General features: G+C 47.7%; 50 protein-coding genes, 2 tRNA genes, 3 rRNA genes and 1 pseudogene (2 of these 56 only partly in view). 30 read left to right on the forward strand and 26 right to left on the reverse strand.

What is annotated here, in order from left to right:
- The 8 genes from FQV43_RS02560 to FQV43_RS02595 form a co-directional block, all read left to right on the forward strand.
- Window positions 1-781 (forward strand): 16S ribosomal RNA (locus tag FQV43_RS02560) (it extends 730 nt beyond the left edge of the window).
- Between the two features lie 328 nt (window positions 782-1,109).
- A 23S ribosomal RNA gene (locus FQV43_RS02565) occupies window positions 1,110-4,186 on the forward strand.
- Window positions 4,187-4,344: 158 nt separating this feature from the next.
- A 5S ribosomal RNA gene (rrf, locus tag FQV43_RS02570) occupies window positions 4,345-4,461 on the forward strand.
- Together the 16S, 23S and 5S rRNA genes form the textbook arrangement of a ribosomal RNA operon.
- A gap of 255 nt (window positions 4,462-4,716) precedes the next feature.
- Window positions 4,717-4,980, forward strand: coding sequence for a hypothetical protein (locus FQV43_RS02575; protein WP_146338658.1), 264 nt, complete (start codon window positions 4,717-4,719; stop codon window positions 4,978-4,980).
- 727 nt (window positions 4,981-5,707) lie between these two features.
- Window positions 5,708-6,883, forward strand: coding sequence for an MFS transporter (locus tag FQV43_RS02580; protein WP_146338661.1), 1,176 nt, complete (start codon window positions 5,708-5,710; stop codon window positions 6,881-6,883).
- Between the two features lie 314 nt (window positions 6,884-7,197).
- Complete coding sequence (locus tag FQV43_RS02585; RefSeq protein ID WP_146338664.1) at window positions 7,198-9,084, forward strand: beta-glucoside-specific PTS transporter subunit IIABC; 1,887 nt, start codon at window positions 7,198-7,200, stop codon at window positions 9,082-9,084.
- A 2-nt stretch (window positions 9,085-9,086) separates the two neighbouring features.
- The gene (locus tag FQV43_RS02590) at window positions 9,087-10,517 is read left to right on the forward strand and encodes a 6-phospho-beta-glucosidase (protein ID WP_144274190.1); all 1,431 of its coding nucleotides are present in this window, start codon (window positions 9,087-9,089) and stop codon (window positions 10,515-10,517) included.
- 16 nt (window positions 10,518-10,533) lie between these two features.
- A complete protein-coding gene (locus FQV43_RS02595) occupies window positions 10,534-11,382 on the forward strand; it encodes a PRD domain-containing protein (protein WP_146338667.1) in 849 nt (282 codons plus the stop codon).
- On the opposite strand, the gene FQV43_RS02600 is transcribed toward FQV43_RS02595, so the two are convergent.
- The 3 genes from FQV43_RS02600 to FQV43_RS02610 all read right to left on the reverse strand — a co-directional run bounded on the left by FQV43_RS02600 (window position 11,379) and on the right by FQV43_RS02610 (window position 16,205).
- On the reverse strand, window positions 11,379-12,023 hold the full coding sequence (locus FQV43_RS02600; RefSeq protein WP_144274194.1) for a DUF3239 domain-containing protein: 645 nt from the start codon (window positions 12,021-12,023) through the stop codon (window positions 11,379-11,381). The genes FQV43_RS02595 and FQV43_RS02600 overlap by 4 nt on opposite strands.
- Window positions 12,024-12,030: 7 nt before the next feature.
- Entirely contained in the window at window positions 12,031-13,710 is a 1,680-nt protein-coding gene (locus FQV43_RS02605; RefSeq protein ID WP_146338670.1) for a DNA repair helicase XPB, read from the reverse strand.
- Between the two features lie 62 nt (window positions 13,711-13,772).
- Entirely contained in the window at window positions 13,773-16,205 is a 2,433-nt protein-coding gene (locus FQV43_RS02610; protein WP_146338673.1) for a helicase-associated domain-containing protein, read from the reverse strand.
- Between the two features lie 63 nt (window positions 16,206-16,268).
- Here FQV43_RS02610 and FQV43_RS02615 point away from each other — a divergent pair, with 63 nt between their 5' ends.
- Window positions 16,269-16,457 carry a hypothetical protein gene (locus FQV43_RS02615; protein WP_146340357.1) on the forward strand — a complete coding sequence of 63 codons (189 nt, stop codon included), beginning with the start codon at window positions 16,269-16,271 and terminating at the stop codon, window positions 16,455-16,457.
- 107 nt (window positions 16,458-16,564) lie between these two features.
- Here FQV43_RS02615 and FQV43_RS02620 read toward each other — a convergent pair whose 3' ends face one another.
- The gene (locus tag FQV43_RS02620; protein WP_144274200.1) at window positions 16,565-17,116 is read right to left on the reverse strand and encodes a transglycosylase family protein; all 552 of its coding nucleotides are present in this window, start codon (window positions 17,114-17,116) and stop codon (window positions 16,565-16,567) included.
- A gap of 624 nt (window positions 17,117-17,740) precedes the next feature.
- Between FQV43_RS02620 and FQV43_RS02625 the strand changes: the two genes are divergently transcribed.
- Complete coding sequence (locus FQV43_RS02625) at window positions 17,741-18,127, forward strand: cold-shock protein (protein ID WP_144274202.1); 387 nt, start codon at window positions 17,741-17,743, stop codon at window positions 18,125-18,127.
- Between the two features lie 72 nt (window positions 18,128-18,199).
- Here FQV43_RS02625 and FQV43_RS02630 read toward each other — a convergent pair whose 3' ends face one another.
- Complete coding sequence (locus FQV43_RS02630; RefSeq protein ID WP_146338676.1) at window positions 18,200-18,793, reverse strand: DUF2771 domain-containing protein; 594 nt, start codon at window positions 18,791-18,793, stop codon at window positions 18,200-18,202.
- Between the two features lie 16 nt (window positions 18,794-18,809).
- On the reverse strand, window positions 18,810-19,616 hold the full coding sequence (locus FQV43_RS02635; protein ID WP_246846941.1) for a glutaminyl-peptide cyclotransferase: 807 nt from the start codon (window positions 19,614-19,616) through the stop codon (window positions 18,810-18,812).
- A 52-nt stretch (window positions 19,617-19,668) separates the two neighbouring features.
- Between FQV43_RS02635 and FQV43_RS02640 the strand changes: the two genes are divergently transcribed.
- From FQV43_RS02640 to FQV43_RS02650, 3 genes are all read left to right on the forward strand, one after another.
- Window positions 19,669-20,430, forward strand: coding sequence for a DUF3027 domain-containing protein (locus tag FQV43_RS02640; protein WP_168195024.1), 762 nt, complete (start codon window positions 19,669-19,671; stop codon window positions 20,428-20,430).
- Window positions 20,431-20,562: 132 nt separating this feature from the next.
- Complete coding sequence (locus FQV43_RS02645; RefSeq protein ID WP_144274208.1) at window positions 20,563-22,038, forward strand: NCS2 family permease; 1,476 nt, start codon at window positions 20,563-20,565, stop codon at window positions 22,036-22,038.
- Window positions 22,039-22,071: 33 nt separating this feature from the next.
- Window positions 22,072-22,920 (forward strand): RNA methyltransferase, encoded by an 849-nt coding sequence (locus FQV43_RS02650; protein WP_146340359.1) that lies wholly within the window; start codon window positions 22,072-22,074, stop codon window positions 22,918-22,920.
- Here the strand turns inward: FQV43_RS02650 and FQV43_RS02655 are convergent.
- From FQV43_RS02655 to serC, 3 genes are all read right to left on the reverse strand, one after another.
- A complete protein-coding gene (locus FQV43_RS02655; protein WP_210415253.1) occupies window positions 22,917-23,873 on the reverse strand; it encodes a hypothetical protein in 957 nt (318 codons plus the stop codon). The genes FQV43_RS02650 and FQV43_RS02655 overlap by 4 nt on opposite strands.
- 18 nt (window positions 23,874-23,891) lie before the next feature.
- The gene (gene sepH, locus FQV43_RS02660) at window positions 23,892-25,043 is read right to left on the reverse strand and encodes a septation protein SepH (RefSeq protein WP_146338682.1); all 1,152 of its coding nucleotides are present in this window, start codon (window positions 25,041-25,043) and stop codon (window positions 23,892-23,894) included.
- A 100-nt stretch (window positions 25,044-25,143) separates the two neighbouring features.
- Window positions 25,144-26,274: a phosphoserine transaminase gene (serC, locus tag FQV43_RS02665; RefSeq protein ID WP_146338685.1), complete on the reverse strand. Its 1,131-nt coding sequence runs from the start codon at window positions 26,272-26,274 to the stop codon at window positions 25,144-25,146.
- A 564-nt stretch (window positions 26,275-26,838) separates the two neighbouring features.
- Here serC and FQV43_RS02670 point away from each other — a divergent pair.
- Together FQV43_RS02670 and FQV43_RS02675 are read left to right on the forward strand one after the other, a co-directional pair.
- Window positions 26,839-28,131, forward strand: a complete 1,293-nt coding sequence (locus FQV43_RS02670) for a citrate synthase (protein WP_144274214.1) — start codon at window positions 26,839-26,841, stop codon at window positions 28,129-28,131.
- A 189-nt stretch (window positions 28,132-28,320) separates the two neighbouring features.
- On the forward strand, window positions 28,321-28,683 hold the full coding sequence (locus FQV43_RS02675) for an FKBP-type peptidyl-prolyl cis-trans isomerase (protein ID WP_144274216.1): 363 nt from the start codon (window positions 28,321-28,323) through the stop codon (window positions 28,681-28,683).
- Window positions 28,684-28,748: 65 nt separating this feature from the next.
- Here the strand turns inward: FQV43_RS02675 and FQV43_RS02680 are convergent, their stop codons facing one another.
- Window positions 28,749-30,287 carry a carboxyl transferase domain-containing protein gene (locus FQV43_RS02680; RefSeq protein ID WP_146338688.1) on the reverse strand — a complete coding sequence of 513 codons (1,539 nt, stop codon included), beginning with the start codon at window positions 30,285-30,287 and terminating at the stop codon, window positions 28,749-28,751.
- Window positions 30,288-30,367: 80 nt separating this feature from the next.
- Between FQV43_RS02680 and FQV43_RS02685 the strand changes: the two genes are divergently transcribed.
- The 3 genes from FQV43_RS02685 (at window position 30,368) to FQV43_RS02695 (ending at window position 33,442) form a co-directional block, all read left to right on the forward strand.
- A complete protein-coding gene (locus FQV43_RS02685) occupies window positions 30,368-31,195 on the forward strand; it encodes an enoyl-CoA hydratase (protein ID WP_146338691.1) in 828 nt (275 codons plus the stop codon).
- Between the two features lie 318 nt (window positions 31,196-31,513).
- Window positions 31,514-31,795, forward strand: coding sequence for a DUF485 domain-containing protein (locus tag FQV43_RS02690; RefSeq protein ID WP_144274932.1), 282 nt, complete (start codon window positions 31,514-31,516; stop codon window positions 31,793-31,795).
- Window positions 31,796-31,798: 3 nt separating this feature from the next.
- Window positions 31,799-33,442 carry a cation acetate symporter gene (locus FQV43_RS02695; protein ID WP_144274222.1) on the forward strand — a complete coding sequence of 548 codons (1,644 nt, stop codon included), beginning with the start codon at window positions 31,799-31,801 and terminating at the stop codon, window positions 33,440-33,442.
- Window positions 33,443-33,520: 78 nt separating this feature from the next.
- Here FQV43_RS02695 and FQV43_RS02700 read toward each other — a convergent pair.
- Window positions 33,521-34,261, reverse strand: a pseudogene (locus tag FQV43_RS02700) (glycoside hydrolase domain-containing protein); the annotation flags it as partial.
- A gap of 252 nt (window positions 34,262-34,513) precedes the next feature.
- Here FQV43_RS02700 and FQV43_RS02705 point away from each other — a divergent pair.
- The 3 genes from FQV43_RS02705 (at window position 34,514) to FQV43_RS02715 (ending at window position 38,031) form a co-directional block, all read left to right on the forward strand.
- Window positions 34,514-36,097, forward strand: a complete 1,584-nt coding sequence (locus FQV43_RS02705) for a hypothetical protein (RefSeq protein ID WP_146338696.1) — start codon at window positions 34,514-34,516, stop codon at window positions 36,095-36,097.
- Window positions 36,098-36,462: 365 nt separating this feature from the next.
- A complete protein-coding gene (locus tag FQV43_RS02710; RefSeq protein ID WP_146338700.1) occupies window positions 36,463-37,830 on the forward strand; it encodes a hypothetical protein in 1,368 nt (455 codons plus the stop codon).
- Window positions 37,831-37,845: 15 nt separating this feature from the next.
- Window positions 37,846-38,031 (forward strand): hypothetical protein, encoded by a 186-nt coding sequence (locus FQV43_RS02715; protein ID WP_146338703.1) that lies wholly within the window; start codon window positions 37,846-37,848, stop codon window positions 38,029-38,031.
- 205 nt (window positions 38,032-38,236) lie between these two features.
- On the opposite strand, the gene FQV43_RS02720 is transcribed toward FQV43_RS02715, so the two are convergent.
- Window positions 38,237-38,806: an NADPH-dependent FMN reductase gene (locus FQV43_RS02720; protein WP_146338706.1), complete on the reverse strand. Its 570-nt coding sequence runs from the start codon at window positions 38,804-38,806 to the stop codon at window positions 38,237-38,239.
- A gap of 180 nt (window positions 38,807-38,986) precedes the next feature.
- Here FQV43_RS02720 and FQV43_RS02725 point away from each other — a divergent pair, with 180 nt between their 5' ends.
- Window positions 38,987-39,982: an ABC transporter substrate-binding protein gene (locus tag FQV43_RS02725; protein ID WP_144274234.1), complete on the forward strand. Its 996-nt coding sequence runs from the start codon at window positions 38,987-38,989 to the stop codon at window positions 39,980-39,982.
- A gap of 50 nt (window positions 39,983-40,032) precedes the next feature.
- On the opposite strand, the gene FQV43_RS02730 is transcribed toward FQV43_RS02725, so the two are convergent.
- The 8 genes from FQV43_RS02730 to FQV43_RS02765 form a co-directional block, all read right to left on the reverse strand.
- The gene (locus tag FQV43_RS02730) at window positions 40,033-40,890 is read right to left on the reverse strand and encodes an ABC transporter ATP-binding protein (RefSeq protein ID WP_144274235.1); all 858 of its coding nucleotides are present in this window, start codon (window positions 40,888-40,890) and stop codon (window positions 40,033-40,035) included.
- Window positions 40,887-41,975, reverse strand: coding sequence for an iron chelate uptake ABC transporter family permease subunit (locus tag FQV43_RS02735; RefSeq protein ID WP_146338709.1), 1,089 nt, complete (start codon window positions 41,973-41,975; stop codon window positions 40,887-40,889). The genes FQV43_RS02730 and FQV43_RS02735 overlap by 4 nt, the downstream gene beginning before the upstream one ends.
- On the reverse strand, window positions 41,975-43,033 hold the full coding sequence (locus FQV43_RS02740) for an iron ABC transporter permease (protein WP_144274239.1): 1,059 nt from the start codon (window positions 43,031-43,033) through the stop codon (window positions 41,975-41,977). Before FQV43_RS02740 ends, FQV43_RS02735 begins: the two co-directional genes overlap by 1 nt.
- A 98-nt stretch (window positions 43,034-43,131) precedes the next feature.
- On the reverse strand, window positions 43,132-43,866 hold the full coding sequence (locus tag FQV43_RS02745; protein WP_144274241.1) for an SDR family NAD(P)-dependent oxidoreductase: 735 nt from the start codon (window positions 43,864-43,866) through the stop codon (window positions 43,132-43,134).
- A gap of 23 nt (window positions 43,867-43,889) precedes the next feature.
- Window positions 43,890-45,059, reverse strand: a complete 1,170-nt coding sequence (locus FQV43_RS02750; RefSeq protein ID WP_144274242.1) for an acyl-CoA dehydrogenase family protein — start codon at window positions 45,057-45,059, stop codon at window positions 43,890-43,892.
- 116 nt (window positions 45,060-45,175) lie between these two features.
- Window positions 45,176-46,348, reverse strand: coding sequence for an acetyl-CoA C-acyltransferase (locus FQV43_RS02755; RefSeq protein ID WP_144274244.1), 1,173 nt, complete (start codon window positions 46,346-46,348; stop codon window positions 45,176-45,178).
- Between the two features lie 33 nt (window positions 46,349-46,381).
- Window positions 46,382-47,875, reverse strand: a complete 1,494-nt coding sequence (locus tag FQV43_RS02760) for a glycosyltransferase family 87 protein (RefSeq protein ID WP_146338714.1) — start codon at window positions 47,873-47,875, stop codon at window positions 46,382-46,384.
- 17 nt (window positions 47,876-47,892) lie between these two features.
- Window positions 47,893-47,965, reverse strand: a tRNA-Arg gene (locus FQV43_RS02765).
- Window positions 47,966-48,060: 95 nt separating this feature from the next.
- On the opposite strand from FQV43_RS02765, the gene cobF reads away from it, so the two are divergent.
- Window positions 48,061-48,816, forward strand: a complete 756-nt coding sequence (gene cobF / locus FQV43_RS02770; protein ID WP_146338717.1) for a precorrin-6A synthase (deacetylating) — start codon at window positions 48,061-48,063, stop codon at window positions 48,814-48,816.
- Between the two features lie 42 nt (window positions 48,817-48,858).
- Here the strand turns inward: cobF and FQV43_RS02775 are convergent, their stop codons facing one another.
- From FQV43_RS02775 to FQV43_RS02800, 6 genes are all read right to left on the reverse strand, one after another.
- Window positions 48,859-49,113, reverse strand: coding sequence for a mycoredoxin (locus FQV43_RS02775; RefSeq protein WP_144274252.1), 255 nt, complete (start codon window positions 49,111-49,113; stop codon window positions 48,859-48,861).
- A gap of 4 nt (window positions 49,114-49,117) precedes the next feature.
- A complete protein-coding gene (locus FQV43_RS02780; RefSeq protein ID WP_146338720.1) occupies window positions 49,118-49,657 on the reverse strand; it encodes a dihydrofolate reductase in 540 nt (179 codons plus the stop codon).
- Window positions 49,657-50,475: a thymidylate synthase gene (locus tag FQV43_RS02785; protein WP_146338724.1), complete on the reverse strand. Its 819-nt coding sequence runs from the start codon at window positions 50,473-50,475 to the stop codon at window positions 49,657-49,659. The genes FQV43_RS02780 and FQV43_RS02785 overlap by 1 nt, the downstream gene beginning before the upstream one ends.
- A gap of 40 nt (window positions 50,476-50,515) precedes the next feature.
- Entirely contained in the window at window positions 50,516-51,277 is a 762-nt protein-coding gene (locus tag FQV43_RS02790; RefSeq protein WP_144274257.1) for a 3'(2'),5'-bisphosphate nucleotidase CysQ, read from the reverse strand.
- Window positions 51,278-51,340: 63 nt separating this feature from the next.
- Complete coding sequence (locus FQV43_RS02795) at window positions 51,341-52,573, reverse strand: MFS transporter (protein WP_146338727.1); 1,233 nt, start codon at window positions 52,571-52,573, stop codon at window positions 51,341-51,343.
- Window positions 52,574-52,750: 177 nt separating this feature from the next.
- Window positions 52,751-53,137 carry a TM2 domain-containing protein gene (locus FQV43_RS02800; RefSeq protein WP_246846942.1) on the reverse strand — a complete coding sequence of 129 codons (387 nt, stop codon included), beginning with the start codon at window positions 53,135-53,137 and terminating at the stop codon, window positions 52,751-52,753.
- Between the two features lie 243 nt (window positions 53,138-53,380).
- On the opposite strand from FQV43_RS02800, the gene FQV43_RS02805 reads away from it, so the two are divergent.
- The 7 genes from FQV43_RS02805 to FQV43_RS02835 all read left to right on the forward strand — a co-directional run.
- Window positions 53,381-53,464 (forward strand) — tRNA-Leu (locus tag FQV43_RS02805).
- A 100-nt stretch (window positions 53,465-53,564) separates the two neighbouring features.
- Window positions 53,565-53,789 (forward strand): hypothetical protein, encoded by a 225-nt coding sequence (locus FQV43_RS02810; protein WP_168195026.1) that lies wholly within the window; start codon window positions 53,565-53,567, stop codon window positions 53,787-53,789.
- Window positions 53,758-54,711 (forward strand): hypothetical protein, encoded by a 954-nt coding sequence (locus FQV43_RS02815; protein WP_146338733.1) that lies wholly within the window; start codon window positions 53,758-53,760, stop codon window positions 54,709-54,711. Before FQV43_RS02810 ends, FQV43_RS02815 begins: the two co-directional genes overlap by 32 nt.
- 54 nt (window positions 54,712-54,765) lie before the next feature.
- Window positions 54,766-55,026 carry a hypothetical protein gene (locus FQV43_RS02820; RefSeq protein WP_146338735.1) on the forward strand — a complete coding sequence of 87 codons (261 nt, stop codon included), beginning with the start codon at window positions 54,766-54,768 and terminating at the stop codon, window positions 55,024-55,026.
- A gap of 149 nt (window positions 55,027-55,175) precedes the next feature.
- The gene (locus FQV43_RS02825) at window positions 55,176-56,423 is read left to right on the forward strand and encodes an endonuclease/exonuclease/phosphatase family protein (RefSeq protein ID WP_146338738.1); all 1,248 of its coding nucleotides are present in this window, start codon (window positions 55,176-55,178) and stop codon (window positions 56,421-56,423) included.
- A gap of 218 nt (window positions 56,424-56,641) precedes the next feature.
- On the forward strand, window positions 56,642-57,061 hold the full coding sequence (locus tag FQV43_RS02830) for a hypothetical protein (RefSeq protein ID WP_168195027.1): 420 nt from the start codon (window positions 56,642-56,644) through the stop codon (window positions 57,059-57,061).
- Between the two features lie 305 nt (window positions 57,062-57,366).
- Window positions 57,367-57,671, forward strand: partial view of a hypothetical protein gene (locus FQV43_RS02835; RefSeq protein ID WP_146338744.1) — the start only. It continues 766 nt past the right edge of the window; the window shows 305 of its 1,071 coding nt (coding positions 1-305); its start codon is at window positions 57,367-57,369; the stop codon falls past the right edge of the window.

A 57,671-nucleotide genomic window follows, 5' to 3' on the forward strand; every position in this document is an offset into this window, starting at 1 on the left:
CGAAAGCATGGGGAGCGAACAGGATTAGATACCCTGGTAGTCCATGCTGTAAACGGTGGGCGCTAGGTGTGGGGGTTGTTCACGATTCCTGTGCCGTAGCTAACGCATTAAGCGCCCCGCCTGGGGAGTACGGTCGCAAGGCTAAAACTCAAAGGAATTGACGGGGGCCCGCACAAGCGGCGGAGCATGTGGATTAATTCGATGCAACGCGAAGAACCTTACCTGGGCTTGACATATGCAGGATTGGCGCAGAGATGTGTTGTCCCTTGTGGTCTGTATACAGGTGGTGCATGGTTGTCGTCAGCTCGTGTCGTGAGATGTTGGGTTAAGTCCCGCAACGAGCGCAACCCTTGTCTTATGTTGCCAGCACGTGGTGGTGGGGACTCATGAGAGACTGCCGGGGTTAACTCGGAGGAAGGTGGGGATGACGTCAAATCATCATGCCCCTTATGTCCAGGGCTTCACACATGCTACAATGGTCGGTACAGTGGGTTGCGATACTGTGAGGTGGAGCTAATCCCTTAAAGCCGGTCTTAGTTCGGATTGGAGTCTGCAACTCGACTCCATGAAGTCGGAGTCGCTAGTAATCGCAGATCAGCAATGCTGCGGTGAATACGTTCCCGGGCCTTGTACACACCGCCCGTCACGTCATGAAAGTTGGTAACACCCGAAGCCCATGGCCTAACCTTTTGGGAGGGAGTGGTCGAAGGTGGGATTGGCGATTGGGACGAAGTCGTAACAAGGTAGCCGTACCGGAAGGTGCGGCTGGATCACCTCCTTTCTAGGGAGTTTTTTGTGCACCCCCTTTTTTTGTTTTGTTTTGTTGTTTGTGGGGTGTTGTTTTTTTGTGGACGATGCTGCGCGCATGGTTTTGTGTGTGTGGTTGGTTTGTGTTGGTTGATTGTTGGATTGTGGTTGTTGTTGGTGCATTGTTGGGTGTCTGGGATGGCACTGTGTGTTTTGTCCTTGGTGGGGATGCTGCTGTGCGCGCATGGTTTTGTGTGTGTGGGGTGTTTCTTGTGTTGTGTGAGAACTGTATAGTGGACGCGATGCAATTTTTTTTTGTGTCTATTCTTTTTTGTGTCTTAGTTGTTTTTTGTTTTTTGTTTGTTGTTTTTGTGTAAGGGCACACGGTGGATGCCTTGGTAGTGTGAGCCGATGAAGGACGTGGAAGGCCGCGATAGTCCTCGGGGAGTTGTCAATCGAGCGTTGATCCGAGGGTGTCCGAATGGGGAAACCTGGCCATAGTTATGTGTGGTTACCCGCCATTGAATGTATAGGTGGTGTGGGGGTTACGCGGGGAAGTGAAACATCTTAGTACCCGTAGGAAGAGAAAATAATAATGATTCTGCTAGTAGTGGCGAGCGAACGTGGATGAGGCTAAACCTGTTGTGTGTGATACCGGGCAGGGGTTGCATGATGGGGGTTGTGGGTGTGTGATGTGACTGGTCTGTCTGCTGGTTGCTTGTGGCATGTGTGTTAGCGGAAGTGGTTTGGAATGGCCTGCCGTAGTGGGTGAGAGTCCCGTACGTGAAAGTGTGTGTCATGGGTTGTTGCGTTACCCGAGTAGCAGCGGGCTCGTGGAATCTGCTGTGAATCTGCCAGGACCATCTGGTAAGCCTAAATACTTGCATTGACCGATAGCGGATGAGTACCGTGAGGGAATGGTGAAAAGTACCCCGGGAGGGGAGTGAAATAGTACCTGAAACCGTGTGTTTACAATCCGTCAGAGCCTTTTGGGGTGATGGCGTGCCTTTTGAAGAATGAGCCTGCGAGTCAGCGGCATGTCGCGAGGTTAACCCGTGTGGGGTAGTCGTAGCGAAAGCGAATCCTAATGGGGTGTGTGAGTGGCATGTTCTGGACCCGAAGCGGGGTGATCTACCCATGGCCAGTGTGAAGCAGCTGTAAGAGGTTGTGGAGGCGCGAACCCACTTAGGTTGAAAACTGAGGGGATGAGTTGTGGGTAGGGGTGAAAGGCCAATCAAACTCCGTGATAGCTGGTTCTCCCCGAAATGCATTTAGGTGCAGCGTTGTGTGTTTCTTGCCTGAGGTAGAGCTACTGGTTGGTTGAGCGGGACTATCATCTTAGCAATGTCAGCCAAACTCCGAATGCGGGTGAAGTGAGAGCATGGCAGTGAGACTGCGGGGGATAAGCTCCGTTGGTCGAGAGGGAAACAGCCCAGATCGCCGGTTAAGGCCCCTAAGGGTGTACTAAGTGGGAAAGGATGTGGGATCGCGAAGACAGCCAGGAGGTTGGCTTAGAAGCAGCCATCCTTGAAAGAGTGCGTAATAGCTCACTGGTCGAGTGGTTCTGCGCCGACAATGTAGTGGGGCTCAAGTACACCGCCGAAGCCGCGGCAAGCAATTTTTTTTGTTGTTTGGGTAGGGGAGCGTCGTGCATGGTGTGAAGCAGTCTGGTGATGGGTTGTGGATTGTGTGCGAGTGAGAATGCAGGCATGAGTAACGAATGAGAAGTGGAAAACTTTTCCGCCGGATGACTAAGGGTTCCTGGGTTAAGCTAATCTTCCCAGGGTGAGTCGGGACCTAAGGCGAGGCCGACAGGCGTAGTCGATGGATAACCAGTTGATATTCTGGTACCCGTATATGCGCGTCAAGTGGTGAATCGGTGATACTAACTGCCCTGAAGCATGTGATGGCTTTGTGTTGTTGTGTGTGGATGCGTGGGATCTGAGCTGGTAGTAGTCAAGTGATGGGGTGACGCAGGAAGGTAGCCGAGCCACTTATTGGATTGTGGTGTAAGCGTGTGGCCCGTATGCTTGGTAAATCCGGTGTACATGTGGGTGAGGCGTGATGCGTACCCGTTGTGGGGATGTTGGTGATCCTATGCTGTCGAGAAAAGCCTCTAGCGAGTGTGTGTATGGCCCGTACCCATAACCGACACAGGTGGTCAGGTAGAGTATACTAAGGCGTTCGGGTGAACTGTGGTTAAGGAACTCGGCAAAATGCCCCCGTAACTTCGGGAGAAGGGGGGCCACTGTTGGTGAACGACGTGTTGAGCTGGTGGTGGTCGCAGAGAATAGAGGGAAGCGACTGTTTATTAAAAACACAGGTCCGTGCGAAAACGTGGAAGTTGATGTATACGGACTGACGCCTGCCCGGTGCTGGAAGGTTAAGAGGACCTGTTAGATCCTTGTGGTCGAAGCGGAGAATTTAAGCCCCAGTAAACGGCGGTGGTAACTATAACCATCCTAAGGTAGCGAAATTCCTTGTCGGGTAAGTTCCGACCTGCACGAATGGCGTAACGACTTCCCTGCTGTCTCAACCACAGGCCCGGTGAAATTGCAGTACGAGTAAAGATGCTCGTTTCGCGCGGCAGGACGAAAAGACCCCGGGACCTTTACTATAGCTTGGTATTGGTGTTTGGTGCGGTTTGTGTAGGATAGGTGGGAGACTGTGAAGCTGTGACGCTAGTTGTGGTGGAGTTGTTGGTGAAATACCACTCTGATTGTATTGAGCATCTAACCTTGGCCCGTGATCCGGGTTGGGGACAGTGCCTGGTGGGTAGTTTAACTGGGGCGGTTGCCTCCTAAAGTGTAACGGAGGCGCCCAAAGGTTTCCTCAGCTTGGTTGGTAATCAGGTGGTGAGTGTAAGTGTATAAGGGAGCTTGACTGTGAGAGTGACGGCTCGAGCAGGGACGAAAGTCGGGACTAGTGATCCGGCATTAGAGGATCCGGCATCTACGTATGGAAGTGGTGTCGCTCAAACGGATAAAAGGTACCCCGGGGATAACAGGCTGATCTTCCCCAAGAGTCCATATCGACGGGATGGTTTGGCACCTCGATGTCGGCTCGTCGCATCCTGGGGCTGGAGTAGGTCCCAAGGGTTGGGCTGTTCGCCCATTAAAGCGGCACGCGAGCTGGGTTTAGAACGTCGTGAGACAGTTCGGTCTCTATCCGCCGCGCGCGTTGAAACTTGAAGAAGGCTGTCCCTAGTACGAGAGGACCGGGACGGACGTACCTCTAGTGTGCCAGTTGTTCCGCCAGGGGCATGGCTGGTTGGCTACGTACGGGAGGGATAACCGCTGAAAGCATCTAAGCGGGAAGCCTGTTTTGAGATGAGGTTTCGTTTGAGGTTCCCTGTAGATGATGGGGTTGATAGGCTGGGTCTGGAAGCCATGTGAGTGGTGGAGGTGACTGGTACTAATTGGCCGATAAAAAACAACAACAATAATGGGAAAATATATGGTTGTTGGGATGCATTTGGGGTAGATGTGTGCTGCTGTGCTGTGTTGTGTGGTGGTGAAGAAAGAGTTGTGTTGTGTTTGCTGTGCAGTGTCTGGCATGGCATGGGGGGCATCCTTTTGTGGTGTTTCTTGTGGTTGTGTTGGTGGTTGTTGTGTCAGGGGTACACCCGGTCCCATTTCGAACCCGGTCGTTAAGTCTGATTGCGCTGATGGTACTGCATCTGGGAGGGTGTGGGAGAGTAGGTCGCTGCCAACATTGGTTTTTTAATATTGTGTTGTGGGGTGTGTGCCGTTGGTGGTGCACACCCCCTTTTTTTTGTGTGCTTGCTTGTGTGTGCACAAGGGGGGCACAGGGGGTGTGTGCTACCTGTGGGGTGCGGGTGCGCATCGTGTGTCGGTAGGGGTGCATCGTGCACGCTGTCCGGGGTGTGTGTGTGTGGGGGTTTGTTGTGGGGTGGTGTTGGTGCGTATTGTGTGGGGTGGGTGCTACAACACAAAAAGGACAAAAAGCATGTCGTTAATTCTTGTTACTGGTTTCGAGCCTTTCGCTGGAAATCCTCGCAATACTTCTTGGGAAATGCTTGCGGAATTACCCGAGGAAATACTCGGGCATCGTATTCTTAGGGCACAATTGCCTGTGATGTATGATGGTGGTCTTGCAGAGCTTGAGCGTCTTATCGGGGAGCATAGTCCGATAGCGATTTGTTCTTTTGGTTTATCCGGTAAGACACCTGATATTCGAGATAGCAAGCCTCACGGAAAGCATAGGAAATAACCCCACAACTTCCTGGACGTGCTTTTATTCAGGAAGTTGTGGCTCCCCTATTACCTTACCAGCAAATACTCAATAAACACCAAGGAAAACCATGAAAATAATGCACTATGTTACATACTTAATTGCCGCGATAGCGCTAGTTCTCATTCTTCTAACGAACCACAACCCGTGGCTTATTATGCTTGTTCTAATCCCCACCGCTTTTAATGCTGGATACCAAACACACAAGGCAATCGCAAACCATGCTTCTCATCACTGACACTAATACAGGACAGCAATACTTCACTACCAAGCAATGCGCACAACATCTAGGAATATCCCGAACAGCCTGGACATCCTATGTTAGCCGTGGATACGCGCCAAAACCAGCAGAACACTTTGACGCGCGCACCCCACTATGGAAAGTTCAGGATATAGAGAAGATAAGGGACGTGAAAAAGAAGTATTAGTCTTTACTTTTTATTTAGAGTATTTGACCCAAAAACAAAACCAAGAACAGTAGTGCTAATCAACTTAAATGCGTCCAATGCCGCAGGAATCACCTGATTTTGATGCGCCCACGGAAAATGCTTAGCAAGGCAAGAAGAAAATTAACACCACACATAGAAGCGCTAATTCCACGGGTGTGTGCACGCTGTCCGGGTGTGTGTTGTGTGGGGGTTTGTTGTGGGGTGGTGTTGGTGCGTATTGTGTGGGGTGGGTGCTACAACACAAAAAGGACAAAAGCATGTGGACCAGTAAGAATTACCGATTGTTGATGGCTGGGCAGACTGTGAGTGTGATTGGTAATCAGGTTACTTCCTTTGCCTTGTTACTCGTGGTTTTTCATGTTACGGGTTCCTCTGCAGCAGCTGGTGTGATTTCTGGTCTTTGTGTTTTAAGCATGGTTGTGTTTGGCTTGCCGATCGGTCAAGTCGTTGATCGGTTTTCTCGGTTGTATATTTTGCGGTTATCTGCGGCTGTGGGGATTGTTGGGTCATTGTTATGTGTGTGGGCTACTGAAGTTGATTTTTCGGTAGTTCTTTTTTGTTTTGCTGCTGTTTTATTGGGGGTGGTGTCGTCGGCTTTTGGTACAGCAGAGCGTGCTTTTCTGAAAGAGATTGTGGAGCCTTCTTTGTTGGCAAAGGCTATGGCGGTTAATCAAGGGCGTTATAGTGTTGGGGTTCTTGTTGGGCCGCTACTTGCTGGTATGTTGCTTTCTGTTTCTGATCAGGCACCTTTTTGGGTTGATGCCGTGTCATTTGTGTGGGTTTTGTGTTGTGTGATGTTGATTCGTCCTATTGCAGTTCAACAAAAAACCGGTGTTGAAGGGGAAAGACCGCTGTTGAGAACTGCATGGGAGTGGTTAGTACGACAGCGGCAGCTGTGTGCTATTGGTTGGTACAGTCCGCTGATGAATTTTTCTTTTGCTGGGATCACGACAGTGTCATTGTTGAGTTTGCAATATGCTGCTTTTGATTCTTTACATCTTGGGCTATATCAGGCTGCGATAGGTTTGGCGGGGATTTGTGGTGCGTATGTTGCTGGCAAGCTGGTGAGTAAGGTTGCTGCTGGTGGCATGATCGTTGCTTCTGTGGTGTTTTTTGGTTTTTCCTTGGCGCTCACGCTTGGGGGAGTGTGGTGTGTTGTTGTGGGCATGGTGTTGTCTGGTTTTGTGCTGCCTATGTTTAATTCTCCGTGTAGTGGGTTTTTTATTAAGTCGGTGCCTCATGTTTTGCAGGGGAGGTGTACTGCTCTTTTTTCTACTTCGGCTATGGTGATGATGCCGATTGCTCATATGTTGGCGGGAGTGTTGTTTGAGTCTGTGGGACGGGTGCCTGCGGTGGGCTTTTTTGTTGTTATTTTTGTGCTCTCTAGTGTTTGCTTCGTAAAAATTGGGCAGATATCCACAATCCGCCTATAACAAAAACTTTTATGCGAGAAGGGGGAAAAGTACGTAAAAGTGCTTTTAGTATATCTGGTCATCTTGGTATAATGCCGATATCGACTTATCAGACCTGTTACTCGTTTCGGAGGCAAGAATCTGAGAGCGAAACACCTGTGTATGCAGGTTCTTTTTCCGTTCTTAGTTCATGCATCTGAAACGTTTTTTATTCTGATATCAGAAATAACGTGTTCAACTAGGCATATGGTTAAGAGGCTAAAGGGCTAGACAGCACAGGTGAATGGGGATATTCACCCCGTCGTATAGTTCACGTTATTTCTAAGGATAAAGTTATGGTCGAGAAGATACGCGACTATCAAAAAATCGCGGCTCAGATCGTCGAGTTGGTTGGTGGTGCAGAAAACATCACTAATCTTTCTCGCTGTGCAACTCGCTTGCGTTTAGTGCTGGCTCATACTCCTGCTGATGCCAAAGAGAAAGTCAGTGCGTTGCCTGGCGTGATTACAACAGTGGAAAACGCTGGGCAGTTTCAGGTTGTCATTGGTAATCGTGTGGGCGAAGTATTTGATGCACTCAGTACCTATGTCAATCTTGATACCACGAGTGTGACTGAAACACAGCAATCGTTTTTCAACCGTATTGTTTCAATGGTTTCTGCGGTTTTTGCTCCTTTTATCTATGTGCTTGCCGCGGCTGGGTTGCTTCAAGGAATTTTGATCATCATCAGTGCTTTCGCACCGTCGGTGAAGCAAACGGGTACCTTTGCGGTATTTGATTTCATTTCTTGGACGCCGTTTACCTTCCTCCCCATTTTTATTGCTATTACTGCAGCAAAATTCTTCAAGGTAGATCTTTTTGTCGCATTGTTGTGCGTCGCGGCTTTGGTTAGCCCGACTTGGGCAGAGCTTGCTGCTCGGGTGAGTGCAGGGGAAAAACTTACTTTCTTTGGTATGGCCCTTAACTCTACGACGTACACCTCAACGGTATTACCTGCTTTGATTTTGGTGTGGCTATTGTCATACGTAGAGCGGGCGTGCAAGAAGTTGCTTCCTGCTGTAGTGACTCAGCTTTTTACTCCGCTGATTTGTGTTGTCATCATGGTGCCGCTGACCATTATGGTCTTGGGGCCACTTTCTGCGGGAGGAGCTAATGCCATTGCTAATGGCTATAACTGGTTGGTAGAGATTGCGCCACCAGTTGCAGCTGCTATCGTTGGTGGCTTATGGCAAGTCATTGTGATTTTTGGTGTTCATTGGGGAATCACACCAGTGATTTTGTCTAATTTTGATCAATATGGTTCTGATTCTTTCCAAGTATTCCAAACTGCGGCCGTCGTCGGGCAAATTGGTGCTGTTTTTGGGGTGCTACTGAAATCCAAAAATAAAGAAAGGAAACGTGTTGCTGGTTCTGCGGTGTTGACGGGTATCTTTGGTATTACTGAGCCGGCGATTTATGGAGTTACCTTATCGCTAAAGAAACCTTTTATTTGTGGGTGTGTTTCTGGTTCATTGGGGGCAATGGTTATTGCGTTCTTCGGTTCGCGGCAATACGTTTATGCTGGTCTACCTGGTCCTTTGACCGCAATCAATGCTTATCATCCGGGGACTAATTCTCTCGTCGGAGCGCTTATTGGATATGCTGTGGCTTTTATCGGTGCAGTGATTTTAACCTACACCTTAGGTTTCCGGGAACACACGCCGGAGAAAACTACTGCAACGGCGCATAGTACGCCTGCCGGAGAAGAAGTTATGGCACCGGTGAGTGGAAAAATTATTGCGCTAGAACAGATCCCTGACCCGGTATTTTCTGGGGGCGCGATGGGTGCAGGGTGTGCCATTGCACCCAATGACACAAAGATATTAGCGCCTTTCGACGGAAAGGTTGTCACTGTGTTACCGTCCCAACACGCTATTGGCCTTATCAGTGATGAAGGGGTTGAACTGTTGATTCATGTTGGGCTTGATACGGTTACGCTCGAGGGTGTGCCTTTTAAGACGCATATTGCAAAAGGAGATCGTGTCCGTGTGGGGCAGCTCTTGCTTGAGTTTGACAAAGAATATATTGAGCAAGCTGGGCTATCGACGCTTACCCCAGTAATCCTGACAAACACAAAAGCGTTTGGTGAGGTAATCTGTGTGGCAGATCCAGAGTCGGAAATTCATGTTGGCCAGCCTTTATTGTTGCCAGTAAAAGAAAAAACAGTTCATCAGAAAGGATAATCATGTCTACTTTCCCACAAGGATTTTTATGGGGCGGAGCAGTCGCAGCTCACCAGTTAGAAGGTGGTTGGCAAGCCGGCGGAAAAGGACCAAGTATCGTCGATGTGCTTACTGCCGGTGCTCATGGAGTGCCGCGTCGGATAACTGAGCAGGTTGAGCCGGAGGAGTTTTATCCTAACCATGATGCGATTGATTTTTATCATCGTTTTCGCGAGGATGTGGCATTATTTGCTCAGTTGGGGCTCAAGTGTTTCCGCACGTCGATTGCTTGGAGTCGCATTTTTCCTCGAGGTGATGAAAGCGAACCCAATGAAGCAGGATTAGCTTTCTATGATGAGCTTTTCGACGAATTACTCGCTCATGGCATTGAACCAGTTATCACACTCAGCCACTTTGAGATGCCGCTGCATTTGGCACGCTCTTATGGCGGATTCCGGTCCCGTGAGGTCATAGGTTTTTTTGAGCGGTTTGCTCGCGTATGTTTTGAGCGCTACAAGGGAAAAGTGACTAAATGGATGACGTTCAACGAGATAAATAATCAGATGAATGTCGATAATCCACTTTTTCTGTGGGTAAACTCTGGTGTAGAGCTTACTGAGAATGAAAACCCATATCAGGTGCTCTATCAGGTTGCGCATCATGAATTATTAGCGAGTGCATTAGCTGTTAAGGCTGGTCACGAGATTGATCCTGATAATCAGATTGGATGCATGATTGCTTTTACTCCTGCACTGCCGTATAGCTGTAATCCTCATGATGTTATGGCTGCAGAGATCGCTAATCGTGATCGTTTCTTCTTTGCCGACGTTCATGTCCGCGGTCATTATCCAGGCTATGTAAAGAAGCTATGGGAGCGTGAAGGAATTACCCCTACAATGGCTCCTGGTGACGAGGAGATCCTTGCGCAGGGAACTGTGGATTATATTGGTTTGTCATACTATATGTCGTTTACTGTGCAAGATGGTGCCAGCCAAGATATTTCCGAGATTGTAGCAGGTACGCGCAATTCTGTTCCTAATCCTTATCTCTCCGCATCAGATTGGGGTTGGACTATTGACCCTGTGTCTTTACGCTATTCTCTCAATCAGCTCTATAACCGTTATGAGTTGCCGCTTTTTATTGTGGAAAATGGTTTTGGCATGGTTGATGAATTCGATGAGCAGGGCAATATCAAACTTGATCAACCTCGGATAGATTACCTATCAGCTCATATTGAGCAAATGGGCAAGGCTATTGCTGAGGACGGCGTCGAAGTGATGGGATATACCCCTTGGGGCATTATTGACCTGGTATCTTTTACCACCGGTGAGATGAAGAAGCGCTATGGCATGATCTATGTGGATAGAGATAATGAAGGACAAGGTACACTCGATCGCACCCCTAAGCCTTCTTTCGCGTGGTATCAGCAGCTTATTGCGACCAATGGTAATTAGGTGCTAGATAATACGTATGGATGTCATTCGAGTGCTGAATAATAATGCGGTGCTATGCCAAGGAAAAACAGGACAAGCCATTTTGCTTGGTCGTGGTTTAGGCTTTGGGAAGCGCTTGGGTGATGTCATTGATACAGACGACGCAGAACAAGTTTTTGTGCCCAATGCTCTGCAACCTATGCCTACGCTGGTGCAGATGGTTGCAGATATACCACTAGACATGATTGAGTTGGGGGCACGTGTTGCTCGACTTGCTGGTTCCCAACCAAGCCAATCTTTTATTCTTGGTCTTGGCGATCACATTAGCTTTGCCGTCGAACGCGTAAAACAATCAATGAGCATTGATTTTCCGCTGCGTTGGGAAGTCCAACAACTCTATCCGCATGAGGTGAGGCTTGGGCATAAAGCAATTGAGCTGATTCATGATGCCACCGGTGTGCGACTACCTGAGGAAGAAGCATTCATCATTGCGATGCGTTTTGTTGATGCCAGCATTGTTGGTGGTGATGTGCATATTACTGAGCGTATTACTGCAAAGTTGTCGATGATTTTGGGTATCGTTGCTAAGCACGTGGGTGAGTTGGATCCGCATTCTACTGCTGTCGCTCGATTCATCACCCATTTGCGTTATCTTTTTGCACGTCTTGCCCGTGGGGAACAAGCCAGCACACCTTTTCGTGGATTTGCGGAGTCCATCGCTCATGCGTTGCCACGTGCCTATGCTATTGCTGAGGAGATTGCTTGTGCAGTGGCAGAACAAGGCGATGATTTTGGTGCAGATGAAATTGCTTATGTTGCCATGCATATTGGTCGATTAGAACACAGCACTCGCCAGAATAGCGATACCTCAAGCTCACGCTTTTAGTCAATGCTAAGCAGATCAAACTTTGTTTCGCGTACTTGTGCTAGTTTCGGCAGATTTTTTTCTAATTTAGCCCACAGTTGTTGTGGTATCTCTTTTTTCGCACGCTGTATGACCTCTGCGTCTTTCGTTGCCCAGGCAATAGGCATGGGGGTGATGTGATCCCAGCTGTGTTCTGTTTTGAGAGAACGTCGTCCAGTTACTGCAACGGAGGGTACTTGTTCGCCAACTTTAAGGTTATGCCCTGGCAAAGCGGTGACAGTACGTGCAGCTAACGCCCAACGAGGAGAAATATCTGGGTCTACATTGGTATTTACCAAGGCCAAAAGCACCATGTCACGCGGATTTACTTGGGCAATGATTGCCGGAGCAAGCTCATACTTTTGGTAGAGCTGTTGTGGAGTACCTACTTTTCTAGGAATGATAAAGATAAAAGCAAGAGTAAACACTGCCATAGCACCAAAAGCGCCGAGCACAAATAGCCCCATTATGTCTTTATTCAGATAAAAATACAGAGCAATTCCAATTCCTAGCTGGATAAGCGCGAAGATAAAAGCAGATATTTGCAATCGACGAGTATCTTTGAGAATTTCATTGTTTTTCTTAGCGTGAGCTGTGTCAATATCAAAGTGAAAGGTAGACATGGGTTCCTCATTGAATAGGGGGCAAAATCGTAGTTAGGTCGGTAGCATCAACGATGCGGTACGCATAGCCTTGTTCAGCTAAAAAGCGTTGCCTGTGGATAGCGAAGTCTGCATCGACACTATCGCGACTGACAAGAGAATAAAAATATGCTTCCCGACGATCCGCCTTAGGCCGCAATAGTCTACCAAGGCGTTGTGCTTCTTCTTGGCGTGAACCAAAAGTACCAGAGACTTGAATAGCGACTGCGGCTTCAGGAAGATCGATAGAAAAGTTAGCAACTTTAGAAACAACCAATGTGGTAATTTCGCCTTTGCGAAAAGCGTCGAATAGCTGTTCTCGTTTTTTATTTGGTGTCCTGCCATCAAGCAAAGGTACGTCAAGAGCTGCCGCTATTTCTTCTAGCTGTTCCACAAAGCCACCAATGATGAGTGTTGGTTGCTCATGGTGATGAGCCACAATAGTGCGCAATGCAGCTAGTTTTGTATGCGCGCAGGCAGCAACCCGATACCGATCCTTAGCACTGGCAGTGGCATAGACCATGCGCTCGTCTTTATCCATAGTTGAGCGCACCTCAAAGCATTGCGCGGTGGCAATATAGCCTTGTTGCTCAAGATCTTTCCACGGCGCATCATAGCGTTTGGGGCCAATAAGTGAGAACACATCGCCTTCTCTGCCGTCTTCTCTGACTAAAGTAGCAGTAAGTCCGAGGCGGCGTCGGGATTGCAAATCTGAGGTGAGTCGAAAAATAGGGGCAGGGAGTAAATGAACCTCATCATAGATAATTAATCCCCAGTCTCTTGAATCAAATAACTCTAAATTACGGTATTCACCTTTGGTTTTTCGGGTAACTACTTGGTAGGTTGCAATGGTGATGGGACGAATTTCTTTTTTCTCACCAGAAAACTCACCAATTTCTTCTGGGGTGAGCGTGGTACGTTTGAGCAACTCATCACGCCATTGGCGCCCGGAAACGGTGTTCGTAACCAGAATTAACGTGGTAGCCTGAGCTTTTGCCATCACACTGGCCCCAACCAAAGTTTTACCAGCACCACATGGCAAGACCACGACTCCTGAGCCACCTTCCCAAAAGGAATCGGCAGCCATACGCTGATAATCGCGCAACTGCCACGGTTCAGCGTCAGTGCTCAAGGCAAGAGGGTGAGATTCGCCATCGATATATCCTGCTAAGTCTTCAGCAGGCAACCCAATTTTGAGTAACTCCTGTTTGAGCCGACCGCGTTCCGAAGGATGAACAACTAGGGTTAGCTCATCAATAGTGGCTCCTAACATGGGGGCGATATTTTTATCTCTTTGCAATTGCACCACAATGTCGGCAGTATCAGACTCTAAAATCAGCCCATGCGCAGGATGACGCAATAGTCGCACTTTGCCGTAGCGCGCCATGGTTTCAGCCACATCAATGAGTAAAGATTGTGGCACTGGGAAACGAGAATAGCGTTCCAACAGATCCACTACTTGTTCAGCATCATGACCGGCTGCACGGGCATTCCACAGTGCCAGGGGAGTAATACGGTAAGTATGGATATGTTCTGGTGCACGTTCGAGTTCCGCAAAAGGAGCTAACGCAAGACGTGCTTGCTCGGCTTGTGGGTGGTTGATTTCGAGCAGAACAGTTTTATCCGATTGGACAATTAAGGGTCCAGCATCAAATGCACCAGATGGCACGAAGAATCCTCTCAGCAGATATGAACGATATATAAAAACCTTGTTGCTAACATTTTCTTACACTACAGAATCTCGGCGACTTCAGTCACCGTCGGGAGCAAAAAATTCAGGGGCGCACCAGTATGCTTATCGACGGCTGATACCTGCTGGCCAGTAATAGCAATGGGGGTAATTTCCTTGTGCTGCGCTGTTCCTGTTCGATCTACAAAATGTACGAGGACACTGGTGCGTTGTTTGATAGCTGCTTTGATCATATCTGTGGCAGGCAATCCCACGGCGGTGTCCTTTCCTTGCTTTTGCGCACGACGCAATGTGTCTAATGCGCAATGGAGTAGCTCGTCAATCTCAGGTTCTGCTTTTTTCTTTTTCTCTTGATAACTTACTCGCGCAGCAGGTGGACGAATATCAATAGTTAGTCCTTGTTCATTTTCTACACTGGGGTGAAACCCCATTTCTTTGATCTGCTCCAATAATAATCGGAGTGGTTGTGTAGAGATAGCCACAGTGGGGGCAAGTTGTCTTAGTGTATTTCCTTGACCTTTGACACTATTACACACCTGTGCAAGTAGTGTGTCGTCGGAGCAACGGATATAGGATAGTGCCGTTCCCATACGTATGTTTCCGTATTTTCTTCCGACATCATGAATAAGGTATGCCACTGCATCGGGAATGGGCATGGGAGTATGGTTGTCCAAGAAGTGTAGGATGTCATCTGCGTTACGACCAGCGGAAAAAGCTCGGGAAAGCGAGGTTTCGCTTATACGAAACACACTCGCTAAACCGCTAGATTCCCGGTCAGCAAGTAAAGATATTTCTGAATAGAGCTTATGCGTGAGTGGTCCAGGTGCCAATATGGTCAAATCGGATTGAAAAATCACATAGTCGATCGGTTGAGGAGTAAGTGCTTTGGCTGTGGCGTAGAGTTGTGTTTCTTGTTCCTGACTAGCGTGGTAGGTGAGTGCGCCAAGCATAGAAGTTGTTGCGTAGAACTGCGGCAAAGGCGTATCAGCCGCACCAGACTCGTCCACTGATGCAGAAACAGGATTGAGGATGCCAAGAAAAGCTGCTTCAGCTAAGAGTTGCTGATACGTATGCTCAGCAAGTTGCGCTGCCTGAATAGGGGAGCAAAACCCGACATGAGCGCGTAAAGTTGTTGTACTCACAGCACTGCCAGTGGATTCTTGAGGTGAAGAAGTATCGGCAGAAGTATCGGTGGTGGAGAGCGCATGAAATTGCTTCAGTAAAAGGGTACGAATTTCTGGGAATTGCTCATGGAAAGTGTCTGGGTGCAATAACCGCATAGGTTTGTCTTTATGGTCTGTTTCACCCACTAACCAAGGCAACATGGTGGCATGGGTCCACCAATGCCATACGATCCACGCCCATTGCTGACCAAGCTCAAGGTCAAGCCATTCATCATAGAGCTCAGTAGGGGCGCAATAATTATCCATCGGGGCGCCTTCGGGTAGTGCTTTGAGCACACCAGTACTGATAAGCCCGCTGGCTATACCAAAAGAGATAAGTCTGGCAAGTACAAGTGGCTGACAATCCAATTGTTTGCACAAAACATGGACATGGCGCACTCCGATACAACCGTCTTTGAGTAAAGCTATGGGATCTTGCGCGAGAGTATCGAGCAGGTCACGCAAAAGACGGATCATCTCTAGACCAGTACCAGCATCATGATGAGACTGTTGCTCAAGGTTAATCGGTATGTGGGTATTGGCCGGTGGAAATAGTGGCAGTGGCGCGCTGCTATACCCGCGCAGTGTATCTCGAATGACACGAGGTAATCGCACTGTGGCTTCGTCGACAGCTATGAGAATACCTGCGCTAATCATTCGAGGAATGGGACGACTGGGATCTGCGTCTGCACGTGCGTCTTTAGTAATACCAACGCCGCCAGATTTATGGAGCGTTTCGACGATTTTCTTTTGCTCAGGTGTGAGTTGTGCGAGGAGCTGATGAGCCTGGGATTCAGTTAAGCCAGGGGAATCGGAGATGATTTTTGCCCACGTCGGCAGCGATTGTGCCACATGAGGAGCCAAAAATAAATGCTCATCGTGGCTAAAGACTAAGGCCAGATCGTATAGATGATCAAGCGCATCATGTATTGCTTTTGTCATATGCTCATGCTCTAGAGGCGGGTGCATATTCTGCGCTTCGGGCGTGGTTTCCACCAGATGAATGAGCTGGGGGCAATCTATTGAGGCGATTTTACCCCCTATGCCTGCAGTGTGTTCATAATCATTGAGAAGTTCGATAATCGCTAGTTCAACAGCGTTAAGCTGCCGCAGTGCTTTGGTGATGGATGTTTTTAGCTCTAATCGTACTGCCAGCGAACTTATACTTGGTGGCAGTGGATATAGCGTGTCTTTCCGATTAAAAAGTATCCTCGCTAAGTGGTCATCGCTTCGAGATTCTAGCCATCCTTGGAATAGTTTTCGGGTGTCTTCGACAGAAAAGGATGATGAATGTTGCAGGTTTTGAGGCATAATAAAGATAATTGTAGTTTTTCTATATGACTTTTGTGGTCAAGATTTGGGAGAATGAGAACTATGTCAGGTATTGAGAAAAAAGGTTATGTCGATCCAGGTTGGCCAAAGAACATTCCTGGTGACGGACATGTAGTAACAGAAATCATCGCTAAGTTGCCAGGTGCAGATAGTCCTTATGGTGATGTTGAATTGCCGCTTCCTGTGGAAGAACTTGGTTATGTTCATCCTTATACTCGCATTAACAAATAACCATAAATAAAAATAATGTGGCGCAAGAACGCTTGCGCCACATTATTTTTTATCAGCCTAAGTTAAGGTATTTGCGGACAGGCTATACCTTGGGCAACCTTGGGAGCTTAGAAACGAATCAGGTTGTTGAAACTATCCTGATAGTTCTGAACAAGTGAGTTAATCTCGTTAGGGATAAGGATGTTGTATTGCTCTAGCTGGGATTTTACTCCATTAACAACTGAGTTGAGGTCAACAGAGCCAACAGGAGCTGCTGGTGCAGGTGCTGCTGGTGCTACACCGCCCTCACGTGGGGTAGGAGCAGAGTTGAGGCCAAGTTGTGCAGAGCATGATGGCCATGCGCCCCAACCTTGGCTGGCGAGTACGCGTTCTGCGATAATGATTTGCTCAGCGCGCCCAGTTTGGTGTGCGAAGGCAGCGAATTGCTGACCACCGTGAGCATTCCATGTTGCAGAGCTGAACTGCAAACCACCGTAGTAGCCATTACCAGTGTTGCTTGCCCAGTTTCCACCGGATTCACATTGAGCTAGGCGATCCCAATCAGAGTCAGGAGCAGCAGAAGCGGTAGGTGCTAGTACAGCAGTAGCGCTTCCTAATGCAACGGTAGAAGCTGCCAACTTAGTAAAAGAAGAAGCAGTTTTACGTGCGTGACGTGCCATAATTATGAAAGTTTCCTCTCGGGTTGTGTCGCTAGTATTTTTGCACTGTTGATGCTGTGAGCATCATTCCCAAATGGGCAATGCAAAACCTCTGTTTGCTTAGTGAGTCAGTACACTGGCTCATGGTATTTGCAGCTAACTGGATGTCAGCGCGAAAGACGAGCCATCAACGGTTAAGTCCTTCAAGCGCACTCTTACATAACGAGAATTAGTGATACTCAAACAGAGGATATGCGAAAGCATCAGCAATACATTCTCGTGGTGCTTAGGTACCGACTTTATACTTTTGTAACGAATATGTCACGTCGCATAGCGGAATTTTCCTTCTTTTCTTAAAGGTTTATGCGGAAAAATGGCAGCTTAATGTGCATTTATTGGCAATAAAAACATTTTTGTAATTTGTGACTAAAGTGTCAATAGTTAATTCAACTAAAATTAACCTTGTCGTTTTTTAACCTAATGCGTGTCGACTTTTGGCAAGAATGACGGGGATAGGCGTAAACTGTACTGCCTTAGTAACTTCATGATGAAAATGCCAATCGCACGAAAGCATGGCTGCTCCGTGTGAGTGCACTGAAGATGATGAGAGTAAAAATATCAAAATAGATAGAGGTGAAATAAAAAATGCCTGTCGGTAAAGTGAAATGGTATGACGCAGAGCGCGGGTTTGGCTTTGTGAGCAATCCAGGCGAAGAAGACTGTTTCGTGAGCAAACAAGTTTTGCCACAGGGCGTAGAAGAATTACACGCTGGTCAGCGCATTGAATTTGATTTTGCTGCTGGCCGTAAAGGACCGCAAGCCTTGAGAGTGAAACTGCTTGATCCTATCAAACCGCCAAAAGCTCAGCATAGATATTCCACCGAAGAATTACATGGCATGATTGCAGACTTAGCGACGTTACTTGAAACACGTGTGCAGCCAGCTTTGTTGAATGGGCGTTATCCAGAACGCAAAGAAGCACGACAAATTGCTAGCATTTTACGTGCAGTTGCAAAGGAACTTGATGCTTAGCTGCAAAAATAATCAAACAAACTGCACCTAGAAGACGGCAGTGTGCATTCGCCATAACATGAATGCACACTGCTACTTGTTTGTTTGCGCCGGTGCTGGAGTGGTTTCAGCAGTAAGTTTCTGGGCATTTTCTGTATTGATGGACCACGTTACCGTATAAGCGGTTTCTTCGCCCTGAGCATTTTTTGCAACAAAAACCGAGGACACCTCCGCGACGAGTAAATGAGAGCTAGCAGAAGTGTTGCCTGCTTTGGTTTTTCCTTCTTGCGGTTTAACTGATCCAGCTATGTCCACGCTACTTTGTTCATTAGCGCCATAATAGAATTGGTCGTTGGCCGTAGGATCATCATAAATTGTTAGAAGTGACCAGTCATGATCAGAAATGCTTTCGGGTACTTCAATACTAAGCGTGTCATTTTCTTGAACGTCGAGTGTGGTCACTGTTTTTTCTTCGCACTCGGCATCTAATTCACAGATGGAGTAAGGCGTAACGTCGACAGTACGATTACCTACTTTTGCAGTAATCGTTATTTCTTTTGGATCTGGTCCAGGACGTGATTTCCACCAGTTTTGGAATACAATCGAGGCGCCCACGAGTACCACGACGGCGCAAATCAGGAGAGCGAATTGCTTGAAATTTTTGCGTTTTGTCTTACGACTGACCATATGTTCATCCTAGTTGCTAGTTGTCGTTGGCGGTAAAACGAACTTCATAGAGAGTTTTCCACCGCTTTCCTGTGATATAGAAGTGATCAGTTCCAGGAATATGCGCAATCCCATTGAGAACGTGATTAGGGTCTGGCTCAGCGGTATTAGGCACAGTAGAAGCGTCGATTACTGCTGTTACTGTCCCAGTACGAGCATCAATGCGCACAATGTCAGTGCTCGTGAAAATGTTTGCATAAATATCGCCTCCTTCTTTATCTCCTGTGGCGGTCGGAACGCACTCTAGCTCATTGAGCTGCGACACCGGCTCATTGTTTTTGCGCACAGTGATCCTATCTATTTCAGCAAAAGTGTGCGGATCAAGCACTCGTAAAATAGCGCTACCGTCAGAAAGAATCAGTCGATCGGAAAAAGCACATAACCCCCAGCCTTGACCAGGTAATTCCACTCGAGAAATTTCAGCTAAGGTACTCGCGTCGCGTTGAATGGCAACATTATTTTTCCAAGTCAGTTGCCATATGGTGTTCTCAAAACGAGTAACCCCCTCACCAAATAGTTCTGGTTCAAGAGCATGACTATCACGCTGGTTTCCAGATAAATCGCTGCGATAGATTCTGCTTTCCCCATACCAACCTGTGCCCACTAATAACTCATCATCCATTACTTCCAGACCTTGAGTAAAAGAAGTCTCATCAAAAGGAAAAGTGTTGATAATTTCAACTCCAAGCTTGTCGACGCTTTCTCGTGCGCTGTGGGCAGCACAAGAGTTGAGCAGGAGCGTCGGTAAGCATAGGAAACCGACAAGTATTTTTCTATTGCGCATACTTATTATCATGCCATTAGAACTTCTGAGGTTAATGAGCAATAATGAATGAGTGTCAAGTAGACGAAAACAAAAGATAAGAAATACGGGGGTTCTTGTCGGCGCACGTGCAGTAAAGGTTGCTCGCAATGCTTTGGCGGAATTAGGTGAAGGAGAAGTAGGCGAGCACATTGGCATTGGGCATATTGGTCCGCATGAGGCAACACATCGGTTTCGTGCCCATGTCAGCGGTTACCGTGGGTGGGAATGGAATGCGGTTATTGCTTGTGCAGAAGGTAGCAACTATATTACGGTCAGTGAGGTTGCGCTAGTTCCAGGTAGAAGTGCCCTACAAGCACCTCGATGGATTCCTTATGAACAGCGAGTACGCCCAGGAGATTTAGGGCCAACAGACGTACTACCACCGCGCCCTGACGACGAACGGTTAACTGAAGAGGAATCGCAGAGTGTCTTAGACAGAGGAACACGCAAAAAACTTACGCCCGCTGGTTTGTCAGCAGCTAAAACTCGGTGGGTCAAAGGGAAATATGGTCCTGATTCCGATTTTGCTGAACACGCTAGTTTATATTGCAAGACCTGCGCTTTTTTCATTCCTATGCCTGAACCCATAGGTGCGCATTATGGCGTATGTACTAATGAGTTTTCTGCCGACGGGCACGTTATCCATCATTCCTATGGTTGTGGTGCACATTCTGATACCCCACCTGAACAACCGCTTGGACATAATGGTGCAGAAGCATTTGATGACGAACAACCATTAGATATTAACTTTGCGGATAGCACGGAAGTAGACGAAGAACAATCCATTTTTTAAGACTGGTTTCTACTTTTGTCGGCAGGTTCTTTAGAATAAGACACACAATTTATTTTGTTTCTCAGTGTCTTTATCGTTCTATTGTCCTATTCGTTTTGCCTTTCATATTTGTTCGTATTCTAGGGAGCACTTATGTCTACACCAGTTAATTCTCGCACTGCACCTGCAGCGCAGCACAAAAATACTAGCGCACTGGATCGCTATTTCCGCATTAGCGAACGCGGTTCCACAATAGGAACAGAAATACGCTCCGGCATCGTCACATTCTTCGCAATGGCCTACATCATTATCCTCAATCCACTGATTTTAGGCACCAGCGCAGATATCAACGGCAAAACCTTAGGTGTTCCCCAAGTAGCAGTTGCCACTGCTCTTGCCGCAGGCATCATGACCATAGCTTTTGGGCTTATCGCACGCTATCCCTTTGGTATCGCCGCAGGATTGGGCATCAATACTTTAGTAGCGGTCACCATGGTGTCTACTGAAGGATTGACATGGCAAGAAGCAATGGGGCTTGTGGTACTAGATGGTATCGTCATTGTCATCATGGCTGCATCAGGATTTCGTACTGCAGTCTTTCGAGCTATCCCACAACCGATGATTGCGGCAATGAGCGTGGGTATTGGGCTATTTATCGCATTCATCGGTCTTGTTGACTCCGGTTTTGTTCGTCGCGTACCTGATGCTGCACATACCACAGTTCCGGTTGGACTAGGCGTCAATGGTTCTATTGCCTCCGTACCAACATTGGTGTTTGTTATCGGCTTGTTGCTATGCGGCATTATGGTAGTGCGTAAAGTACGTGGTGGATTGTTTATTGGTATCGTTGCTACCACAGTTATTGCCATGATCCTTGAAGCACTTACCGGTGTGGGCTCCTCCGCAGATAACCCTACAGGTGGCTGGAACTTAGCAGTGCCCAAAATACCCGAGAGTTTAGGATCATTACCTGATCTCAGCATCGTTGGTGATGTCTCCCTCTTTGGTTCTTTTGCCAGAATAGGTGCACTATCTGCGACGTTGCTCCTTTTTACGTTGGTTCTTGCGAATTTCTTTGACGCAATGGGAACCATGACAGCCCTAGGGAAGCAGGCTCAATTAACTACCGACGACGGCACTCTACCCGATCTTAAGAAAGCTCTTATCGTCGAAGGCTGCGGTGCAATAGTCGGCGGTAGTGCTTCTGCTTCTTCTAACACAGTATTTGTTGATTCTTCTGCGGGTATCGCTGATGGTGCTCGCACTGGACTAGCAAATGTGGTTACCGGAATTTTATTCCTTTTAGCAATGTTCCTAACCCCGCTGTACCAGGTTGTTCCTATTGAAGCAGCTGCTCCAGTGCTCGTTATCGTGGGAGCACTGATGATTTCTCAAGTACGCGAAATTGATTTCACACAATTCCACATTGCACTGCCTGCCTTTTTGACGATCGTCGTGATGCCTTTTACTTATTCCATCGCCAATGGAGTGGGTGTTGGTTTTATTACTTTCAGCATTATGGCAGTAGCTGCTGGAAAAGCAAAAGAAGTGCATTGGATTATGTGGTTAATTTCTGCACTGTTTGTGGTATTTTTTGCCGTTGATCCGATTATGAACCTTGTGAACTAAAGGAAACTGATACCTGTGCTACCTAGCGTGCAAATGAGCCATGTGAGTGATCCTGAGGATTCGCGCCTAGATGATTTTCGGAATCTCAATCACTCCGATAATCGACCAGATCTTCCCGACGGGAAAGGACTCATCATTGCTGAAGGACCACTGGTGGTGGAGCGGCTGCTCTTTTCCCGTTTCCCAGTACGCGCCCTCATTGGTTTTCCCAGCAAGCTCGATTCTTTTCTAGAACACGCACATATTCGAGAATATCTTAGTCAGCACAACATCGCTGTGCATAGTCTGGAACGGCACACATTGGCACAGGTTGCTGGGTTTGATATGCACCGAGGGTTACTAGCAAGTGCGCAACGTGTACCCGAATTAGCACCGGAAAACATTATCTCCCAAGCACGCACCGTGGTTGTGTTAGAAGGTGTGGGGGATCATGAAAATATCGGGGCCATTTTCCGCAATGCAGCAGGCATGGATATTGACGCGGTACTCTTTGGCAATGGTTGCGCAGATCCGCTTTATCGACGCGTGGTGCGGGTATCAATGGGACACGTACTGCGCACTCCCTTTAGCAGCTTTCCTGGAAAGCGTTTTGGTTGGCAAACTCACTTAGCGCAACTTCGCGACGCAGGTTTTCACTTGGTGGCACTCACACCTGATCATCAAGCAGTACACATAGCTGATGCCATTGTAGATGCACAGGGTAAACCATATGACAAAGTGGCATTTATTGTTGGTGCAGAAGGACCTGGTTTAACCGGGAAAACTATGCGTGCGGCAGATGTTAAGGCGTGTATTCCTATGGCAGGTGGTACTGATTCGCTTAACGTAGCTACCGCTGCTGCCATTGCTTTTTATGAGCGTCAGCGTAGTTTACGCACCTAAGAGCTAGGGGTTGTGGTATCGCCTTCATCGGGGGTTAGCTCTGGTGCGGAGTTATGATCCGAACTGCTCCGGTCAAGGTGTTTGAGTTTATTCTTAAGCCTTCCTACTAATTGTTTTGCTTTGCCGGCATAATGTTTGGCGTTACGCCCTACGCGTTGTGCAGCAGCTAAAGACGCGACTGCTAATTGAGTAAATTCATCACCAGTAGAACTAGAAGTATCGTCGGATGGGGTATAGTCCTGAGCTGACTCTTGGTCTGTGTCTGCTTCGGCGCGTAGATGCGTTGGAGTGGTATGTGGCGGAGTGGTGTGCGCAATTTTTGGTTCTGGGCGACCGTCTACGGCATAAGCAACGATATTGATATCGTCGCCTGAGTGCGGATCAAAACCTAACCACTGTTGTTCAGCTTCATGCACTAAATCAATTGGTACAAAGGGCAGTGCAATTCCGCCTTGCTGTTCGGCTCGTTCACCTGCCCAGAAAGGAGTCTCAAAGGATTCAGGAACACCGAGATCCTCATGAACTCTATCGCGTCGGGCACAGAAACTGCGTCGAAGTTGTCCACCTGACCAATGGGCAAAGCCACCTAATCCGGTGTCTGTATCCATGGAAAAGGCATAGACATCTGCGGCAGGCAGTGAGGTCAATAGGGCAGGGTCTAATTTTGATAGTTGCTCGTGATTCTCAATGACGGTTTGCACGATGGAAATGCCGGGGAAACCAGCGATGTAGAATTCACCTGCTGAGGCAGTGGCTGAACGATTTAGTGCAAATTGCCCAATGAAAGTGATCGGAAATTGTGGGTTGAGCTGTGCTAAGTATTTGCGCCCAAAACCTCGATCAGCCTTAGGGCACGTGGCAATGACTTTTTTCGGATCAGCAGTTGTAACAAACCACAAGGTCACCACACCTTGTGGTTTGTATTCTTCGTGATTACCTGAAAAATCAGTCATTAGTTTGCTTCCTAGTAATTATTTTCGGGGGCGTTTGGTGTTTGCTCGAACTCCGAGTAATACGTCTTCCCAATGTGGAGTTACTGCTTTCCGACGACGTTTCGTTGCAGGCTTAGTATCAGGGTGCTGCAAAAACTCACCGCTTTGCATTTCCACTGTGTCTGCAGTGCTAGCGGAGGCTTTGTCTTGGTTTTTTGGGTTGCTATCGCTAGAAGAAACCACAGGAATATCGTCACGAGTGCGTTGTGTGGCAGGCACATCATTTTCTGCTGCGGAATCTTCGTCGGTAGTAGAAGAGATGGGAAGCGGGCTTAGGGTACGTACTGGTCGGGCAAGATCAGGGTCGGTAAGATCAGCTGCCATTCTGTTGCGTGCCACAGCGGTAGCGCTGCTCATGCCGTGGCGCAAATAGGACCATTCAGCACTATTTTCACTCAATCCTGCTTTCCAACTTACCTTTACAACCCATTGGCCAGCACTGTCGCGGTAGGCATCCCAGGTGCAGGTGCTTAAATCAACATCTCGAGCGGCAAAAGCGGTAGCGAGTATTTCCCAAAGAGTTAAGGTAGCTGGACCATCGTCGCGTACAGGATGAGCTTGTTTTGCCATCTCTGCAATGCGCGCGCGTTCTAAGAGCACAGGATGTGCATAGGGTTCAATGCGAGAAACGGTGACATCATTTTCTTCAGCAACTTGCTCAATAGTTGCACCCTGGCGAATGCGATCTTGAATTTCCCGTGGACGCATTTTTAATGGAGTGGAAAGGCGTGGATCTACCTCGCGTTGTGGTCGGGTATTTGAGCCTGTTGATGATTGAGTGGGGGTGGCAGCAGTAGAGTCAGACTGTGTGGATACTGTGGCTGCCTCAGATGTTGCAGACGTTGTAGATGATGTGGATACTGCCGTGGCATATCCTTGTGGAACATTGTGTTCAGCCTCGGTTGCTGCTCCCGCATCGGTAGCAGCAGCGGGAGTTTCATGTGATTCGACGGGGGTGTTTTTCTCTGGAATACGTGCAGTATCAGTGGTGGCTGTGTCACTGAGGAGAATATCGCGGAGGGAATCATCGACTGCGAAGAAGAACTGCTCTGTGGTGTCTGTGGCGTTTTTTATGCCAAAGACCAGAGAAGATCTTGTTGATTCCTCACTAATGAGGACGAGTTCTCGCATATATTCTCCTTAGGAAATACAAAAAGTGCTTGCTATCACTCTAACGTAAAGGTAGAGCTGGTGCAGCAAGCACTGTGTTTATTGGCTTAAAAAATCTTATTTATTTTTTGGCGTATTCTCCATCGAGTACAAAATCAAGGGCTTGAGTGAGCTTTTCGACGTCCACGGTATCAATTGCTGGGAACATACCAATACGCAACTGATTGCGTCCGAGCTTGCGATAAGGCTCAATATCGACAATGCCATTTGCGCGTAGTATTTTTGCAAGCAATGCAGCATCAATTGTTTCATCAAAATCAATAGTTCCCACTACTAAGGAACGCTTTGCTGGATCACTGACAAAAGGTGTTGCTTCAGCTCGTTGCTCGGCCCAAGAATAAAGTGCCTGAGCATTAGCGCGAGTGCGCTCAACCATTCCAGATAGACCACCATGTTCGTTCATCCATGCGATCTGATTATCTAGCATGAGTAAAGAAGCCACAGCAGGGGTATTGTATGTTTGATCCTTACGTGAATTTTCTACAGCGGTTTGTAGATTAAGGAATGCGGGAATGAACCGATCGGATCTATTGATTTTTTCAATACGCTCGAGTGCTGCCGGGCTAAAGGCCGCCAACCATAGTCCTCCGTCGGAGGCGAAGCATTTTTGCGGCGAGAAATAATAGGCATCTGCGTCGCTCATGGTTACTGGAAGACCACCAGCACCTGAAGTGGCATCAATAACGATAAGGGCACCTTCTGACCCTGTTGGTCGAGTAACTTCCACCATAGCGCCGGTAGAGGTTTCATTATGTGCCCATGCGAGGACATCGCACCCTGCTAGTGCAGTTGGTTCTGGAGCGTCCCCGGGAGCTGCTTGGATGATGGTTGGGTCATCGAGCCAAGGGGCGTTTTGTGCGGCTTTGGCAAATTTTGCTGAGAACTCACCAAAACTTAGGTGACCTGATTTTTTCTCTATCAGTCCGAAAGTGGCAGCGTCCCAAAAAGCGGTAGCGCCACCGAGGGAAAGGACAATTTCATATCCCTCAGGTAGCTGAAAAAAGTCGTTGAGTCCTTCTCTAATACTGCGTACGACATTTTTTACTGCTGGTTGGCGATGTGAGGTGCCCATAATATGAGTGGAACCCTCGACGATTGCCTGAATCTGTGCGGAGCGCACTTTAGAAGGACCGCAGCCAAAGCGTGGATCTGCGGGAAGTAGCTGGCTGGGCAAGGTGGGGTAGGTGCTCATAGTGTTCTGCTTTCCTGTCTGGAGGGGGTTCAATTTTCCTTTTTTGATGATGTGTTAAGTCTAGAACTAGAGATAGTCGATAGCGAAAAGTATGGGATAGTTATGCATAAATACTGAACCGTTGTGACCATATCGGGGGTATTGCTTGGGGTAGTAAGGCTGTCAGAGAAGACCGGGATAAAGCCACGGGAACTCTTGTAGTTTGTGTCACATTTTCTGCTACACTGTGCGATAAGTCTGTGACTATTTGTTCGCGATATTTCTCATAATTAAAGGTCAAGGCTTTGGATCTGGTTCCAAGTAAGACCAGAAGAAAATATGCTCCGTCGGCAAGCGGTCATGGATATAACTTCATATTTTTCTTCGCACCGCACTGTGTGCACCATGTGTGCAGTGCCAGAAAGGGGTGAGTATCTCTTATGAACTAGCCCTAATTTTAATCTGGTGAGAAAATAGGAAAAGTGCCTCAATATGTAAATGCGTGAATACGTATGTATTGCATACATTGTGTGTTGTTGAGGTGGATAACTTCGTTAGTTAAAAAACTGAACTGAAAGGGAAGTCATGGCTACAGAGAACCAAGACAAAGCTGTTCTTCACTATCCTGGTGGCGAGTATGAGATGCCAATCATCAAATCCACAGAAGGTTATGATGGAGTAGCTCTTGGCAATATGCTTGCAGAAACCGGTCTTGTTACATTCGACCCAGGCTATGTAAGCACTGGTTCAGCAGAATCAAAGATTACTTTCATCGACGGTGATGCTGGTATTTTGCGCCACCGTGGCTATGACATCGCTGACCTTGCTAAGAACGCAACCTTTAATGAGGTTTCTTACCTACTTATCAAGGGTCATCTACCTACCACTGATGAGCTCCGCGCGTTCAATGAGGAAATTCGCCACCACACCTTGCTCGATGAAGATTTTAAGGCGCAATTTAGCATTTTCCCACGTAATGCTCACCCAATGAGTGTATTGGCGTCGTCAGTCAATATCCTTTCCACCTACTACCAAGATCAACTTAACCCACTAGACGAAGAGCAGCTTGACAAAGCAACAGTACGTCTCTTGGCGAAGGTGCCAATGTTGGCAGCTTATGCATACCGCGCTTCTAAGGGTGCGCCGTTCATGTACCCAGACAATGCACTCAATGCACGTGAGAACTTCTTGCGCATGATGTTCGGTTACCCAACCGAGGACTATGAAGTAGATCCAGTTGTGTCCAAGGCACTCGATAAGCTATTGATCTTGCACGCTGACCACGAGCAGAACTGTTCTACTTCCACTGTTCGTATGATTGGTTCTGCACAGGCAAATATGTTTGTTGCTATTGCCGGTGGTATCAATGCGTTGTCTGGTCCGCTTCACGGTGGTGCAAACCAGGCAGTGCTAGAGATGCTTGAAGAAATCAAGGCTAATGGTGGCGATGCTACTGACTTCATGACTCGCGTGAAGAATAAAGAAAAGGGTGTTCGCCTCATGGGATTCGGACACCGTGTGTACAAGAACTACGATCCACGTGCAGCAATCGTCAAAGAAACCGCACATGAGATTCTTGAGCACCTCGGTGGCGATGAGTTGCTTGATCTTGCACTCAACCTAGAGGAAATTGCGCTTAACGACGACTACTTCGTTTCTCGTAAGCTCTATCCAAATGTGGACTTCTACACTGGTTTGATTTACCGCGCTATGGGCTTCCCAACCGATTTCTTCACTGTATTGTTTGCAATTGGACGTCTACCAGGTTGGATTGCTCAGTACCGTGAGCAGCTTACTATGACCACAAAGATTAACCGTCCGCGCCAGATTTACACCGGCGAGGCATTGCGACCTGTTACCCCTCGTGAACAGCGCTAATACGGTATCACTGATTAGTTGATTTGTGTCATTAATCTCTAATTTTTAGGGTTGCCTTGGTAGTCCGAGCATATCTTTTCCCTCTAAAATGGTAAAGGTACGCTCGGACTTTTGTTTTTTATACCTCAAAATGATCAAATAATCGTCCGAATTTTCGTGAAAAACATACAGCAAGGAGTTGTGTGACGTATGGAAAAGCCGCATATTGATAAACCTGAAGGTCCAGCACCAGAAGATATCGTTATCTACGATATCGTTGAAGGAGATGGTCCAGAGGCTCAACCTGGTGGCTTGGTAGAAGTGCACTATGTTGGTGTGGACTATGAAACCGGTGAAGAATTTGATTCTTCATGGGATCGTGGTCAAAGTATTGAATTTCCTTTAGCAGGTCTTATCGCTGGTTGGCAAGAGGGCATCCCTGGTATGAAGGTTGGCGGACGTCGCCAGCTTATCATTCCACCAGAGGCGGCATACGGTCCAGCAGGTGGCGGTCATCGTTTATCTGGTCGTACGCTCATTTTCGTCATTGATCTTCTAGGTGTTGGCGCATAGCAGGGCGTCGGTCGTTAAAGTAACCCATGAAAGGTGCAGCTACATTGGCTGCACCTTTAGCCTCTTTAGCGAGTAGCTAAAATATCCTCAACGAGTTTCTCGTAGCGGGCAAAACGCGCGCTGCGACCAACGCGTTGAGGATTTTCTTTAAGCATTTGGAGACAATCACGTAGGTGCTGCAGAACCATTTGTGCAAAAGTATGTATCTCATCTGAACCATAATGTTCGCAATCCGGTTCCGGAATAATCTCGTCAACGATACCATGCTTATAGAGCGCCTGTGCCACAACGTGCTGCTCATCCATCATCTCAGGAGCATGGGTGCTATCGCGGTACACAATAGCCGATGCACCCTCAGGCGGGAGCGGACTAAGCCAGCCATTGCTCATGCTCAGCGTACGATCGGCAGGTAATAGTGCAAGTGCACCACCGCCACAGCCCTGACCGAGAATAAGTGAAATAGTAGGCACATCTGCACTGACAAGATCGCCAAGGGTGGCAGCAATGCAGCGCGCAATTCCAGATTCTTCGGCACTAGCAGATAGCTCAGCACCTGGAGTATCTACAACAGTAATAATCGGTAGATTGAGCTGCTTGGCTAAAGCAATGCCGCGCCTGGCGCATTGCAGAGCTGCTGAATCTAATTCAGTGTGTGCGTGAGGGGGCTGAGCATGACGATCTTGAGCAATGATAACGACGCATTGATCATCAATTCTGCTCAGCAGTACGCGGATAGCAGGAGAGGTGAGTCCGCTTTCGGTTCCGGAAAGAGCAATGATATTGTCGTCGCCAAGTGCTGCGAGTATCTGGCTGATTCCTGGTCTGTCGATACGTCGAGTAGCACTGATTGCTGCCCAGGCATCTTTTGGTGGTGTGCTCTGCATCGGTGTGTAATGATGCGGTGCGGAAGAATGCGTTGTGGTGTTTTCTTGAGAGCCAAGAACAATCGTGGCAATTTTTTTAATCGAAAAGCGCAGTTCAGAAGGGGAAATAACACCGTCGATAATGCCTTTATTTGCTAGATTCTCTGCTGTTTGCACTCCTTCTGGCAAGGACTTGCCAGTAACTGCTTCGACAGCACGCGGTCCTAAGAAACCGAGTAGCGCGCCAGGCTGGGCAAAAGTGAAATGCCCTGCAGCTCCCCACGATGCCATAACACCACCTGTGGTGGGGTGGCGTAGATAGACTAAATAAGGCAAATGAGCATCCTTGTGCTTATAGATTGCTGCCGTAATGGATACCATGAGCACAAAGGCAGGGGTTCCTTCTTGCATACGAGTACCACCAGAGCTAGGCGAGATCAGCAGCGGCAGTTTTTCTGCAGTGGCACGGTGAATAGCGTCAATAATGCGTTGCGCGGTGGCAGCCCCGACGGATCCGCCCAGGAAATCAAACTCACTTAGCACTAGAGCGACGCGTTGTCCAAACACTGTGCCTTCGCCTGTGATAACTGCTTCGTCATAACCGGTTTTTTCCTGAGCTTTTTCTAAAGAGCGAGCATAGCTTTCTGATATGCGACCATGCCGTACTGGCGTGGACCAGGAAATAAAGGAGTTTGGGTCTAGTACATCATTTATTAAGTCTTGGGCACGTGTGTGGTTCATAGTAATGACTGTAATGCCCATGAACGGAAAAGTTTTCGTTTTTGGCAGCGATTTTCCTGATAACAGTGTTCAATGGAAATATGACTGAAACGCTACCGCACACTTTTGCTCATGACCAATATGCTGACCAATATGTTCGAGTTGAACAAAAAGGAAAAATTTTGCTCATCACTCTTGATCGTGATGAACAACGTAATGCCTTGAATGCACAGATGTGTCAGTGCATTGCTAACACTATTGAACGCGCCGGGGTGCGCGCACAGGAAGATGACTCCATAAGGCTTGTGGTGATTCGTGGCGCCGGGAAAGCATTTTGTGCTGGGGCAGATTTGGGATCGACCAAAGAGCAAGCCGCGACGAACAGCGGTGGTGTATATGGTGGAGGATTCCATGATGCTTTGTGGGCTATGTTGCGTGCTTGTGTCAATGCGCCGATTCCTGTTGTGGCAGATATTCATGGTCCCGCTGTTGGGGCTGGCAGTCAGCTGGCACTTGCTTGTGATGTGCGTATCGTGGGGCAGCGGGCATGGTTTAAGGTTCCTGCTGCTGAACTGGGTTTTGCTTTAGATGCTTGGACGATTAATCGTGCGCGCGAGTTACTTGGTGGGGCTGTGGCTCGTAATATGTTGCTCGCTGCTACCACAATAAGTGCGCAGCAAGCAGTGGAAAGTGGTTTTGCTCTTGCTCAAGCCAGTGAGGAAGAAGCATGGGGGATCGTCGAAAAGCTCAGTGAACTTGCTCCGTTGGCGGTGGCGCAGCTTAAAGGAGTGCTGAATGCGGGCGATAGTTCTTATGCTTTCGACGCCAACCAACAGGAAAAATACCAGCAATGTTGGGATAGCGCTGATGCTGCTGAGGCGAAGGCTGCGCGTAAAGAAAAACGAGCACCAGTTTTTGAGCGACGCTAAGTGCCCACGAAGGGGACAGGGGGCTAGGGGGTGGATTTGGTGCGAAGTTTGTGCAGCTAAAGTGGGTGAATGGGGGTAGGGGGCATTATTTTAAGTGGACATAACGCATTACGTCTTTGTAAAAATTTGTGAGGCAGGTAACTTTCTATAAGGTGAACGTGCTGTATGACATTTTTGAGCAAAAGTTCATCACGTCAAAGTGCATAGTGTGCACGCCTAGTCTTTCCATTATGTCCGCAAAAGAGAGGATCTGATATGAGTGCTGCTGCGCCAGACCCTACGCAACGTCATCAGCCCACGGCGCAAGAGTTCCGTGAGATGCAGACAAGTAAAGAGTTTGTTGATCTTAAGAAAACATTTCGAGCATTTGCGTTCCCTATGGCAATCGCATCTTTCCTTTGGTATGTGTGCTATGTGCTGACCGCAACCTTTGCATCGGATTTTATGGCGACACCAGTGTTTGGAACGGTAAATATCGGTTTCATCTTTGGTTGGGCACAATTCCTTACCACATTCATCATTACGTGGATCTACATCAAGTTTGCTAATAAGAATCTCGAACCGCGTGCTGCGATAATTCGTCAGAAGATGGAAGGCTAAGACATGATGACTACCTATCTTGCCGCAGGATCCTCTGCAAGTAACCCCATTCTTAACATTTGTGTATTTTTGGCATTCATCGTGGTCACGATGACAGTTGTGCTTCGGGTCGGAAAGAGCACAAAAGAAGCCTCTGATTTCTATACCGGTGGTGGAAGTTTCTCCGGTCGTCAAAACGGTTTGGCTATCGCAGGTGATTACCTTTCTGCTGCCTCTTTCCTTGGTATCGTTGGCGCAATTGCGATCAATGGTTACGACGGCTTCTTGTACCTCATTGGCTTCTTCGTGGCATGGATTGCCGCATTGCTTTTGGTGGCTGAACCATTGCGCAATGTGGGCCGGTTTACTATGGCTGATGTGCTTTCGTTCCGCCTAAAGCAAAAACCAGTGCGTGTTGCTGCAGCTTTTGGTACTTTGTTCGTTTCTTTGTTCTATCTCATTGCCCAAATGGCTGGTGCCGGTGCATTGGTTGCGGTGCTCCTTGACCTCCACGGACGTCTTGCGCAATCCATTGTTGTTGCTGTGGTCGGTATTATCATGATTCTCTATGTGCTCATCGGTGGTATGAAGGGAACCACATATGTGCAGATGATTAAGGCGGTCTTGCTTGTTGGCGGTGCTTTAATCATGACTGTTCTTGTGTTTGTCATGGTAAAAGGTGGCTTCTCTTCACTATTAGATAAGGCTGTTATGACGCATAGTGCTTCGGAATACCTTGCGCATAAAGGCTATGAGGCGTCTCAGATTCTTGAACCTGGTCTGAAGTACGGTAAGACTCTCACCACCAAGATTGACTTTATCTCTTTGGGTATTTCCTTGGTGCTTGGTACTGCTGGTTTGCCACACGTGCTCATGCGGTTTTACACCGTGCCTACTGCTAAAGAGGCGCGTCGTTCAGTAACGTGGGCAATCGGAATCATCGGTGCGTTCTACCTTATGACTTTGGTTCTTGGTTATGGTGCGGCTGCTTTGGTTGGTCCAGATCGCATTTTGGCAGCACCTGGTGGGGCAAATTCTGCGGCACCATTGCTTGCTCTTGAGCTTGCTGGTCCAATTTTCATGGCGGCGATCTCGGCAGTAGCTTTTGCGACGGTACTGGCCGTGGTTGCAGGTCTGGCGATTACTGCTTCTGCTTCAGTTGCGCATGATATTTATGACGCAGTGATTCGCGATGGTAAGTCTAGCGAGGAAGAGCAGGTTCGCGTTTCTCGGATCACAGTTATTGTGGTCGGTATCGCCTCGATTATTCTTGGCATTTTGGCGATGGAACAAAATGTTGCATTCCTAGTATCGCTGGCGTTTGCGATTGCTGCTTCCGCAAACTTGCCGACGATCCTTTACTCCCTTTACTGGAAGCGCTTTAATACCTTGGGAGCGGTAAGTTCTATCTATGCTGGTTTAGGGTCTGCGCTTGTTCTTATTTTCTTCTCGCCAGCAGTGTCGGGTGCGGAAACATCCATGTTCCCTCATGTTGATTTTGCGTGGTTCCCACTCACTAGCCCTGGTTTAGTGTCTATCCCATTAGCATTCATCGCGGGTTATATCGGTACTCTCGTTGGAAAACCAGATAACCTCGACGATCTACAAGCTGAGATGGAAGTACGGTCACTCACCGGTGTCGGTGTGGAGGCACCAGTAGATCACTAAGCTGTAGATATCGCTAAAACCCCAGTTCCTGTGTTGAACTGGGGTTTGTTGATGCTAGGGGCGGATTGGGAGTTAAACCGGTAACCACTGACCCCAATCTTTGGCATAGACATTGTTGACATCTACAATAACGCCACCAACATTGCGCTGATAGTCAGCTACTTGATGGATGGTGACTCGAGGGTGAATAAGCCCACGAGAACCCCAATCATGTTGCCAGAAGAAACTGCCAAGACCATCGCGAATAGCCCAATCGATAGTGTTGTAATTTCCGTAGATCCCCAGTTGATAATTTGATTGTGCCAATAGCACATTAAATTGCTGCAAATAAGGACGGATGAGTGTGGTGTATTGTTCTCTGCTCGGGTTGTCGTCGATAGCGACGTAGATGGGGCGGTGCAGTGGACCACCTGCTTTGTGGTGAAAATCGATTGCTTGTGGAGCGTGTATAAGTGCGCCGGCTGCACCTGATTTCCAGTCTGCAGTCGCCTCTTTGCCGAATTGGTAAACCGAAGCGGTGGCTAGACCGAGGGCTGCATTGTTTTTGGTTTCGGTTAGGGTAACGGGTTTGCCGAGCATCCATGATTCAGTGCCGGGACGACGACCAGAAACATAACGAACCGTACCACTATGGCCAGCCGCTTTGATGGCTTGTGCGTCTGGTACTCCAGCCGCAAAGTCAATGACAGTGCCCAGGATTTTATCTGGTGCTTGTGCCTGTGCATGAACGCGGGGCGACGTTGCGGCTAATGCTGCGCTGCTGCCAAGAGTAAAAGCCGATGCTTTGAGGAAACCTCGGCGATTAAGGTGCGGGGACATAAAGACTCCTATGCTTCGATAATCTGGTGGTGGGCGATTACTTGAATGCCACAGAACATCAACAGTCACGTTAGTCTCATTGGTTATGTATTGCCACTTTGGTTGTTTTGGAGGTGGGGATGGCGAAGATGTGTTCTGGCATATCTGGCGATTATATGGTTATGATGAGAAAGGCTTTTAGGTTTTTCTCAGCTTTGTGTGGTTGAGGGGAATTGGGAAAGTGTTTTTGTTCTTTTTCCTAGGAGAGAAATAATGTTGTTGAATCGTTTTGCTAAGCGTGCTGCGGCGGTTGCTGCCGTAAGTATGCTTGGTGCGGGTTTTCTATCCCCCCCCCCCTCGGTATTAGCAGGTAACGGTGGTACGGAAGAGTATCCAGTCCATAATAATACCTTTGGTTTTTGGGGTGGTGCGAACTGTGACACTGGTTCTACCTGTGTGAAACAAGTGGGGGATGAAACACAGGTCACGTGGCAAGTGCAATTGTCACCACTGGTTTTTTCTCAGAATCACGTCCAAACTACTCGTGGTGCGCAGATTATGATCCCATCTACTGTGAAAGATGTGTCGATCAAGCTCACGCATATGCCTGATATTTACATGCGACCAGTTGATGATGGCACAGGGGATCTTGAGGGAACTCAGTGGGAAGATGCGGATGGTAATCCATTACCTGAAGAAAATATCATTACCGATAAGAATGATAGTTATGTTCCTGCCAAGGCGGTGGACTATCAGGTTCCGATCGTTGATTCGATAGCAGAGCTTACTGATAATGACACGTATAAAGTGTCGTCGTTTGTGAAGAATCCTGATGGTTCTTTGAGCAATGCACCTGTATCAGAGGAGTCGGGAGAGAATTCATACGGGGTTCAGCCTTCGTCTTTTGCTGAGCAGCCTGATTGGGATTTCTACCAAATCGGCTTGAACACAGTGGGTGTTTATACCTTTGAGGTCACTGGTACTGTGGAAGCGGTTGGTGATGATACGTATGTGCCGATTCGTGCTGAGAATATGCTGTGGAAATGCTCTGCTGAGGGTGGTGGACCTGGTAGTTATGAGGGAGGTTGCGCGAGTCTGAAAGATTATGAGTGGGGTCTTACTGGTGAGTTGCCTCCTGTCACTACCAAAGAGCAGTCTGAGGAAACGCGTAACAAGATCGTCGAACTATATAAGAAGCAGGGAAAAATTGATGGTTTGACTGGTGTTGGTGCGTGTGCTGTGACAGCAGATATTGATCGTTTCGATACGATTGGTAGTGATATAGAGCCGACTGTTGATGGCAAGCATGGTGCTTACGCACAGGAGTTTCATCTTCGCTTGAATCCTGCGGTGAGGTATTATGGTCCGCTTAATGGTGCTGAGGATAACTGTGATCAGGGTTTCCAGCATATTACTCTTTGTCCTGATGAGGAGACTGAGGTTCCACCTAGCAAGGAGCCTGTAGAGTCTGAAGAGCCACAGGAATCTGAAGAGCCTACTCCTTCTGAAGAAGAGGAGGTTGGTCCTGCTAAGCCTTCTAAAGAATCTGAGGAGCCTACTGCTAGCGAGGAATCTGGGGAGTCTGGGGAGCCTACATCGTCTAAGAAAATGCAGGAGCCTGGAGAACCTATTTCTAGTGAAGAACCTGTTTCTTCTGAGAGTAAGTTTGTACCATCTGCTCAATCTGAGCAGGGTAAACCTGCTGAGTCTATGCCAGAATCTAAGCCAGAATCTAAGCTTGAGTCTAAGACTGTTATCGCTGAAAGTGTGAAGGATAACGTCGCTAAGCAGGCTAAGACTGTAGCGAAGAAAGACCGTCCTAAAGTAACTACGGGTGGTCATCTGCGCGTAGCGTAATTTTTGTTTCTTAAGTTTTTTAAGAGTCCTGGCACCATTGGTGCTAGGACTTTCTTTATGTCTTGGGTTATGATGGGAAACGCTTTTAGGTTTTTCTCAGCTTTGTGTGGTTGAGGATGGCTTGGAAAGTGTTTTTGTTCTTTTTCCTAGGAAGAAAATAAGAGGAAATATGTTTTTACAACGTTTTGCTAAGCGTGCTGCGGCTGTTGCTGCCGTAAGTATGCTTGGTTCGGGTTTTCTAGCCCCCCCCCTCAGTATTAGCCGCTGGTCCTGTCGGTTCTGATGATAGTGGCTCCCAGGGCAGCGATGCTCATAATGTTCTTGGTTCGTGGGGTGGTGCGAACTGTGACACTGGTTCTACCTGTGTGAAACAAGTAGGCGATGAAACACAGGTCACCTGGCAAGTACAACTATCACCTTTGGTGATGGATGAAGATCACATCCAAACCTCTCGTGGTGCGCAAATCATGATCCCATCCACAGTCAAAGATGTGTCGATTAAGCTGACACATATGCCTAATGTGCAATGGCATAGAGGTGATGCCGCTCAGGGGGAAGACCCTGAGAAAACTTATTGGGAAGATTTGGATGGTAATCCGCTACCTGAAGAAAAAATCATTGGGTGGCGTAATGATACTTATGTTCCTACCAAAGAAGTAGAGTACCAGGTTCCGATCGTTGATTCGACGGCGGAACTAACAGATAACGACACGTATAAAGTGTCGTCGTTTGTGAAGAATCCTCATGGTTCTTTAGCTGATGATGAAAAGGGAAGGTATGGTGTTCAGCCTTCGTCTTTTGCTGAGCAGCCTGAGTGGGATTTCTACCAAATCGGCTTGAACGCGCTGGGTGTTTATACCTTCGAGGTCACCGGTACTGTGGAAGCAGTCGGTGAGGATACCTATATTCCGATTCGCGCGGATAATATGTTGTGGAAGTGTTCTGCTGAGGGTGGTGGACCTGGTAGTGTTGAGGAAGGTTGCGAGGGGCTAAAAAATTACGAGTGGGGTCGTACTGGTGAGTTGCCTCCTGTTACTACCAAAGAGCAGTCTGAGGAAACTCGTAACAAGATCGTCGAACTATATAAGAAGCAGGCGAAAGTTGATGGCTTGACTGGTGTTGGTGCGTGTGCTGTGACAGCAGATATTGGTCGTTTTGACACTATTGGTGCTGATATAGAGCCGGCTGTTGATGGCAAGCATGGTGCTTACGCACAGGAGTTTCATTTTCGCTTGAATCCTGCGGTGAATTATTATGGTTCGCTTAATGGTGATGAAGATAATTGTGACCAGGGTTTCCAGCATATTACTCTTTGTCCTGATGAGGAGTCTGAGGTGCCGCCTAGTGAAGAGCCTGTAGAATCTGAAGAACCAAAGCCTTCTGAAGAAGAGGAAGTTGGTCCTGCTAAGCCTTCTAAGGAAACTGAGGAACCAACTGCTAGCGAGGAACCTGGGGAGTCTGAGGAACCTACATCTTCTAAGAAATCACAGGAGCCTGGAGAATCTACTTCTAGTGAAGAACCTGTTTCTTCTGAGAGTAAGTTTGTACCATCTGCTCAATCTGAGCAGGGTAACCCCGCTGAGTCTAAGCCAGAATCTAAGCCTGAGTCTAAGCCCGCAGCTAAGACCGTTATCTCTGAAAGTGTAAAGGATAACGTCGCTAAGCAGGCTAAGAGCGTTGCGAAGAAAGACCGTCCTAAAGTAACTACTGGTGGTCACCTGCGCGCTGCGTAGTCGCAAAGATATTCCGTGAAAGCTCCTACGCTTGTAGGGGCTTTTCGTTTTCTCGTGATTTTCTTTGCCAAAAATGAGCTATTAACTATTTTTGCCCATCCTCATCCTCGTGGCAAGGATGAATCCGCTAACCAATATGGGGAAAGAAAGCAAGAAAAGCATATTTTCCATCCCAATCGTCTCGAGCGTTACCCCTGCTAATGCCGACCCCAAGGGAACAAGGGCGAGAGAAGCAAACCAATCTATGCTGATGACTCTGGCTAGTAAAGTGTGAGGAACATTCTTCTGCAGAAAAGTTGCCCAATATATATTTCCTATGGTCAGAAATATGCTTGATAGTAGAAACGACAAGATAAACGCAATGGTGCTCTTAAAGAGCAGTTCTACCAGGATATTTTGACTTCTATTAGTGTAACAATTGCTCTATTGCTCGATCTATTCGGGCAATAATTGTTTCGCTGGTGAGTATTGGCATAGTTTCTGTTTCGGTGAAGTCTGTCGTGTTGGTGGCTACGGCAACATTGATGACTTGTGCGTGAAGATTAACACCGACAGCTCGAAGGTGATCTATGGCTGAACCACTGAACCGACCGCCTCCGTGAGCCATCACTGCTACAGGTTTATTTTCCATTAAAGAGATATTGACATGATCAATTATTTTCTTTAATCCTGAGGAATATGAACCATGATAGATGGGAGTGATCCATACAAAGGAGTCTGCTTGTCGTACTCGGTGGCAAAAATCACGCACACGCGGATCTGCTGAACCCTCTGGGTTGCGGTGATCGATTGGATTATGCATCGGAAGATCCAAAGTGGATACCTCGATCAGATCTACTTCTTGCCCTCGGTCAGTGAGCCGCTTGCCGACGACGTGTGCTAGGGCAGAAGAATAAGAACCGATACGGTGACTGCCTGCCACAATCATTGTGCGCTGGCTGTGATGCTTAGCATTGTGAGTTGAGTTTTCCTGCATGATTTCTCCGGTGCATGATCTGTGAGTTTCGTACTTAAAATTTTAAGCTAGCACTTTCTGCTTTTTTTGCCATTTTAGCCTCTTCATTACTGAAAAAAATTAAGGTAGGATTAACTAAGTTTCTCGCAGATTGCGAGGTGTGCACCAAGGGTGCGATAAGAACAAGGAGACTGCATAGCGATGAAGAAACCAAGTACATGGTATGCACAACGAGGCTCTAAGCGTGCGCTTATTGCTGCTTTATCTAGTTGCGCATTATTACTAGGTGCGTGTTCTACCAACACCGCAGAAAACTCATCCAAACAACAAGAGTCCACCGCGGCAGAAGCGGGAGAAAATGTGGCGAGCTTGGGTTTGGGTGACGTCGATACGCTATTAGCGTTAGGAATTACCCCTAGTGTGTTCGCTGCATGGGTTGAGGATAGTGATAGCCCGAATGGGCTTGGTCCTTGGGCAGCAGATGATCTGCCGAAAGATAAAAAACCTGAGGTGCTCTATGGTACCGGTACTGGTTTTACCTCGGAGCATTTGCAAAAAATTGCGGCAGCTGAACCCAATACTATTGTTGCGGTGAATGCACAGGTAGATGAGGACACCAAAGCAAAATTAGAAGCCATTGCTCCTGTTACTTACCATGACAAGCAATATAAAGATTGGCAGGTTCCGTGGCGTTCACAGGTAGAGAGCGTGGCGCAGGCGGTCGATAAGAAAGCAGAAGGCAAGGAACTTATTGCGAAAACTGAGCAGTCGCTTAAGGGATTCCGAGACAAACACCCTGAACTTGCTGGGAAGAAAGTTGCCATTGGGCTACCATATAACGGTCAGCTCAGTCTCTACACTGATGCTGATGGGCGTGGAGCTTTGCTTGAAGAATTAGGGTTTGAGGTTCCTGAGGAGTTCAATGAGCGCGCTCAGGATAATTTCTACTTTGAGCTTTCTCCGGAAAACTACGACGTACTGGAGTCGCTGGATTATCTATTTATTTTGTCCTATGACAATAATGAAGATGAGCTAAAAAAGAACCCGGTATATGCAAATCTGAAGTTAGTGCAGGAAAACCGGGTGTTCTTTATTGAAAAACAGCTCGGTAATGCCATGAGCACTCCGAACCCACTGAGTATTCCTTGGTCGGTGGAAAAACTTGATGCGTTGCTTGCACAGAATACAACGTCTTAAGCTCTCATGATTGTTAGCTCCTAAGGTCATAACCGCTACAGGTTATGACCCTATTTTTCCGCTCCTACTGCGTGTGATTCTAATTCGGATTGGGTCTGCTCTGGTTGCGTTGGTACCACAAGCGGACCTCCTGTAACAGGGTCTGCGACGACGATAGCTGAAAGCCCAAAAACTTCTTTCAATAAACCACTCGTGATCACGTGCGCAGGCGTTCCTGTGGTGATGATCTGCCCATCTTTCATCACAATCAGGTGATCGGAATAGCGAATCGCCAAGTTCAGGTCATGAAGAACCATCACTATTGTTTTTTGTTCCTGGGAACGCAGCCGTCCTACTAATTCCAGGATCTCAATGGAGTGGGCGAGGTCTAAGTAGGTGGTGGGTTCGTCGAGGAAAACAAGGTCTGTATTTTGGGCTAGGACAAGAGAGATCCATACTCGCTGCCGTTGTCCTCCTGAGAGGGAATCTACTGTGCGCTCGGCTAGGTGATCTGTGTTGGTGAGTCTGAGTGCTTCAGTTACTGCTTGTTGGTCTTCTTTATTCCACTGGCGATACCAGGATTGATGCGGGTGGCGTCCTCGGGAAACAAGATCAGAGACTAGTAACCCTTCAGGAGCAAGAGGGGATTGCGGTAATACACTGAGAGTTTTAGCGATTTCTTTGCGGCTTAGGGTGCTTATATCCGTGCCGTCGAGCGCAATAGTTCCTGAGGTTGTAGGCAAAAGCCGTGACAGGGTGCGCAGTAGCGTTGATTTACCGCATCCATTAGGGCCAATGACTGTGGTGACAGCTCCGCGTGGAATATCAACATCGAGTGTGTTAATGATTTTTTCTTTGCCGTAGCCAGAAGAAATACCGCGGGCACTGATGCGGGCAGCGGAGGTAGCAGGAGAGAACGGAATACTCATGATGCGTTGACCTTTCGGTTAGAGCGAATGAGAAGATAAATAAGGAACACTCCGCCAATCGCAGAGGTAAGAATACCCACCGGGAGTTCTTTGGGAAACACTGTTTGAGCACATAGATCAGCAAAAATAAGCAAGAAAGCGCCACTGATCATGGAGCCGAATAGTGGGGGAGTAGCCAGTCCGCTGAGAGTGCGGCTGATATGGGGGGCGACGAAAGCCACAAAACCAATCGGCCCACTGGCTGCCACTGCCAAAGCTGCCAACAGAACAGAGAGAACCAGCAGGCAGAACTGCGAAGCAGTAACGTTATTGCCTAATCCGCGGGCAAGATCATCACCCAGCACTAAGATACGTAGCTGGTGCGCAATCCACGTTAGTAGCAGAATCACTACGGGCAGTACCCATAACAACCAACTGATACGGCTCCATGAAGCAGAGTTGAGTGAACCATTAAGCCAGAAGGTTGCGGCGGTGGCGTCGTTAATATCAGCGCGGGTCATAATCCACGTGATATACGCCTGCAACAGGGCGCTGACAATAATACCGGTGAGGATCAATCGGAAAGTATCAATTTTGCGCTGAAAGCTCATAATCCAGATCACCGTGGCAGTGAGCATGGCACCCAAAAACGCAGCAATGGGAATGCCCACCCCGGTAAGCCACGCAATGAGAGCACTGGTGGTGCCAGAACCCAGCACGATGATAGTCACCGCTGCTGCGGAAGCACCCACTGTGATACCCAGAATGTCTGGAGTTGCTAAGCCATTGCGGGTGAGTGACTGTGTTAAGGCGCCAGATAATCCCAGGGCAGCGCCAATAATGATAGCTGCAACACTGCGTGGGGCGCGCCATTCCAGCACCACCATGCGCTCAATGCGGGTACCACCGCCGAAAAACACATCCAGCACCCCATGGGGAGTAATAGGGTAATCACCGATCGTGATAGAAACAACCAGCAGAATGAAAATACCCACCGCAAGTACAGCGTTGATCAGCACAAGCCGTGGGCGCAGTAGCCCAGAAAAAACTCCAAGAGTGACGGGGTGCTGCCGTTTCGTTGAAAACATGCGTAGAGGAGTGTGCATCAGAGTTTCACCACCTTACGTCGATACAGCAAAAAGAGGAACACAGGTGCTCCCACAAAAGCAAGCACAATACCTACTTGTAGCTCCCCAGGCCGTGCGACGACGCGCCCCACAACATCAGCAGCTAACAACAACACTGAACCTGTCAGTGCTGAATACGGAAGAATCCACCGGTAATCAGGGCCAGTGATCGCACGAACAATATGGGGAACCACTAAACCAACAAAACCAATAGGGCCAGCTGCCGCAGTAGCTGCCGCTGCCAGCAGAGCAATGAGTGCCATGCCAATGAAACGTTGACGTCCCACATTAACCCCCAAGGACTGGGCAGTATCTTCCCCTAGGTTAAGAAGATTAAGGGAGGATGCAGTGCTAAAAGCGGCAATCACACCAAGCACAATAAAAGGAGCAATCCCCCAGGCCACAGATAGTTCCCGCCCTGAGAGAGCGCCCGCTGTCCAAAAACGCAGGTGATCCAGACTGGATTGATTACTCAGAATGAGAGAAGAAGTAATAGAAGAAAGGACAGCTGCTAAGGCAGCGCCACCGAGAATCAGCGTTAAAGGGTTCATGGATCCTTTGCCCACAGAGGCAAGACCAAAAACCAGCATGGTGGCAGCAATGGAACCAAGGAAAGCAACCACGACTGTTGCCTGCATTGAACTAATACCAAAGAAGGTGAATCCAAGGACAACAGCCAGAGAAGCTCCAGAGGAGATACCTAAAATACCGGGGTCAGCCAAAGGATTGCGGGTATGCCCTTGCACTAAGGCGCCGGCAACACCCAAGGCTGCGCCCACAAATATGCCCAGCACGGTGCGAGGGTAGCGCAGGTGAGAGATGACGGTGGCGTTATTATCAGTGCTTTCTACCTGCCCAGATTTAATTTGTTGCCATGCGTCGGGCAAAGCGTGTATGAGCGTATCCCATGTCATATATCGTGCGCCAAAGAGAAAGCTCAAGATAATCATGAGGACTAGCAGTAGCACAAGGATGAAAAAACCAATGACTCGACGTCGATAAAGCGAAAGTGTCGTCGTATGCTTTTTATGGGGCATTAGGTAGGTTTCCTTGAATAAAAATTAATTATCTTAACCTAACCTATTAAAGCACCTATGCTGGAAAAAACATAGGTGCTTACCTGAAAGTGTGTATTCTAACGTGGTGGCATACGCAATGCTCCATCTAAGCGGATTGTTTCGCCATTAAGATATGGATTTTCGACGATACTGAGCACTAGATGCGCATATTCTTCTGGCTTAGCTAAACGCGGCGGAAAAGGAACCAGAGCTTCAAGTTGCGTGCGAAACTCAGGTGTTATTGCAGCCATCATTGGCGTATCGACGATACCCGGAGCAATCGAATTAACTCGTATCCCAGAAGAAGCAAGATCACGCGCCACTGAGATGGTCAGCGAATGTACACCACCCTTACTTGCTGCATATGCTGCTTGCCCCACTTGCCCCTCAAAGGCAGCGACACTTGAGGTGTTAATAATTACACCGCGTTGCCCATTCTCATCTGGTTCATTTTCCCGCATTGCAATAGCAGCTTGACTGAGAACATTAAAAGTGCCAATCAGATTAACATTGATGGTTTTAGTAAAAAGCTCAAGTGAATGAACACCATTCTTGCCCACAACACGTGCAGAAGGGCAGATACCAGCGCAATTGACAGCAAGCGCCAAGGGTGCAATGGCTTTTGCTTGCTCAATAGCGGATGCGACTTGTGCAACATTTGTGACATCGCATTCGACGTACGTGATATTGGAATTATCCCCTTGGGTGAGGTCGAGAGCAATAACGTGGTAACCGGACTCAAAGAGTGCTTGGGCAGTGGCGGCACCGAGTCCAGAAGCGCCACCAGTGACAAGAGCACAGGAGTTCTGCATGATATGTCCTTTGCTGAGAAAATTTACTTAAAAGCGGATAAGCCTGTGATAGCGCGACCAACAATAAGGGAGTTGATCTCGTAGGTTCCTTCATAGGTATAGAGGATTTCTACATCATTGAGCAGCTTGGATAGTTCATATTGGGTCAGAATGCCATTACCACCTGCTAGTGCCCTGCCGGCTGCAGCGGATTCTCGTGCTAAGCGAGTTGTGGTTGCTTTGGCAAGAGCTGCATGAACCATATCAAAACCACCATTATCTTGTAGCCAGGCGATTTGGGCGAGCATACCGTAACTTGCCATTGCATTGCCGAGAATGCGCGATAACGGTTCTTGAACAAGCTGATATTTTGCCAGTGGCTTGCCGAACTGCTCTCTGTCAAGAACATAGTTGCGTGCACTATCAAAAATGGCTAGCTGTACTCCTGCGCCTTGCCATCCGACCCAAGCCCGAGAGTTGCGCAATAGGATGTTTGTTTGGGCAAAACTTGCAGTACCTGGGATGAGATTCTCTCGAGGGATAAGAACATTCTCAAAATGGAGATCGGCATTTTGCATAATGCGTAATCCCATTTTGCGATCAATTTTTTGCGCTGAGAAACCATCACGCTCTTTTTCTACGATAAAGCCCTTAATTTCATTATCGGTGGTGTCGCGAGCAAAGACGATGGCAAAATCGCAGATAGTTCCAGCGCCGATCCAGCGTTTTTGACCGTTAATAATCCAACCATCATCGGTTGGGGTGGCGGTGGTGGCTAGACCGCCGGCGATGTCTGAGCCATGATCTGGTTCGGTTAAAGCGAAACAGCCGATATTGCGGAATTGGCGCAGTCCTGGGAGCCATGTGTCTTTTTGCTCCGTGGATCCAAACTCGTTTATCAGATCGACAATGAGTTCATTGTGAATGCCAACTAGTGCGGATAGGGAGACATCGGCACGGGTAACTTCTGCGTAAATCATTCCTTTGAGCAGGCGGGAATAACCGCTAAACTCTAGTTCGCCTAGCCCGACTTCAGCCAGAGGATCAAGAAGCTCAAAGGGGAATTCTTCTTTATCCCAATAGGTGCCTACTGCTGGGCGAATTTTCTCCTGCAAGGTTTTTTGTACCTTAGCAAAATAGGCTTGTTCGTCTTTGTTGAGTAGGCGCGTGAATTGGAATAGGTCAGGATCGGGAAAGGGAATGTTGTGCGACATGAATCAACCTTTCATCTATATTGAGATTTGGTTCACATATTGATGGAAGTTGATTCTAGCGTACATTATTTGCTCTAGTGTGTGGTTTTGAGTATTTCTCTTCGTGTTATAGAGTTCTACTGGTTGTCGGCATAAATAAGCAGTGCTTCTCCTTGACCGCCACCACCACATAATGCAACAGCAGCTTTTGTTGCTTTATGCTGGGCAATCTGATGGCTTGCATGGACAAGCAAACGTGCTCCAGAAGCTCCGATAGGATGCCCAAGGGCAAGTGCGCCACCATGTGGATTAACTATGTCGACGCTTATCTCAAGCAGGGCTGCTGAGTAAGCTGTTACATCGGCAAAAGCCTCATTGATCTCTACTAAATCCAATTCATGCGAGTGCCAACCCTGCCGCTCTAGTGCTTGTTTAATAGCAGTCGCTGGTTGGTGCTGCAAACTGGAATCTGGTCCTGCGGTTTGTCCGGGTGCTCCCACAACTGCAAGAATTTTCCAGCCATGCTTAGTTGCCATCTCTCGGGTGGTCAAGACTACCGCTGCTGCTCCGTCGGAAATTTGGGAAGCGTGAGCTGCACTTAAAACTCCATGTGGCTTGAAAGCGGGGCGCAATGCTCGGATATCGGCAAGGGTAAGACCGGGTCGAATCCCCTCGTCGCGAGTAATGGTTGCTTTCTTGGTTTCGATAGCAACTACTTCATTATCAAACTCGCCAGTTTCCCAGGCTTTATGCGCTCGTTCATGGGAAGAAACTGCCCAAAAATCTCTATCATCAGCGGAAACGGGATAGTGCTCTATATGATTTTCAGTGAGTTCTCCCATCGAAATACCCAGTGCGGCATCGCTGAGACCATCATGTTCCATATGATCAAGCAAAGTAGTGGCGCCATATTTGGTGCCTCGACGTGAGCCGTTAAGCAGGTGTGGTGCTTGGGACATATTCTCCATGCCACCAGCAACTACAACGTGTGCCTCGCCGAGTTTTAGCATACGGGTGGCGTCGATAGCTGCGCTTAAACCAGATAAGCACACTTTATTGACTGTTGTGGTATGTGCGGTAGGGCTAATGCCGGCGCCAAGAGCTGCTTGTTTGGCTGGATTTTGCCCCACACCTGCTTGTAATACTTGCCCCATGATGACGGCGTCAACAAGATGTGGATCAATGGTGCCAAGGGCTGCCTTAATGGCGTGTGCTCCGAGTTCGGTTGCTGGAATAGTGCTTAGACCACCAAGAAGTTTTGCGATAGGGGTGCGAGCCGCACCAACGATAACAATATCCTGATCATTCATATAACCTACAGTACCGCAAAAATGTGACCCGTATCATGTTTTGTGATTGTGTGGGGCAGGGCGCAGTGAGTTTCTGCCTGAGTTTCTATTCGAGCTCCTATGCCCAGTTCCAGACAACCTCGGCGATGGACGTGCTGATCCGCAGAACTCCTGCGCTATGCCAGAGACAATGCGTGCGAGAGTAATAGATTTTTTGTCTATCCCACTCAGCAACAGCATACTAAGCGGGACTAATAATGCCGCTAGTGCTGCCCAAGGCTGAGATAATGGCGTTGAAAAATCATTATCGTAGGAAGCACCAAATGGTGGGAATAGTATGAGCAACACCGCCAATACACCCCAATTGCGTCGAATGATAATGGTGCCAGCAATAGGAATGATTGCGACAAGCGCATAATGGAGCCACACTAAACCTGATAAGGCTGTGCTGCTTATTAATGCAGTGACCGCACATATCTCAAAGAGATGTTGCGTTTTACTGCCACACTGCAGGAGCAACAAACCAAGTAAAACCAGTGCAATACAGAGTTTTATGACTGTAACAGCCACAGGCGTATCAGAAATGACCTGCACAATCGCAGTGAGATTTCTTGTTCCGGCAAAGAGAGAATCAACAGAAGAATTAATCGGCGATACTAACGTTTTTTCATTTATCCAAGACAAAGTATCGAGCCAACTATTCATGACCGCTCGTCCACACCACATATATGTGACGACAATCATGATGGAACTGAAGAACAAAGCACTCACTCCAGCTTTTCGACGTGAGGCAAAACCAAGAAAAACCACAATAATTATTGCTGGTGTTACTTTAATAAGTGCTGCCAGAGCAATATATACACCAGAAGCAATGGGATTTTTCCTACTCAAAACCAGCGATAAGGCAATAAGCGCAAACACAAGAGGAGAAGTTTGCCCTAGATAGATACTTAATTGTCCTGCTGTACTGAGCCATAGAACAGAAGTGCCTGCAACAAGTACCCCAGTAGGGGTTGCCTGTCTGGTCCATAACGATATGGAGCTTGCAGTAAGCAACGCAAAACAGAAACCATTGATACCAGCAATAATGATGACGAACGCACGGAAAGTAATGATTTTTGTCAGCGGTGCAAGCATATACGCAATCAAAGGATGATGAACATAAGGGTGAGCGAGAGCTGCCGCATCAGAAATCAGGAGTGCTTCTCGTTGCCAGTCCTCACCAGTGGCAAGTGCAAAATCCATGGGATCGATAGCATAAAGCGCTGAACTACGTCCTTGATCAACTAATCGCGCAGCAATCCACCATGCGGCCAAATCGTCGCCATGCCCGAAGTTGAGCTGCGCAATAATGGTGAGAACAGTAAAAATGCTACCTACAATCCATACATTTTTCGGAAAAAACTGTATGGGGGGGGAAGCGGTTTTCCGATGATATGGTTTTGGTCGTTCGTATGTCACCTTAAACATTGTAAGCGCATATGACCATATCAGCGTTACGGACATGACTCTGGCATTGAATTGAGCTTGTAGGCTCAATTCACGCATACCAGTACAAAAATTTGTGCCCCAGAGAAGAATCGAACTTCCGACACCGGCTTTAGGAGAGCCGTGCTCTATCCACTGAGCTACTAGGGCAAAATATGTATCACAACCTGTTCAAGGTTACCGTATAAGATACACATATATCCAATGACTAAGCTCATGGGCATTTCATAATAAGGAGTCATCAGGTGCGTACCATTCACGTTATTGGCATTGGCGTAGGCAGTATCGAAATGCTTACTCTCGATGCAATCGAGCACCTACGTCAGTGCGATATTGTGATTGCCCTGGACAAAGGAGAAGCAAAAGCAGATTTGCTTGCTTTACGACGCAACATCGTCGATAAGTTTGCGCCTGAGATAGATATTATTAGTGTGCTCGATCCTGAACGTGATCGAAACCCACAGGACTATACCGCAGAGGTAAAAAAGTGGCATGAGATGCGTGCCCAAAAATTAGCTGAAGCAATTGTTCAGCATTCTGCTGCAACAGCAACCATTGGATTCCTTGTGTGGGGCGATCCTGCGCTCTATGACTCAACCCTGCGCATTATTGATACGATGAAACGCGATTGTGGGCTGGAAGCACAAGTGGTAGTAGTACCTGGGATTACTGCTTTTCAAGCACTGACTGCCGCTCACGCCATCCCCTTAAACCGTATTGGCGAGCCTATTGTGATTAGTACGGCACGTAAATTAGCTACATTATCTGCTCAAGATCGTAGCAACTGTGTGGTCATGCTTGATGGTGCTCATGCTTGGCTTGATTCCTACACTCACCATACCTACATCTGGTGGGGAGCATATTTAGGGTCAAAGCAGCAAATAATACGTGAAGGGTATGTGCATGAGATTGGACAAGAACTTGCTCAGCTCAAAGCACAATTGCGCCGCGAGCATGGGTGGATTATGGATACGTATTTGTTACGCGAGTTATCTTGCTAAAATACGCATCCACAACAGCACAGAAAACCTGGAAAATGTTGGTTAAGCACTTAATTCTTCAAGTTTCTTGCGAACTTCAGAAGCAGCGGGATTAGTGGCAGTGGTGCCATCAGAATACTTAACAGTAGGCACAATGCGATCACCATTATTGACAGATTCTACCCAGGCAGAAGCCTCTGGATCGGCCTCAACGTCGACAAGCGTATAAGGCGTTTCGGTACGGTCAAGAGCTTTGAGTAGGCGTTGGCAGAAGGGGCACCAATCGGCAGCATAAATAGTTATGTGTTCATCAGACATATTGTTAATCCTCTCTGTTGTGAGTTTTTCTCTGCAAGGTTTGGAATTTATAGCGCACAGGAGCGGTGTTGTGAGCGCTTACGGCAGGATGGGTGAGCTTTCCTTTTTCGGAGAGTAACCACCCGGAATCATGCGTGACATGAAAATCAGTAAGCGCAGGTGCATATACTGCTTGTTCCCCTAAAAATGAGCGGAGTTCTACGTCAATAATTGTGACGACCAGTTCCTCCACCAAAGGCAAAGTCGCATGATAGACAGTTCCGCCACCAATAATCCAGGCGTCGCCCGGAATTGTCTCAAGCGAGTCAACGCACTGTGCACCAGCAGACCATTGAGCAGCATCACGATGGGTAAGAATATAGTTCTCTCGCCCAGGTAACGGACGAAAACGACGAGGAATGCTCTCCCATGTTCGCCTCCCCATCACCACTGGCGCACCAGTAGTGGTTTTCTTAAAAAAAGCAAGATCTTCCGGCAGATGCCAAGGCATATCGACGCCATCGCCAATAATCCCATCTATGGATTGTGCCCAAATAGCGCGCACTAGACTGCAACCTCACCACGAATGCCAGGGTGTGGATCATAACCAATAAGCGAAATATCCTCAAAAGAATATGCATCAATGCTCGAGGCTTTGTTGAGCTTGAGCTGTGGATAAGGTCGTGGCTCTCGGGAAAGCTGGAGTGCTACTTGATCACGATGGTTATCGTAGATATGGCAATCGCCACCAGTCCAGATAAACTCACCCACAGCTAAACCAGCTTGCTGAGCCAACATATGGGTGAGCAGGGAATAAGACGCAATGTTAAATGGAACGCCCAGGAACATATCGGCGCTGCGTTGATAAAGCTGGCAACTGAGTTTGCCATCAGCAACATATAACTGGAACAGCAAATGGCATGGTGGCAGTGCCATATTATCCAGTTCTGCCACATTCCATGCACTAATTACATTGCGTCGAGAATCAGGATTATTTTTCAGCATATCCAGGGCTTTAGAAATCTGATCAATATGTGCCCCATTGGGAGTAGGCCAACTACGCCATTGCACACCATAAATGGGACCTAACTCGCCATTTTCGTCTGCCCATTCATCCCAAATACTAATGCCGTGCTCATGCAAAAAAGAAACATTAGAATCGCCACGTAAAAACCATAAAAGCTCTCCGACGATAGACTTAAAATGCACTTTTTTTGTCGTAATCAATGGGAATGAATCGGCAAGATTAAACCTTAACTGTGCACCAAAAAGACTGGTTGTGCCAGTTCCAGTGCGGTCATCCTTATGCACTCCATTGTCAAGAATCGATTGGAGTAGATCCTCATAAGGGGTCACAATTGTCGCTGTATTGTTGGCAGTCATGGACACTACTTTAACGCAAAAGCTGATAGAAGATATATCCCTAAGAATATGAGCCGTGCTCAGCATGAAATTGCGCAGCAAGGCGGAGGATTTCGTCGGCAAGTTCCATACGACAAATAAGCAGATCAGGAAGATAAGTGTCTTTGTTGTTGTAGCGTAATGGGGAACCATCAAGGCGTGAACAATGCAACCCGGCTGCTTGGCATACTGCAACAGGAGCAGCAGAATCCCATTCATACTGTCCACCAGCATGAATATAAGCATCATAGTCGCCAAGCAGGACATGCATTGCTTTAGCGCCTGCGGAACCTAAAGAATCAGTGCTGAATCCAAGTTTATCGGCAATATGCACTGCTACCGCTGGAGGACGATTATGCGAAAGCACAATTTTTTGTGCATAAGGACCGGTCACAGCACGTGCATCAGATGTGTGGAACACCACGCCTAAATCAGGTAACCCAACGGCCGCATGAGAAGGAACCCCATCTTCTACCAGCGCAATATGCACTGCCCAATCCTGCCTGCCAGTGGCAAATTCCTTAGTCCCATCAAGCGGATCCACAATCCATACTCGGTTCTTGTGCAGACGCTCAGGATTATCAGCAGCTTCCTCAGAAAGAAAACCATCCTGCGGGCGATGCTGCTTCAGCGCACGAGCAATCCAATTCTGTGCGAGATCATCACCTGCTTCGCCCAAAGCTCGCCCACGCAAGACACCGACATTTCTTATTCCTTTGAGAACTTCCCCTGTACCTAGGGCAAGGCGCTTGCTCAACGTTGCGTCATCGAATTGTGCACTCATACCGTATGATTCTACTGCCTTTGACACCAGAACATAGGCTTATGAGAAGATTACGCAGTTGCCTTATGCACTTTGCGGCGACGTCGACAAGCGACGGGCAAGTTGATCCTCCACAAATACTTGGCGCGTAGCAAAATAGCCACCGACGATCATCATAACGGTGAAACTTGCAGTCAAAATGCTTGCTGCATGGAAATCGTGGAAAATATCATGCAAAAGACCGGCGCAAAACGGGCCAAGAGATGCAATTGTGTACCCGATACCCTGCATGAAAGAAGATAAGGACGTCGCGCCCTGCATAGTGCGTGCACGTGAATCAATAAGAGTGAGTGACATTGGGAAAGAAAGCGGACCAAGACCAGAAATAATAACCCATAATACTGGTGCAGAATTAGTGGCGAACACCAGCCCTAGCGTGCCGACGATGGAACAAGCTCCAGAAATCACCACAAAAATGAACACACTATTGAATCTTCCGACCAACCAAGGTCCACTTGCATTAAGGATTATGCCAGTAAAAGACCAAATGCCTAGCATAGTGGCAGCAAACTGCTTGGACATTCCTGCTTCCACATATATTTGCGGGATAAAGGCAATTAAGGTGTAGGTAACAAAAGAAGTGCAGCCAAGCATGAATGCTAGTCCCCAGCCAACTTTTGTCTTCCATACCGGGATATTTGCCTTTTTCTTTCCAGTATCATTCTTACTGTGCTGTTTATGCTGTGGAGTGCGAGGTCGTCGAATACGAGCTAGTGGTAACCACGCAGCTGCTGCAGCAATACCTAAAATGCCCCACATTCCTAGGGTGAGTTGCCAACCAGGCATAGACTCCAAGCCCACCACAACTGGTGCCAATCCCATAGTGATTTGCATAGTAAAGAGATATGTTGTGTTGATAGTGGGAACTTTTTCTGGGAAAAACTCACGTGATGCCAAAGGCAAAATAGTGTTTCCCATACCAATGGCGAAAAGAGCACAGCCCGTACCTAAAAATAGAAATACTGGGTTGGGGCCGATAACTCTAAAAAATTGCCCAAGTCCAGTAATGAGCATGGCCACGCATAGTGCCTGAGGGATATTGAGGAATCTCATAATATGCGGCACTGCAAATGCAGAAACTGCGAACATAATGGTAGGCAAGGTACCGAGGATACCAATAGTCGTCGTATTGAACCCGAGTTCTTGGCTAATATGCGGCATAAGCGGTGGCAAAGCTACGATCATCGTGCGCAAGTTTAAGGCGCTGAGAATAATAGCAATAAAAGCAACAACTCTTGGGTTTTTCATACGCTCCATATTCTTTCCTTGGCAAAGAGATTAGCTGGAACCATCATAAGTCTTTGTAGCTTTTTTCTCTTGTCTTTTGCCCTATGCTCCCCATATGCACAAAAATCTCAGTCCACAAGTGCTCTGCGGAGCTTTATGCGAACTGAGATAGAGGAGTGTCGTAAGAAAAATTCAGATGATGAATGTTTAGAGCAGGAAACCATGAGCATCTGTCTGGAATCGACCTGATCGAGTAAGAATCATAATGAACTCGACGAAAGCCCAGATTTCGACTGCGACAACAATAGGGACACCGATGAGAATTGGAGTGAGCACTGATCCTATGAGGAGTAGGATAAGCATGGTCAGACCTTGCTTGGTGTACCCTAAGTAAAAATTGTGTAGCCCAAGACCACCCAAGAAGAAAGCAAGAACAGCAGCAATGAGGACACTCTTATTTGATTGCATTGGCGCTTGAGCAAAGTGAGCTTGTTGCATGATTTGAGGCGGATAACTCTGGTAAGGCTGGGGGACAGAGTTAAAGTTATGCTGATTTTGGTTTTGTTGTACTGGGTCGATAAAAGGATTGCTCATGATGCTACCTATTCTTGAAAGGACGCTATTTTCTTGTTAAAGACTTTAAGAGGTTATGAGCTTCTTTACAAGAAACGCAGGGATTTGTAAGGCTTTTTCCTCACTTTCGACGTTTACCTTATTCTAGAAGAACACTATAGCCTCAATACGCTGCTCATTTGTCAGATGAAAACCAGAAGTATAGAGTTTTCCATGAACTTAATCTTTCTAAACTTTCTAATGAAAATAGGAAGATGAACTAAAGGGCGAGTGGCGGAATGGCAGACGCGCTGGCTTCAGGTGCCAGTGTCCTTTAAGGACGTGGGGGTTCAAGTCCCCCTTCGCCCACAAGAAAATGTGGATATCTTACGCACAGATGTAAGGTATCCACATTTTTGTGCGTACGGAAGAATTATGGTCAGGACCAAATAAAAGTATCAGCTAGCGTGTGTCCATGACGCTTAATGGGATAGAGCTGTTGGCGCAGCGTGATTTGTTGGCGTGGTGGAAAGCGACTGAGGGGACGGGTTTTCTAGAGCGGAAACGTATTCTCGAGGAGCCTTTTGCTGCCATTGTTGCTGCTTATGGTGAGCAGGCTGCGTATGCCGCGGCGGATTATTTGTTTTTGCAGCGTTCTCTTGATGATGAGTTGTCTAAACTTGGCGTATCCTGAGGTTGCTGATCCTGTGGGGTATGAGCAGGCGGTGGCGTCGTATAGGTGGGGGATGCGTGTTGATGATACCGGTGATGGGGTGCAGGTGGCTGTGGCGTTGCGGAAGTTGCAGGGTGTGGTGAATCGTTTGGTGGTTGCTCCTGCGCGTCGTACGGTTGAGTTGGGGGTGGCGCGTGCTGGTACTTGGTATGCGCGTGTTCCTGAGCCTGGGGCGTGTGATTTTTGTTTGATGTTGGCGTCTCGTGGTGGTGTGTATTCTTCTGAGACGGTGTTTGGCCAGTTGGGTGGGTATCACGATAATTGTCGGTGTGTGGGGATTGAGGTGGCTGATGATGAGCAGTTGCCGCGGATTAATCGTGAGTTGAGGGATGTGTGGCGTGTCTCTGGTAGTCGGACGTTGCGTGATTTTGGGTTGGCGTTGAATACTCGGCGTGAGTTTACGGGTTCGGATAATCCGTTGAATCGGCGTGTGTATCGTTTGGTTGATGATTCGGTTCGTGCGGCTGTGGAGCGGTGGCAGGGGATGGATCGTTTTTATGAGGAAGTGCAGGATGTTGTGGAGGATAAGAGTTCTGATTCTGAGGCTGTTTCTGTGGCTCAGGATTTGATCCGCTCTGCTCATCAGACTCCGTTGCAGTCGGATGTGTTGATGTGGCGTGGTGTTCGTAACTGGCATACGACTTTTGGCACTGATGATCTAGATAATCTTCCTGGCTGGGAAGATGAACAGGAGCGTTTTACTCCTATCACTTCTTCTCGTGAAGTTGCTACAAATGAGTTCACCACGTACGGCAAGGCGGGTGCGTTGCTGCGTGTGGAGGCGAAGAAAGGTACCCCTGGTATCTGGATGCCGACGAATGGTAGTGATGATGAAGAATTAGTTATGCAGCAGGAGTTTTTGGTGCCGCCGGTGCTACTATAAAAGTTGTTTCTGTTGAGCCTGGCGAGTTGCCGATGATAAATGTGGAGGTGTCTTATGACAACGGCGCATGAGGTGTTTCTTGAGCGGTTGTGGGATGATATGTCTTTTGCTCGTGATGATAAGCCTCCTACGAATGTTCCTGTTTTGATGCGGCGGCTTGGGGTTCGTGGTAAGTCTCGTGAAGAGCGTCAAGCTGCTGTTGATAAGTGGTTAGAGGATAATGAGCCGGGTATTATGCTTCGTTTTGAGTTGGAAGAGTTTGGCTATATCCCTCGTAGTGAGGAACAATCAGTTGCCTCTACTGACGCTGCCTAGTTGGTAGGTGGCTGGGCTCGAGTCCCAGCAGCGCACCGGCATATTCTTTCAAGAACACCATCACGCACGGAATTTCAAGCAACAGAGTTTATATCCCGTGTTTATACAGCGTTCCCTTCATGTTCACCTGCGCGCATTAGCATGAAAACATGAACAAAAGAACAATCATCTCCCTCCTCAGTACAGCAGCATTAACCTGCGCTCTCGTCGCATGTTCCACCGATGAGAACAGTACAGAGAAACAAGGCAACAAAGAATCAGCACAGGCGTCGGCAAGCACAGTGGCACATGATAAAAACGAAGAAGAAAACGAAGGGCAGAAAGAAAAACAGGAAAAGGAATCCATCAAGTTTGCAACCTATAATGCCAGCCTAAATCGCAAGGCGGAGGGCAAGCTTATTGAAGATCTCTCCACACCTAATAATGAGCAGGCAGGCGTTATTGCCACAATCATCAAGAGCGAGAACCCAGATGTGCTTGTCATTAACGAATTTGACTATGACCCGGAGGGTAAAGCACTGAAATTGTTCCAGGAGAATTATCTAGATAACGCCTACAAGTACTCATTCAGCGCCGAAGTGAATACCGGTGTGGATTCAGGGCTTGATCTAGACAATAACGGCGTTTTACATGAGGCAAACGACGCATGGGGATATGGTGAGTTTCCTGGCCAATACGGCATAGCCGTACTCTCGAAATACCCACTAAAAACGGATGCTCTAAGAAGTTTCCAGAAACTTCTATGGAAAGACATGCCAAATAATCTCATGCCCGCGGATTATTATGGTGCCAATGCTGACAAGCTGCGTTTATCCAGTAAGTCACACTGGGATTTGCCAGTAGAAATTGGAAACAAAGAGATTCACCTTCTTATTTCCCACCCCACACCGCCGTCTTTCGATGGACCCGAAAAACGCAATGGGCGCCGCAATTCCGATGAAATTCGCCTCACTGCCGATTACATTCATGGCGGCAAAGAGGCAGAATGGATCGTTGATGACCAGGGGCAACGCGGTGGTTTAGCACCAGATGCGGAATTCATTGTCTTCGGCGACCAAAACTCTGACCCGCGTGATGGTGGCGCAGGTTTCACAGGCGTGAAGCAATTGCTGGGGCAGGAGCGTGTGGTAGATCCGAAACCAACTTCGGAAGGTGCAGTGGAGGCGGCAAGGCAACCAGGCAACGATACACACAGTAACCCTGCAGAAAATGACACTGCCGATTTTTCTGACCCAACGCCGGGTAATTTGCGTGTTGATTATGTATTACCTTCTCGCGGTCTGAACGTGAAGGGTTCACACGTTGTGTGGCCAAAGAGCGACCAGCCTTTGGGTGAGCTGATGGATCCTAAGACCAGTAGCGATCACCGCATGGTTGTGCTTGAGATAGAGCCTTAAGCATTTATTAGCCCGTACGATAGGGTAGGAATTTTATATAAAACTACAATAAAATTCATCGGAAAAGAGCCTTATCATGACGGGGTGGAATTATTTCGGAAAATAAACGCTTTTCTCAAAATCATGCTTATGTTTTGCTCTTGCAGAGCTAGTTAGTTTTTTCTTGCTAGATTGAAATTATGTGTGCCAGTAAAGAATCAGAGTATATGGATTGGGATGTGCTTGATTTCGCACGTATTATGAAACGTTTGCCGGAACACCTGCCAATCTCTGATGCCATGGAAGCTGCGGATCCGCAGCAACGTGGACGATATTGGACATCGCAACGTGAGCATCTGGTGGATTGGTATAAGTCTCAAGTTACTTGTGGACAAGGAGCTTTTACAAGACAAAAATCCAATCGCTCCGCCAAGATAACTTACAATCGATTTCAATGTGCAGAAGGCTTAGTATGGCTCGCTGAAGCTCTTGGTGTTGAGGAAACCTTGGTTCAACAGGCTGCTGATGCTGCTCTTGCTGTTCCGAGACGCTCGCGATGCAGAGTAGTACGTGAACTCATTGGATGGGAATTAATTTCTCGACAGGTCAGCTCTCTGCAACAACGTCATCGATGGTGGAGTAGAGCTAAAGTGCTGTGACCTCTTCATACTTGCCAGTGATCCAGTGAATTCAACAAAGTACCTGAGTTTAAGTATGATCTGTGCATGAGATGTAACAGTAAATAAGCAGGTCTGCCTTTTTGTTTCGTCTGATATTGGTTCTTTAGTTCTTTATGCTTTCAGAAGCCATTCGTTAGTGTGCATTTCTTTGGCACCTATTGTCATCATTGATACTTCATCATTCGGTGAGTGTGTAATAAATAACGCTTATCGACGACATAACAGTCGTAGTGAAAATTTTTTCCAGGAACACAGGAAAGAGAGCAGGAAAAGGTAGAGAGCAGATGAACAATAGCATTTGGGATACCCCGCAGTCAGCACCGCACAATAATGCTAGACCCGGCAATTCTGGCAAAGGAAAAAAATTTATTGTTCTGGTTGTTGTGTTTATTGTTCTCCTTGCTCTTATCGCTATCGGCTGGTTCTTTTTAAGTGGTAGGTCGACTAATCACACCGCTGATTCTGCTGCGCAGTTTACGGTGAGCAATGGTACGAGTGAAAAATCAGTAGAGAAAAGTTCTGTTACATCTGTTAGTTCTACATATGCTACTTCTGCACAGGAAAGTGCACAGCCGACGTCGAACGCAAA

Origin of the sequence: Corynebacterium sp. sy039, from assembly GCF_007904105.1 — a bacterium.
Taxonomy (GTDB): Bacteria; Actinomycetota; Actinomycetes; order Mycobacteriales; family Mycobacteriaceae; genus Corynebacterium.

Excerpts from the sequence above, each read along its gene's own strand:
- FQV43_RS02575 (WP_146338658.1), top strand. The coding sequence starts at position 4,717 with ATGTCGTTAATTCTTGTTACTGGTTTCGAGCCTTTCGCTGGAAATCCT.
- FQV43_RS02580 (WP_146338661.1), top strand. The coding sequence starts at position 5,708 with ATGTGGACCAGTAAGAATTACCGATTGTTGATGGCTGGGCAGACTGTG.
- FQV43_RS02585 (WP_146338664.1), top strand. The coding sequence starts at position 7,198 with ATGGTCGAGAAGATACGCGACTATCAAAAAATCGCGGCTCAGATCGTC.
- FQV43_RS02590 (WP_144274190.1), top strand. The coding sequence starts at position 9,087 with ATGTCTACTTTCCCACAAGGATTTTTATGGGGCGGAGCAGTCGCAGCT.
- FQV43_RS02595 (WP_146338667.1), top strand. The coding sequence starts at position 10,534 with ATGGATGTCATTCGAGTGCTGAATAATAATGCGGTGCTATGCCAAGGA.
- FQV43_RS02600 (WP_144274194.1), bottom strand. The coding sequence starts at position 12,023 with ATGTCTACCTTTCACTTTGATATTGACACAGCTCACGCTAAGAAAAAC.
- FQV43_RS02610 (WP_146338673.1), bottom strand. The coding sequence starts at position 16,205 with ATGCCTCAAAACCTGCAACATTCATCATCCTTTTCTGTCGAAGACACC.
- FQV43_RS02615 (WP_146340357.1), top strand. The coding sequence starts at position 16,269 with ATGTCAGGTATTGAGAAAAAAGGTTATGTCGATCCAGGTTGGCCAAAG.
- FQV43_RS02620 (WP_144274200.1), bottom strand. The coding sequence starts at position 17,116 with ATGGCACGTCACGCACGTAAAACTGCTTCTTCTTTTACTAAGTTGGCA.
- FQV43_RS02625 (WP_144274202.1), top strand. The coding sequence starts at position 17,741 with ATGCCTGTCGGTAAAGTGAAATGGTATGACGCAGAGCGCGGGTTTGGC.
- FQV43_RS02630 (WP_146338676.1), bottom strand. The coding sequence starts at position 18,793 with ATGGTCAGTCGTAAGACAAAACGCAAAAATTTCAAGCAATTCGCTCTC.
- FQV43_RS02635 (WP_246846941.1), bottom strand. The coding sequence starts at position 19,616 with ATGCGCAATAGAAAAATACTTGTCGGTTTCCTATGCTTACCGACGCTC.
- FQV43_RS02645 (WP_144274208.1), top strand. The coding sequence starts at position 20,563 with ATGTCTACACCAGTTAATTCTCGCACTGCACCTGCAGCGCAGCACAAA.
- FQV43_RS02650 (WP_146340359.1), top strand. The coding sequence starts at position 22,072 with ATGAGCCATGTGAGTGATCCTGAGGATTCGCGCCTAGATGATTTTCGG.
- FQV43_RS02655 (WP_210415253.1), bottom strand. The coding sequence starts at position 23,873 with ATGACTGATTTTTCAGGTAATCACGAAGAATACAAACCACAAGGTGTG.
- sepH (WP_146338682.1), bottom strand. The coding sequence starts at position 25,043 with ATGCGAGAACTCGTCCTCATTAGTGAGGAATCAACAAGATCTTCTCTG.
- serC (WP_146338685.1), bottom strand. The coding sequence starts at position 26,274 with ATGAGCACCTACCCCACCTTGCCCAGCCAGCTACTTCCCGCAGATCCA.
- FQV43_RS02670 (WP_144274214.1), top strand. The coding sequence starts at position 26,839 with ATGGCTACAGAGAACCAAGACAAAGCTGTTCTTCACTATCCTGGTGGC.
- FQV43_RS02675 (WP_144274216.1), top strand. The coding sequence starts at position 28,321 with ATGGAAAAGCCGCATATTGATAAACCTGAAGGTCCAGCACCAGAAGAT.
- FQV43_RS02680 (WP_146338688.1), bottom strand. The coding sequence starts at position 30,287 with ATGAACCACACACGTGCCCAAGACTTAATAAATGATGTACTAGACCCA.
- FQV43_RS02685 (WP_146338691.1), top strand. The coding sequence starts at position 30,368 with ATGACTGAAACGCTACCGCACACTTTTGCTCATGACCAATATGCTGAC.
- FQV43_RS02690 (WP_144274932.1), top strand. The coding sequence starts at position 31,514 with ATGCAGACAAGTAAAGAGTTTGTTGATCTTAAGAAAACATTTCGAGCA.
- FQV43_RS02695 (WP_144274222.1), top strand. The coding sequence starts at position 31,799 with ATGATGACTACCTATCTTGCCGCAGGATCCTCTGCAAGTAACCCCATT.
- FQV43_RS02705 (WP_146338696.1), top strand. The coding sequence starts at position 34,514 with ATGTTGTTGAATCGTTTTGCTAAGCGTGCTGCGGCGGTTGCTGCCGTA.
- FQV43_RS02720 (WP_146338706.1), bottom strand. The coding sequence starts at position 38,806 with ATGCAGGAAAACTCAACTCACAATGCTAAGCATCACAGCCAGCGCACA.
- FQV43_RS02725 (WP_144274234.1), top strand. The coding sequence starts at position 38,987 with ATGAAGAAACCAAGTACATGGTATGCACAACGAGGCTCTAAGCGTGCG.
- FQV43_RS02730 (WP_144274235.1), bottom strand. The coding sequence starts at position 40,890 with ATGAGTATTCCGTTCTCTCCTGCTACCTCCGCTGCCCGCATCAGTGCC.
- FQV43_RS02735 (WP_146338709.1), bottom strand. The coding sequence starts at position 41,975 with ATGCACACTCCTCTACGCATGTTTTCAACGAAACGGCAGCACCCCGTC.
- FQV43_RS02740 (WP_144274239.1), bottom strand. The coding sequence starts at position 43,033 with ATGCCCCATAAAAAGCATACGACGACACTTTCGCTTTATCGACGTCGA.
- FQV43_RS02745 (WP_144274241.1), bottom strand. The coding sequence starts at position 43,866 with ATGCAGAACTCCTGTGCTCTTGTCACTGGTGGCGCTTCTGGACTCGGT.
- FQV43_RS02750 (WP_144274242.1), bottom strand. The coding sequence starts at position 45,059 with ATGTCGCACAACATTCCCTTTCCCGATCCTGACCTATTCCAATTCACG.
- FQV43_RS02755 (WP_144274244.1), bottom strand. The coding sequence starts at position 46,348 with ATGAATGATCAGGATATTGTTATCGTTGGTGCGGCTCGCACCCCTATC.
- FQV43_RS02760 (WP_146338714.1), bottom strand. The coding sequence starts at position 47,875 with ATGCGTGAATTGAGCCTACAAGCTCAATTCAATGCCAGAGTCATGTCC.
- FQV43_RS02775 (WP_144274252.1), bottom strand. The coding sequence starts at position 49,113 with ATGTCTGATGAACACATAACTATTTATGCTGCCGATTGGTGCCCCTTC.
- FQV43_RS02785 (WP_146338724.1), bottom strand. The coding sequence starts at position 50,475 with ATGACTGCCAACAATACAGCGACAATTGTGACCCCTTATGAGGATCTA.
- FQV43_RS02790 (WP_144274257.1), bottom strand. The coding sequence starts at position 51,277 with ATGAGTGCACAATTCGATGACGCAACGTTGAGCAAGCGCCTTGCCCTA.
- FQV43_RS02795 (WP_146338727.1), bottom strand. The coding sequence starts at position 52,573 with ATGGAGCGTATGAAAAACCCAAGAGTTGTTGCTTTTATTGCTATTATT.
- FQV43_RS02800 (WP_246846942.1), bottom strand. The coding sequence starts at position 53,137 with ATGAGCAATCCTTTTATCGACCCAGTACAACAAAACCAAAATCAGCAT.
- FQV43_RS02815 (WP_146338733.1), top strand. The coding sequence starts at position 53,758 with ATGATGAGTTGTCTAAACTTGGCGTATCCTGAGGTTGCTGATCCTGTG.
- FQV43_RS02820 (WP_146338735.1), top strand. The coding sequence starts at position 54,766 with ATGACAACGGCGCATGAGGTGTTTCTTGAGCGGTTGTGGGATGATATG.
- FQV43_RS02825 (WP_146338738.1), top strand. The coding sequence starts at position 55,176 with ATGAACAAAAGAACAATCATCTCCCTCCTCAGTACAGCAGCATTAACC.